48 protein-coding genes, 1 tRNA gene and 1 pseudogene (2 of these 50 only partly in view) are annotated in these 57,671 nt (G+C 64.0%); 32 read left to right on the top strand and 18 right to left on the bottom strand.

Translation table 11 applies throughout. The features are described 5' to 3' along the window. Both AWB70_RS02400 and AWB70_RS02395 read left to right on the top strand, forming a co-directional pair. A protein-coding gene (locus AWB70_RS02400) for a patatin-like phospholipase family protein (RefSeq protein ID WP_053567268.1) crosses the window boundary here: on the top strand, positions 1-466 show its 3' portion. The gene continues 404 nt to the left of window position 1, outside the view; 466 of the gene's 870 nt are visible here — the last part of the coding sequence; its start codon lies off the left edge, out of view; the stop codon is at positions 464-466. A 13-nt stretch (positions 467-479) separates the two neighbouring features. Beyond that, positions 480-956, top strand: coding sequence for an OsmC family protein (locus AWB70_RS02395; protein WP_053567269.1), 477 nt, complete (start codon positions 480-482; stop codon positions 954-956). Between the two features lie 13 nt (positions 957-969). Here AWB70_RS02395 and AWB70_RS02390 read toward each other — a convergent pair whose 3' ends face one another. Further along, the gene (locus AWB70_RS02390) at positions 970-1,986 is read right to left on the bottom strand and encodes a D-2-hydroxyacid dehydrogenase family protein (protein WP_014190094.1); all 1,017 of its coding nucleotides are present in this window, start codon (positions 1,984-1,986) and stop codon (positions 970-972) included. Positions 1,987-2,478: 492 nt separating this feature from the next. On the opposite strand from AWB70_RS02390, the gene AWB70_RS02385 reads away from it, so the two are divergent. Both AWB70_RS02385 and gvmR read left to right on the top strand, forming a co-directional pair. Continuing rightward, entirely contained in the window at positions 2,479-4,350 is a 1,872-nt protein-coding gene (locus AWB70_RS02385; protein ID WP_053567270.1) for a phosphoenolpyruvate carboxykinase (GTP), read from the top strand. A gap of 322 nt (positions 4,351-4,672) precedes the next feature. Then, positions 4,673-5,758: a transcriptional regulator GvmR gene (gvmR, locus tag AWB70_RS02380; protein WP_045450151.1), complete on the top strand. Its 1,086-nt coding sequence runs from the start codon at positions 4,673-4,675 to the stop codon at positions 5,756-5,758. An 84-nt stretch (positions 5,759-5,842) separates the two neighbouring features. On the opposite strand, the gene AWB70_RS02375 is transcribed toward gvmR, so the two are convergent. The 3 genes and pseudogenes from AWB70_RS02375 to dprA all read right to left on the bottom strand — a co-directional run bounded on the left by AWB70_RS02375 (position 5,843) and on the right by dprA (position 10,289). Further along, positions 5,843-8,491 (bottom strand): DNA topoisomerase III, encoded by a 2,649-nt coding sequence (locus AWB70_RS02375; protein ID WP_053567271.1) that lies wholly within the window; start codon positions 8,489-8,491, stop codon positions 5,843-5,845. A 148-nt stretch (positions 8,492-8,639) separates the two neighbouring features. Then, complete coding sequence (locus AWB70_RS02370) at positions 8,640-9,017, bottom strand: thioredoxin family protein (RefSeq protein ID WP_014190098.1); 378 nt, start codon at positions 9,015-9,017, stop codon at positions 8,640-8,642. A 75-nt stretch (positions 9,018-9,092) separates the two neighbouring features. Then, positions 9,093-10,289 (bottom strand): annotated as a pseudogene (gene dprA / locus AWB70_RS02365) (DNA-processing protein DprA). Between the two features lie 202 nt (positions 10,290-10,491). On the opposite strand from dprA, the gene def reads away from it, so the two are divergent. From def to AWB70_RS02320, 9 genes are all read left to right on the top strand, one after another. Beyond that, entirely contained in the window at positions 10,492-10,995 is a 504-nt protein-coding gene (def, locus tag AWB70_RS02360; RefSeq protein WP_014190100.1) for a peptide deformylase, read from the top strand. A 3-nt stretch (positions 10,996-10,998) separates the two neighbouring features. Next, on the top strand, positions 10,999-12,000 hold the full coding sequence (fmt, locus tag AWB70_RS02355; RefSeq protein WP_053567272.1) for a methionyl-tRNA formyltransferase: 1,002 nt from the start codon (positions 10,999-11,001) through the stop codon (positions 11,998-12,000). A gap of 34 nt (positions 12,001-12,034) precedes the next feature. After that, the gene (locus tag AWB70_RS02350) at positions 12,035-12,679 is read left to right on the top strand and encodes a LysE family translocator (protein WP_053567273.1); all 645 of its coding nucleotides are present in this window, start codon (positions 12,035-12,037) and stop codon (positions 12,677-12,679) included. Between the two features lie 142 nt (positions 12,680-12,821). Continuing rightward, a complete protein-coding gene (htpX, locus tag AWB70_RS02345) occupies positions 12,822-13,676 on the top strand; it encodes a zinc metalloprotease HtpX (RefSeq protein WP_041730039.1) in 855 nt (284 codons plus the stop codon). 152 nt (positions 13,677-13,828) lie between these two features. Then, on the top strand, positions 13,829-15,247 hold the full coding sequence (rsmB, locus tag AWB70_RS02340; RefSeq protein WP_053567274.1) for a 16S rRNA (cytosine(967)-C(5))-methyltransferase RsmB: 1,419 nt from the start codon (positions 13,829-13,831) through the stop codon (positions 15,245-15,247). Next, a complete protein-coding gene (locus AWB70_RS02335) occupies positions 15,244-15,840 on the top strand; it encodes a DUF4390 domain-containing protein (protein WP_014190105.1) in 597 nt (198 codons plus the stop codon). Before rsmB ends, AWB70_RS02335 begins: the two co-directional genes overlap by 4 nt. Before the next feature lie 22 nt (positions 15,841-15,862). Next, positions 15,863-18,292 (top strand): sensor histidine kinase, encoded by a 2,430-nt coding sequence (locus tag AWB70_RS02330; RefSeq protein WP_053567275.1) that lies wholly within the window; start codon positions 15,863-15,865, stop codon positions 18,290-18,292. Beyond that, on the top strand, positions 18,293-19,006 hold the full coding sequence (gene esaR / locus AWB70_RS02325) for a response regulator transcription factor EsaR (RefSeq protein WP_041730041.1): 714 nt from the start codon (positions 18,293-18,295) through the stop codon (positions 19,004-19,006). It begins immediately after the preceding gene. 84 nt (positions 19,007-19,090) lie between these two features. Next, positions 19,091-19,166: transfer RNA gene (locus AWB70_RS02320), tRNA-Phe, on the top strand. 62 nt (positions 19,167-19,228) lie between these two features. Here the strand turns inward: AWB70_RS02320 and AWB70_RS02315 are convergent. After that, positions 19,229-20,416 (bottom strand): glycosyl hydrolase, encoded by a 1,188-nt coding sequence (locus tag AWB70_RS02315; protein ID WP_053567276.1) that lies wholly within the window; start codon positions 20,414-20,416, stop codon positions 19,229-19,231. A gap of 523 nt (positions 20,417-20,939) precedes the next feature. Between AWB70_RS02315 and queC the strand changes: the two genes are divergently transcribed. From queC to AWB70_RS02290, 5 genes are all read left to right on the top strand, one after another. Further along, a complete protein-coding gene (queC, locus tag AWB70_RS02310) occupies positions 20,940-21,674 on the top strand; it encodes a 7-cyano-7-deazaguanine synthase QueC (RefSeq protein WP_053567277.1) in 735 nt (244 codons plus the stop codon). Between the two features lie 28 nt (positions 21,675-21,702). Next, a complete protein-coding gene (gene queE, locus AWB70_RS02305; protein WP_053567278.1) occupies positions 21,703-22,335 on the top strand; it encodes a 7-carboxy-7-deazaguanine synthase in 633 nt (210 codons plus the stop codon). A gap of 6 nt (positions 22,336-22,341) precedes the next feature. Beyond that, the gene (gene queD, locus AWB70_RS02300; RefSeq protein WP_014190111.1) at positions 22,342-22,788 is read left to right on the top strand and encodes a 6-carboxytetrahydropterin synthase QueD; all 447 of its coding nucleotides are present in this window, start codon (positions 22,342-22,344) and stop codon (positions 22,786-22,788) included. Positions 22,789-22,972: 184 nt separating this feature from the next. Next, positions 22,973-23,755: an HpcH/HpaI aldolase family protein gene (locus tag AWB70_RS02295; RefSeq protein WP_045450165.1), complete on the top strand. Its 783-nt coding sequence runs from the start codon at positions 22,973-22,975 to the stop codon at positions 23,753-23,755. After that, positions 23,752-24,432 (top strand): tetratricopeptide repeat protein, encoded by a 681-nt coding sequence (locus AWB70_RS02290; RefSeq protein WP_045450166.1) that lies wholly within the window; start codon positions 23,752-23,754, stop codon positions 24,430-24,432. The genes AWB70_RS02295 and AWB70_RS02290 overlap by 4 nt, the downstream gene beginning before the upstream one ends. A gap of 15 nt (positions 24,433-24,447) precedes the next feature. Here the strand turns inward: AWB70_RS02290 and rodA are convergent, their stop codons facing one another. From rodA to AWB70_RS02265, 5 genes are all read right to left on the bottom strand, one after another. Next, on the bottom strand, positions 24,448-25,596 hold the full coding sequence (gene rodA / locus AWB70_RS02285; protein ID WP_045451760.1) for a rod shape-determining protein RodA: 1,149 nt from the start codon (positions 25,594-25,596) through the stop codon (positions 24,448-24,450). A 23-nt stretch (positions 25,597-25,619) separates the two neighbouring features. After that, positions 25,620-27,893: a penicillin-binding protein 2 gene (gene mrdA / locus AWB70_RS02280; protein ID WP_053567279.1), complete on the bottom strand. Its 2,274-nt coding sequence runs from the start codon at positions 27,891-27,893 to the stop codon at positions 25,620-25,622. A 90-nt stretch (positions 27,894-27,983) separates the two neighbouring features. After that, the gene (gene mreD, locus AWB70_RS02275) at positions 27,984-28,496 is read right to left on the bottom strand and encodes a rod shape-determining protein MreD (RefSeq protein WP_014190116.1); all 513 of its coding nucleotides are present in this window, start codon (positions 28,494-28,496) and stop codon (positions 27,984-27,986) included. Then, positions 28,493-29,632: a rod shape-determining protein MreC gene (mreC, locus tag AWB70_RS02270; RefSeq protein WP_053567280.1), complete on the bottom strand. Its 1,140-nt coding sequence runs from the start codon at positions 29,630-29,632 to the stop codon at positions 28,493-28,495. The genes mreD and mreC overlap by 4 nt, the downstream gene beginning before the upstream one ends. A gap of 195 nt (positions 29,633-29,827) precedes the next feature. Continuing rightward, positions 29,828-30,871: a rod shape-determining protein gene (locus tag AWB70_RS02265; RefSeq protein WP_004189550.1), complete on the bottom strand. Its 1,044-nt coding sequence runs from the start codon at positions 30,869-30,871 to the stop codon at positions 29,828-29,830. 376 nt (positions 30,872-31,247) lie between these two features. On the opposite strand from AWB70_RS02265, the gene gatC reads away from it, so the two are divergent. From gatC to AWB70_RS02240, 5 genes are all read left to right on the top strand, one after another. Beyond that, on the top strand, positions 31,248-31,547 hold the full coding sequence (gene gatC / locus AWB70_RS02260; protein WP_014190118.1) for an Asp-tRNA(Asn)/Glu-tRNA(Gln) amidotransferase subunit GatC: 300 nt from the start codon (positions 31,248-31,250) through the stop codon (positions 31,545-31,547). A 59-nt stretch (positions 31,548-31,606) separates the two neighbouring features. Next, a complete protein-coding gene (gene gatA / locus AWB70_RS02255; RefSeq protein ID WP_053567281.1) occupies positions 31,607-33,106 on the top strand; it encodes an Asp-tRNA(Asn)/Glu-tRNA(Gln) amidotransferase subunit GatA in 1,500 nt (499 codons plus the stop codon). Continuing rightward, complete coding sequence (gene gatB, locus AWB70_RS02250; protein WP_053567282.1) at positions 33,103-34,578, top strand: Asp-tRNA(Asn)/Glu-tRNA(Gln) amidotransferase subunit GatB; 1,476 nt, start codon at positions 33,103-33,105, stop codon at positions 34,576-34,578. The genes gatA and gatB overlap by 4 nt, the downstream gene beginning before the upstream one ends. A gap of 85 nt (positions 34,579-34,663) precedes the next feature. Then, on the top strand, positions 34,664-35,503 hold the full coding sequence (locus AWB70_RS02245) for a PPK2 family polyphosphate kinase (RefSeq protein WP_053567283.1): 840 nt from the start codon (positions 34,664-34,666) through the stop codon (positions 35,501-35,503). 24 nt (positions 35,504-35,527) lie between these two features. Further along, entirely contained in the window at positions 35,528-36,313 is a 786-nt protein-coding gene (locus tag AWB70_RS02240; protein WP_053567284.1) for an exodeoxyribonuclease III, read from the top strand. Between the two features lies 1 nt (position 36,314). Here AWB70_RS02240 and AWB70_RS02235 read toward each other — a convergent pair whose 3' ends face one another. From AWB70_RS02235 to metX, 4 genes are read right to left on the bottom strand one after another with little or no spacing between them, the layout of a single operon-like run. Continuing rightward, a complete protein-coding gene (locus AWB70_RS02235; protein ID WP_053567285.1) occupies positions 36,315-37,229 on the bottom strand; it encodes a M48 family metallopeptidase in 915 nt (304 codons plus the stop codon). After that, the gene (locus AWB70_RS02230) at positions 37,226-38,512 is read right to left on the bottom strand and encodes an AmpG family muropeptide MFS transporter (RefSeq protein ID WP_014190124.1); all 1,287 of its coding nucleotides are present in this window, start codon (positions 38,510-38,512) and stop codon (positions 37,226-37,228) included. Before AWB70_RS02230 ends, AWB70_RS02235 begins: the two co-directional genes overlap by 4 nt. Positions 38,513-38,560: 48 nt before the next feature. Further along, the gene (gene metW, locus AWB70_RS02225) at positions 38,561-39,169 is read right to left on the bottom strand and encodes a methionine biosynthesis protein MetW (RefSeq protein ID WP_014190125.1); all 609 of its coding nucleotides are present in this window, start codon (positions 39,167-39,169) and stop codon (positions 38,561-38,563) included. Beyond that, positions 39,166-40,311 carry a homoserine O-succinyltransferase MetX gene (metX, locus tag AWB70_RS02220; protein ID WP_014190126.1) on the bottom strand — a complete coding sequence of 382 codons (1,146 nt, stop codon included), beginning with the start codon at positions 40,309-40,311 and terminating at the stop codon, positions 39,166-39,168. Before metX ends, metW begins: the two co-directional genes overlap by 4 nt. A gap of 308 nt (positions 40,312-40,619) precedes the next feature. On the opposite strand from metX, the gene AWB70_RS02215 reads away from it, so the two are divergent. Then, complete coding sequence (locus AWB70_RS02215) at positions 40,620-40,901, top strand: type II toxin-antitoxin system Phd/YefM family antitoxin (RefSeq protein ID WP_045450173.1); 282 nt, start codon at positions 40,620-40,622, stop codon at positions 40,899-40,901. After that, positions 40,898-41,218, top strand: a complete 321-nt coding sequence (locus tag AWB70_RS02210) for a type II toxin-antitoxin system RelE/ParE family toxin (protein WP_014190128.1) — start codon at positions 40,898-40,900, stop codon at positions 41,216-41,218. The genes AWB70_RS02215 and AWB70_RS02210 overlap by 4 nt, the downstream gene beginning before the upstream one ends. A gap of 21 nt (positions 41,219-41,239) precedes the next feature. On the opposite strand, the gene AWB70_RS02205 is transcribed toward AWB70_RS02210, so the two are convergent. Together AWB70_RS02205 and argB are read right to left on the bottom strand one after the other, a co-directional pair. Continuing rightward, a complete protein-coding gene (locus tag AWB70_RS02205) occupies positions 41,240-41,986 on the bottom strand; it encodes a pyrimidine 5'-nucleotidase (RefSeq protein ID WP_053567286.1) in 747 nt (248 codons plus the stop codon). A gap of 49 nt (positions 41,987-42,035) precedes the next feature. Beyond that, positions 42,036-42,935: an acetylglutamate kinase gene (gene argB, locus AWB70_RS02200; RefSeq protein ID WP_014190130.1), complete on the bottom strand. Its 900-nt coding sequence runs from the start codon at positions 42,933-42,935 to the stop codon at positions 42,036-42,038. A gap of 131 nt (positions 42,936-43,066) precedes the next feature. Here argB and AWB70_RS02195 point away from each other — a divergent pair, with 131 nt between their 5' ends. The 6 genes from AWB70_RS02195 (at position 43,067) to AWB70_RS02170 (ending at position 51,245) form a co-directional block, all read left to right on the top strand. Then, positions 43,067-43,288 carry a cysteine-rich CWC family protein gene (locus AWB70_RS02195; protein ID WP_053567580.1) on the top strand — a complete coding sequence of 74 codons (222 nt, stop codon included), beginning with the start codon at positions 43,067-43,069 and terminating at the stop codon, positions 43,286-43,288. A 113-nt stretch (positions 43,289-43,401) separates the two neighbouring features. Further along, the gene (locus tag AWB70_RS02190) at positions 43,402-44,697 is read left to right on the top strand and encodes an ATP-binding protein (RefSeq protein ID WP_053567287.1); all 1,296 of its coding nucleotides are present in this window, start codon (positions 43,402-43,404) and stop codon (positions 44,695-44,697) included. Positions 44,698-44,739: 42 nt separating this feature from the next. Further along, positions 44,740-45,282 carry a response regulator transcription factor gene (locus AWB70_RS02185; protein WP_014190132.1) on the top strand — a complete coding sequence of 181 codons (543 nt, stop codon included), beginning with the start codon at positions 44,740-44,742 and terminating at the stop codon, positions 45,280-45,282. A gap of 508 nt (positions 45,283-45,790) precedes the next feature. Next, positions 45,791-47,350, top strand: a complete 1,560-nt coding sequence (locus AWB70_RS02180; protein ID WP_053567288.1) for a methyl-accepting chemotaxis protein — start codon at positions 45,791-45,793, stop codon at positions 47,348-47,350. Positions 47,351-47,512: 162 nt separating this feature from the next. Beyond that, positions 47,513-48,814 carry a solute carrier family 23 protein gene (locus AWB70_RS02175; RefSeq protein ID WP_045450178.1) on the top strand — a complete coding sequence of 434 codons (1,302 nt, stop codon included), beginning with the start codon at positions 47,513-47,515 and terminating at the stop codon, positions 48,812-48,814. 415 nt (positions 48,815-49,229) lie between these two features. Further along, the gene (locus AWB70_RS02170) at positions 49,230-51,245 is read left to right on the top strand and encodes a YadA family autotransporter adhesin (protein WP_159680147.1); all 2,016 of its coding nucleotides are present in this window, start codon (positions 49,230-49,232) and stop codon (positions 51,243-51,245) included. A gap of 130 nt (positions 51,246-51,375) precedes the next feature. Here AWB70_RS02170 and AWB70_RS02165 read toward each other — a convergent pair whose 3' ends face one another. After that, positions 51,376-53,043, bottom strand: a complete 1,668-nt coding sequence (locus tag AWB70_RS02165; protein WP_053567290.1) for a Na+/H+ antiporter — start codon at positions 53,041-53,043, stop codon at positions 51,376-51,378. A 316-nt stretch (positions 53,044-53,359) separates the two neighbouring features. Here AWB70_RS02165 and AWB70_RS02160 point away from each other — a divergent pair, with 316 nt between their 5' ends. After that, a complete protein-coding gene (locus AWB70_RS02160) occupies positions 53,360-54,676 on the top strand; it encodes an EAL domain-containing protein (RefSeq protein ID WP_053567581.1) in 1,317 nt (438 codons plus the stop codon). On the opposite strand, the gene AWB70_RS02155 is transcribed toward AWB70_RS02160, so the two are convergent. Continuing rightward, positions 54,677-57,671, bottom strand: partial view of an indolepyruvate ferredoxin oxidoreductase family protein gene (locus tag AWB70_RS02155; protein WP_053567291.1) — the 3' portion only. It continues 575 nt past the right edge of the window; only the last 2,995 of its 3,570 coding nucleotides appear in the window; the start codon falls outside the window, past its right edge; the stop codon is at positions 54,677-54,679.

Here is a 57,671-nt window from a genome sequence, read left to right as displayed (position 1 = left end):
CATCGAGAAGTACGTGCGCAAGACGCTGCATCCGACACTCGGACAGGCGCTCGGTTTTCATCCGGAATTCGTGAAAGCGCAGGAATGCGCGACCATCGACGATCTCGCCGATCTGATCCTGCAATCGTCGAGCACACCGCCGTTCACGCCGATCCTGCGACGCAACGGCCGTCCCGTCCTCGATGGCGGCATGGTCGATAACGTGCCGGTCTCCGCGCTCGATGCATCGCCGGGTCTCGTGCTCGTCATGGTCACGCGGCTCTATCCGCGCGAGCGCATGTTCGTCGTGCCGCACGGCGAGCAACAGCGCATCTACATTCAGCCGTCGCGCAAGGTGCCGATTTCGAGCTGGGACTATACGACCCCGTCGCAAATGCAACATGCTTACGACCTGGGCCGTGCGGATGGCGAGGATTTTCTCGAGCGTCTGCCGCGTCTTGCTGAAATGGCAGAACATCTCTCCTGACGAGGAGCACGCCGTGTCGAAGAAGCACACGTACCAACTGACCATCGACTGGACAGGCAATCTCGGTTCCGGCACCTCCGCCTACGACGCCTACTCGCGCGATCATCTGGTGCGCGTCGGCGCGAAGACGGCGATCGAAGCATCGAGCGACCCGGCGTTTCGCGGCGATCCCGCGCGCCATAATCCGGAAGAACTGTTCGTGGCGTCGCTCTCGTCGTGCCACATGCTCTGGTATCTCCACCTGTGCGCGACGAGCAAGATCGTCGTGACGGCTTATGTCGATGAAGCCATCGGCACGATGCAGGAGGAAAAGAACGGCAGCGGACGCTTCGTCGATGTGACGCTCCGCCCGCGCGTGACGATCGGCGCAGGAGGAGACGCCGGTCTCGCGGCGCGCCTTCACGAAGAGGCGCACCGCTTCTGTTTCATCGCGAACTCGGTGAATTTTCCGGTGCGCTGCGAGCCGTCGATCGAGATCTCGACGCTCTAGCCGCAGGCGTCGCCTAGCGGCGGCGCACGTGCTGAAGCGCTTCCTTGTTGAAGACGCTCGACGTATCGCCGGCATCGAACGCGAGAATATTGCGGAACGCCGCGCCGAAGTACAGTTCGTAGCTCTCGCGTTCCACGTAGCCGATGTGCGGCGTGCAGATCACGTTCTCCAGCCGCAGCAGGCCGTAGCCCTGCAGAATCGGCTCGCTCTCGAAAACATCGACCGCCACCATGCCCGGCCGGTTGTGATGCAGCGAATTGAGCAGCGCGTTCTCTTCGAGCAGCTCGGCGCGGCTCGTGTTGACGAAGAGCGCGGTCGGCTTCATGCGCATCAGATCGTCCTGCTTGACGATGCCCGTCGTGTCATCGGTCAGGCGCAGGTGCAGCGTCAGCACATCGCTCTGTTCGAAAAGCGCCTCGCGGCTCTCAGCGACGTCGAAGCCGTCTTCACGCGCCGCGCCCTGCGAATGCTCGCGTCCGTAGACGAGCACGTTCATGCCGAACGCCTTGCCGTAGCCCGCGACCAGCTTGCCGATTTTCCCGTATCCCCAGATGCCGAGCGTCTGCCCGCGCAGCACTTGCCCGAGCCCGAAATTCGGCGGCAGCGCCGATGTCTTCAGCCCCGATTGCTGCCACGCGCCCTGCTTGAGGTTCGCCACGTACTGCGGAATGCGCCGCTGCGCTGCCATGATGAGCGCCCAGGTCAGTTCGGCCGGGGCGACCGGCGAGCCCGTGCCTTCCAGCACCGCGATGCCGCGCTCCGTGCAGGCATCGACATCGATATGGCCGCCGCCCGCGCGCCCGGTCTGGCTGATCATGCGCAGTTTCGGACATTTATCGAGCAGTTGAGAGCTGATGCGCGTGCGTTCGCGAATCAGCACGAGCGCGTCCACTTCCGAAAGTCTGCTGGCCAACTGTCCGAGACCGCGCACCGTGTTATTGAAGACCTTCACCTCATGGTCATCGAGCAAATGGAAGCAATCGAGCTTCCGGACGGCGTCCTGGTAGTCGTCGAGAATGGCGATTTTCATGGGCATGGGTTGGCTTTTGTTAGGCATCAAACGTGCTGCTTTTTGATCGGAGGCGAAAATGGAGCGTCGCTTAAATTCGGGTAAATACCGATAAATTGCGCTTAATTGTGTCTTATTGCGCTGCATCACAAGATTCGCGCGATGCGGTGTTATGCTTGACTCCCCATTTTTCAGGAGCGTCGTGCGTCCCCGCCAAAATAGAGAATTTCCGCGCATCTAGCGGAAAACACGTAATTCAGCGAGGAGGCAGGCCACTTAGTATCTCTTTTTAACAGTTTGTTCCTTTGCGACGCAAGCCGCGAGCAGGTACGGTTTGCTGTCGAAAGAATTCACGCCCGTGACGCCGCATTGGCTTGCGAACCGCATTTCGTGCGATGAAACCCTCTGTCAGAAGTGCACGAAAACGCCCGGCGGTTCGAATCGCAAACGCCTCTCGCATGCAGCGTCGAATGGGCAACTCGGTTTTCATTGCAGAAGAACGGAGACAACTCGATGAACCAGCCCGCAGTAGTCGAAGACCACAATAAAAACGCCGTCGAGATCGAGGCGCCGGCATATGTCCGTCACCGACGACTCATCGAATGGGTACAGCAAATCGCGGCCCTGACCAAGCCGGACCGCATCGAATGGTGCGACGGCTCGCAGGAAGAATACGACCGGCTTTGCCAGCAGATGGTCGATGCCGGCACCATGAAGAAGCTCAATCCCGAGAAGCGCCCGAATTCCTTTCTCGCGTGCTCGGACCCGTCGGACGTGGCGCGCGTCGAAGACCGCACGTTCATCTGCTCGCAGCGCCGCGAAGACGCCGGCCCGACGAACAACTGGATCGATCCGCAGGAAATGCGCGTGACGCTCGACGGCCTGTTCGAGGGCGCGATGCGCGGCCGCACGATGTACGTCGTGCCGTTCTCGATGGGCCCGCTCGGCTCGCCGATCGCGCATATCGGCGTGGAGTTGTCGGATAGCCCGTATGTCGTGACGAACATGCGCATCATGACGCGCATGGGCCGCGCCGTGTACGACGTGCTCGGCGAAAACGGCGAGTTCGTGCCGTGCGTGCATTCGGTCGGCGCGCCGCTCGCAGACGGTCGCAAGGACGTTCCGTGGCCGTGCAACGACACGAAATACATCGTCCATTTTCCGGAGAAGCGCGAAATCTGGAGCTTCGGCTCGGGCTACGGCGGCAACGCGCTGCTCGGCAAGAAGTGCTTCGCGCTGCGCATCGCCTCGACGATGGGCCGCGACGAAGGCTGGCTCGCGGAACACATGCTGATCCTCGGCGTGACGTCGCCGCAAGGACGCAAGTATCACGTCGCGGCGGCGTTTCCGTCGGCGTGCGGCAAGACCAACTTCGCCATGCTGATTCCGCCCTCCGATCTGAACGGCTGGAAGGTGACGACGATCGGCGACGACATCGCGTGGATCAAGCCGGGCCGCGACGGACGCCTGTACGCGATCAACCCGGAAGCGGGCTATTTCGGCGTAGCGCCGGGCACGAGTGAAAAGACCAACTTCAACGCGATGGCCACGTTGAAGGAGAACGTGATCTTCACGAACGTCGCGCTGACCGACGACGGCGACGTCTGGTGGGAAGGCATGACCGACACGCCGCCCGCGCATCTCATCGACTGGCAGGGCCGCGACTGGACGCCGGACATCGCGAAGGAAACCGGCGCGAAGGCCGCGCATCCGAACGCGCGCTTCACGGCGCCGGCGTCGCAATGTCCGTCGATCGACGCGGACTGGGAAAATCCGGCCGGCGTGCCGATCGACGCGTTCATCTTCGGCGGCCGCCGCTCGAACACGGTGCCGCTCGTGACCGAGGCGCGCGACTGGAAGGAAGGCGTCTACATGGCCGCGACGATGGGCTCCGAAACCACCGCCGCCGCCGCCGGCCAGCAGGGCGTCGTGCGCCGCGATCCGTTCGCGATGCTGCCGTTCTGCGGCTACAACATGGCCGACTACTTCGGCCACTGGCTGAAAGTGGGCGAGCGACTCGAATCGATGAACGCGAAGTCGCCCAAGTTCTTCTGCGTCAACTGGTTCCGCAAGGGCGACGACGGCAAGTTCGTGTGGCCGGGCTTCGGCGAAAACATGCGCGTGCTGAACTGGATGATCGGCCGCATCGAAGGATCGGCGAAAGGCGAGGAGCACGCGTTCGGTATTTCGCCGCGCTACGAGGACATCGACTGGGGCGCGCTCGGCTTTACGCGCGAGCAGTTCGAGCAGGTCATTTCGGTCAACGACACCGCCTGGCGCGACGAACTCGCGCTCCACGACGAGCTGTTCGCGAAGCTGAAACACGGTCTGCCGGAAGCCTTGCCGCAAGCCAAGGCGGGCATGGAGAAACGTCTCGCGGCGTGATGCCGCACCGGATTGGCGTCAAAAACCGAATCAATCCCCAAAACAGCGGGCCGGTGAAAACCGGCCCGTTTTTTCTTGCCTACACCGTCAAAATTGACGCGGCCAGTACTTTTCAGCATTGCGCCTGCCGGTGTGCCGCCAGCCTTGTGTTGTGTGAACAGCAACAATCGGTGATCTTTCATCGATGTAACAAGCCTAACTAGCCGATTTTTTTCGACTTTTTAGTGCTTCCCGGCAACTTCTGCACGATTGCCTCAGTCCTAGGATAATCCTGAATTGCTTTGCAGCAGAATTCAAGCCGTGTAGCGGCAGGAGTTGTCTTATGGATCATTTGCAGTCGATGAGAGTGTTTGTGCGGGTCGCCGATCTCGGGAGTTTCGCCCGGGCCGCGAACGCGATGGACATCTCCAATGCGGTGGCGACGCGCCACGTCGCGGACCTCGAAGGCCGCCTCGGCACGCGCCTGCTCAACCGCACGACGCGCAGCCTCTCGCTCACCGAGTCCGGTCAGGTTTATCTGGAGCGGGCGCGGCAAATTCTCGACGAGCTGGAAGACGTCGAACAAATGGTGGTGGCGCGCAATCACGAACCGCTCGGGTCGCTCAGGATCGTCGCGCCCGTCGTGTTCGGTCTTCATAATCTCGCGCCCGTACTGCAGACGTACGCGCAGCGCTACCCGAAGGTCGTGCCCGATGTGACCCTCGTGGATCGCCAAGTCGATCTGGTCGAGGAAGGTTTCGACGTGGGCATCGTCATCGCGCGGCAGGTGAAGAGCGCGAGCGTCGTCACGCGGCGGCTGACCACGGGTTGCATGACCGTCTGCGCAACGCCGGCGTATCTTGAAAAGCACGGCACGCCGACGCGGCCCGAGCATCTGCTCGAACATCCGTGTTTGAGTTTGCCGTCCGAGTACTGGGGCGACGAGCGCGTGTTCACCGGCCCGGAAGGCGAAGTGCGCGTGCGTCCGCAAAACGTGATCATCGCGAACAATACGGAAATGCTGCGGCAGTTCGCGCTGCTGGGCATGGGCATCGCGATTCTGCCGAGCTATCTGATCGGCACCGACACGACGCGCGGACAGCTCGTGCGCCTGCTCGGGGACTATCAGTTGCCGCAGGTCGAGATCAACGTCGCGTATCCGAGCCGGCGGCACTTGCCCGCGAAGGTGCGCACCTTCATCGATCACCTCGTCGAGCATTTCAGCCAGACGCCGAATCATCAACTTGGCGAGCAGTGGATTCGCGATGTCCGCGGCAGGCCGGCGCCGGCTGCGCACGCCCACTACGACCATGCCGACGAAACCGCGACGCCCGCGCCACGCTCGCGCCCGATCGACGGCGAACTCGCGCCGAAGCTGGCCAAACCTTCGCGAACGCGCGGACGCCTGCCTGCCGCTTCGCCGTTCTGAAAGCATCGCGCGAAGCCGCGCAAATGAAAAACCCCCGCGAAGCGATTCGCGGGGGTTTTTCTTTGGCTCGGGGAAAAACGGCGATCAGCCCGTCTTGCGCGCCGCCGTCTTCTTCACGGCGGCCTTTTTCGCCGGCGCTTTCTTCGCGGCGGGCTTCGCGCGCGTCGTCTTCGCGGCTACGGCGACATCGCTGTCGCCGCTTTCATCGCCGCTATCGGACTGCGCTTCCGCCGCAGCGCCGCGTTTGGCCGCAGCCGTCTTCGCGCCCGGCTTGGCTTCCTTCTTTTCGAATTCGAAGCCGATCTTGCCGTCCGGCTGCTTGACGAGAAACGCCTTGAAATTGCGTCCCGTGCGCGACGACTTGAAGTTCGTCAGCAAATCCGTGCGGCCGTCGCCCAGCAGCTTTTGCATCTGCTCGCGTGCGATTTCCTGTTGCAAGATCACCTTGCCCGAGCGGAAGTCGCACGTCTTCGGATTCGATACCGAGTTCTCGCAGACGTAGCTCATGCCGTGCTCGAATACGCGCGACTGGCACTTCGGACACGCGCCGACCGGCGTCTGCTCGGAGAAATCGGGCGGTTCGCCGTCTTCGCCGCCGCTGTCCTGGCCGAAGTCGAATTCGAGCTTGTAGTTCTTGATTTCGTCATCGAGCGCGAGCTTGAGAATCGCCGAGAACGGACGGCCCATCTTGCTGCGGAATCCCGACAGCGGTCCGATGGTTTTCTCGCGCAGCAACTCCTCGACTTCCGCGATCTCGAACTGCCGGCCGCCCGGAATCTTCGAAATGGAGAATTCGCACTTCGTGCACGCGAAGCGGCGATAGTTTTCCTTCACCTGCGAGCCGCAATTCGGACACGGCGTTTCGAGCGTCGCGTAATCGCCGGGAATCGTGTCGGAGTCGTATTCCTTCGCGCGCTTGACGATGGTCTGCGTCATCCGCGCGATTTCCTGCATGAACTGATCGCGATGCAGGCTGCCGCGCTCCATCTGCGACAGCTTGTGCTCCCATTGGCCGGTGAGTTCGGGTGCGGTGAGTTCTTCGACGCCAAGCCCGCGCAGAAGCGTCATCAACTGGAACGCCTTGGCGGTCGGAATCAGCTCGCGGCCTTCGCGCACCATGTACTTCTCGCCGAGCAGCCCTTCGATGATGGCCGCGCGCGTGGCCGGTGTGCCGAGGCCCTTTGCGGCCATGGCGTCGCGCAATTCTTCGTCTTCGACGAGCTTGCCCGCGCCTTCCATCGCCGAGAGCAGCGACGCTTCGTTGTAGCGCGCGGGCGGCTTGGTCACGAGACCGTGCGCTGCGACCTTCTCGACATCGACGTTTTCGTTCTTCTGCACCGGCACGAGGTTGCCGTCCTCGCCCGCGGCTTCGCGGCCATAGACCTGCAGCCAGCCCGGCTCGACGAGCACCTTGCCTTCCGTCTTGAAGTGATGCCCCGAGACTTCGGTGATGCGCGTCGTCACGAGATATTCGGCCGCCGGGAAGAACACCGACAGGAATCGCTTCACGACGAGGTCATACAGCTTCTGTTCGGGCTCGGACAGCGATTTCGGCGCCTGCAGCGTCGGAATGATGGCGAAGTGATCGCTGATCTTCGAATTGTCGAAGATGCGCTTGTTCGGCTTCACCCAGCCCTTGTCGAGCACCTGCTTCGCGAACGGGAGATAGTTGTTGCTCTCCTTGAGCATGGTCATCGTGTCCTTGACCGTGCTCAAGTAGTCCTCGGGCAGCGCGCGCGAATCGGTACGCGGATAGGTCAGGACCTTGTGCTTTTCATACAGCGCCTGCGCGAGTCCGAGCGTGTTCTTCGCCGAGAAGCCGAAGCGGCCGTTGGCTTCGCGCTGCAAACTCGTCAGATCGAACAGCAGCGGCGACATTTGCGTCGACGGCTTCGATTCTTCCGTCACCGTGCCGGTCTTACCGCGGCACGCCGCGACGACCGTTTCCGCCGCCGCGAGGCTCCACAGGCGCGAATCGCGCTGCTCGGGATCGTTTTCGACGCGCTTGAACTTCGGATCGAACCAGCGGCCTTCGTAGATGCCCTTCGCGGCGATGAACTCGGCGCGCACTTCCCAATAGTCGCGCGGCACGAAACGACGGATTTTCTCCTCACGTTCGACGACGATAGACAACGTTGGCGTCTGAACGCGGCCAACGGTCGTCAGGAAGAAGCCGCCGCCCTTGCTGTTGAACGCCGTCATCGCGCGCGTGCCGTTGATGCCGACGAGCCAGTCGGCTTCGGAGCGGCAGCGGGCGGCGTCGGCGAGCGGCTGCATGTCGGCGTCGCTGCGCAGGTTCGCGAAGCCTTCGCGGATCGCGGCGGGCGTCATCGATTGCAGCCAGAGGCGCTGGACCGGCTGCTTCGCTTTCGCGTGCTGCGCGATCAGCCGGAAGATCAGCTCGCCCTCACGCCCCGCGTCGCATGCGTTGATGAGGCGGTCGATGTCCTTACGCTTCATCAGCCTCGTCAGCACCTTCAGGCGCGACTCGCTTTTCGCGATCGGATTCAGGTCGAAATGCGGCGGAATGACCGGCAGATTCGTGAAGCTCCATTTGCCGCGCTTGACGTCGTATTCCTCGGGCGCCGCGATCTCGAGCAAATGGCCGACCGCGGACGAGATGACGTAATCGTCGCTCTCGAAATACTCGTCATGCTTGGTGAAGCCGCCCAGCGCACGCGCGATGTCGTTCGCGACGGAAGGCTTCTCAGCGATGATCAGGGCTTTGGACATGACTCTATAAGTGGGTAACTGGCAGCGACCCGGTTTGGGCTGCTTTAACGACCGCTTTATAGCACACGGTTTGTGCGGTGGTAGTCGAAGCGCGTATTCGGACGCTTCGATATGTGGCTTGCGAAGCGCATTTCGCGCGCAAAAACGATCAGGCCGTAACGAGCGCCGGACGCAGTTTCGGCGCACCGACCATGCCCGGCAGCGCGGTCAGATCGGTCAGCATACGATCGACGATGGACGCCTGAGGGAGCACCGTGCCGAAAAACCGCGTAGTGACCGAATCTTCGATGAGAATTGTCGGAAAATTTTCCACGTCGAGGTCGTCGAAGCGGTCGGCGTGATTCTCGATATCGATCCACGCGAAGCAGATATCCGGATGCGCATCCGCCAGCCTGTCGAATCCTTCGCGATATTCGCGGCAGGTGCCGCACCATTCGGCGCACAGACAGGCGACGAACAGCGTGCCGGGCACGGCGATGCGCTCCGCGATGAGATCGGCATCGGTATCGAGATTCAGCGCGGACATGGCGGGTGCGAAATCCTTTATTCGTGTGGACTGCGGGGACGGCTCATTTTTCCGCGAATGTAGCACGACGCGGCTTTACGAGCGCTCCACCGCCGTGTAGCGGCCGCCCGCGAGCGCCGCGATCTGGCCCGCCAGTTCCAGCGGCAGCAAGGCGGCCTGAAGCGCGGCGCCGTCGAGCCCGGTGCGCGCGGCGAGAATTTCCAGCGTCGCGGGCGCGTGGCCAAGCGCGTCGAGAACGCGGGCGGCGTCGTCGCTCATGGAGCAATCCGCAATTCGCGCCGATGCCCACGATGCGCTCACCGGTCGCGGCTTCGGCCGTGCCGCCGCCGGAGGAACAGACGGCAAACCGAACTCTTCGAGCACGTCCTCCGGCGTTTCGACCAGCTTCGCGCCCTGCTTGATCAGCCGATGGCAACCTTGCGAAAGCGGCGCGTGGATCGATCCGGGAAGCGCGAAGACATCACGCCCCATTTCGTTCGCAAGCCGCGCGGTGATGAGCGATCCGGAGCGCATCGCCGCTTCCACGATCAGCACGCCGCTCGACAGACCCGCGATCAGCCGGTTTCGCTGCGGAAAATTCGCCGACCGGGCGGGCGTGCCGAGCGGCCATTCCGACAGCATCGCGCCATCGCGAGCGATTTCGTGCGCGAGCGTGTGATGCGCCGCCGGGTACACGAGATCGATGCCCGTGCCGATCACCGCGACCGTGCCGGTGGCGCCTTCCAGCGCGCCACGATGCGCGGACGCATCGATGCCGAGCGCAAGCCCCGATGTCACCGCCAGTCCCGCATCCGACATCGCGCGGGCAAAGCGCCGCGCATCTTCCAGGCCTTGCGGCGTGGCGTGCCGGCTGCCGACGATCGCGATCGCGCGCGTCTGGAGCAGATCGAGCCGGCCTTTCGCGTAGAGCAGCGGCGGCGGGTCGGGCATGGTGAGCAGCGCTTATGGATAAGCCGCATCGGCGAACGTCAGAACGTGGTTGCCCGGCTCCGACGCCCATGCCAGCACCGCTTCAATATAGTGGTCGAACGGGACACCTTCGATGCCGGACGGCGGCGCGAGCACGGCTTCGGCGGCGCGGGCATCGGCGGCTTCGGTGAGCGATGCGAAGCTTTCCGAAAGCACTTCGAGCGGCCCGCCGAACGCGCCGAGCAGCGCGCGCAGCGCGAGCGGCTTCAGGCCCTTCGTGTGCGCGAGCCGCAGCCAGGCGCGCAGTTCGTGGGCATCGGGTGTCGAGGCGGTTTTCCCGGTCGGCATGTCAGCGGTCGTCATGTTAAGATTTTTGATCCGGAAACAGATAAAGAAAGGTCGCTCAGGCCGGTCCAGAGCCCGAAGCGACACCGATTGGCCGCTTGCCGGCGGCGTTTGAATCCACGCGATTCACCCGCATATCTTCGGCATGCCGCCCCATTACCCGCAACCTGGCCGAATGGCCGATTTACACGCGTCGCGGCGCGCGTAGACAATCCGAATCATGGCTCTGCTCAAGATACTGAACTACCCGGACAAGCGGCTGAACAAGGTGGCGAAGCCCGTCGCCGTCGTCGATGACCGCATCCGCAAACTCGTCGCCGACATGGCCGAGACGATGTACGCCGCGCCCGGCGTCGGCCTCGCAGCGACGCAGGTGGACGTGCACGAGCGCGTGATCGTGATCGACGTCTCGGACGCGCACGATCAGTTGATGGTCTTCATCAACCCGGAAATCGTCTGGTCGAGCGATCAGAAGAAGGAATGGGAAGAAGGCTGCCTGTCGGTGCCGGGCATTTACGATTTCGTCGAGCGGCCCGACAAAGTGCGCGTGAAGGCGCTGAACCAGAAGGGTGAGACCTTCGAGCTGGATTGCGAGGGCCTGCTCGCGGTCTGCATCCAGCACGAGATGGATCATCTGGCGGGACATGTGTTCGTCGAATACCTGTCGCAACTCAAGCAAACCCGCATTCGCGGCAAGATGAAGAAGCTGGAAAAGGCGCTGTAACCGATGACTCAATCGCTGCGCGTGGTTTTCGCCGGTACGCCGGAATTCGCTGCCGCCGCGCTCGCGGCCATTCACGCGGCGGGATTTTCCGTGCCGCTCGTCCTGACGCAGCCGGACCGCCCCGCCGGACGCGGCATGAAACTCACCGCGAGCCCGGTCAAGCGTTTTGCCGTGGAGCACGGCCTGAAGGTCGCGCAGCCCACGTCGCTGCGCCGCGCGGGCAAGTATCCGCAGGAAGCGGCCGAGGCCATAGATTTATTGCGCGACACGCCGCACGACGTCATGGTGGTCGCGGCTTACGGGCTGATCCTGCCGCAGGAAGTGCTCGACATCCCGCCGCGCGGCGCGATCAACATTCACGCGTCGCTGTTGCCGCGCTGGCGCGGCGCGGCCCCGATTCATCGTGCGATCGAAGCGGGCGACGCCGAGACCGGCATCACGCTCATGCAGATGGACGCCGGCCTCGACACCGGCGCGATGATCCGCGAGGCGCGCACGCCGATCCTCGCCGGCGACACCACAGCCACGCTGCACGACCGGCTCGCGCAGATGGGCGCGGAACTGATCGTCGCGGCGCTGCGCGATCTCGAACGCGACGGCGCGTTGCCGTCCACGCCGCAGCCCGAAGAAGGCACGACCTACGCCGAAAAGATCGCGAAGCACGAGGCCGCGCTCGACTGGCGCCGCCCGGCGCAAGAACTCGCGCGCCAGGTTCGCGCATTCGACCCGTTTCCCGGCGCATTCGGCACGCTCGACAACACCGCGATCAAAATCTGGTCCGCGCAGCCGGTCGACGGTTCCGGCACACCCGGAACGATCGCGGAGGTTTCGCCGGACGGCATCGTCGTGATGTGCGGCGAGGGCGCGCTGAAACTCACGCATTTGCAGAAACCCGGCGGCAAGCGCCTGCCCGCGCGCGAATTTCTCGCGGGCGCGGCGATTGAAAAAGGGCAGCGTTTCGCGCTCGGCGAGTCAGTCCGCGACGAGGACGCGGCGCTAAAATGAGGCGTCTCGACATAGCGATCGCCTGGAGTTTCCGATGCTCGGCATTACCGGTTTCACCTTCTTTCTCATCGCCGTTTTTCTGCTGAATGTCACGCCCGGCCCCGACACCGCGTATATCGTCGGGCGCAGCGTCGCTCAGGGGCGCGGCGCGGGCATCGTGTCGTCGCTCGGCATTTCGGCGGGCTGCATCGTTCATACGCTCGCGTGCGCGTTCGGGCTGACGGCGATTCTCGCCGCATCGGCGACGGCGTTCACGGTCATCAAGATCGCGGGCGCGATCTATCTGATTTATCTCGGCGTGCGGCTGATTTTCGCGAAACACGACGACACCGGAGCCGCACGTGAGCAAGCAAGCGAAAAAGCCGCGCCCAAATCGCTTAGCCAGCTTTTCGCGCAAGGCTTCGTCACGAACGTGCTGAACCCGAAGGTCGTGCTGTTCTTCGTGTCGTTTTTCCCTCAATTCGTCGCCGCCGACAGCGAGCACAAAACCCTCGCGTTCCTCGCGCTCGGCGTCGTGTTCATCGCCATGAGCACGGTCTGGAACAGCTTCGTCGCGTGGATCGCGGGCAGCGTCACCGAGCGCTTCGCGGGCAAATCGGGCGTCAAGAAGTGGCTGGATCGCGGCGTCGGCACGGCGTTCGTCGGGCTCGGCATCAAGCTCGCGACGACGCATCGATAAATCGCTTCAAATTGCGTCGGCGCGGATTGAATTATTGACGGACGCCCCTATCTAACATTTTGCTTACAATCGTGGTCCCGGTCATGTCGGCCGGGGCAACCGCGCACTTCGCGCACTGCATTTGAGGAGAGGAGCTCCGGACATGTTCAACTGGGTCAAAACCGCGATGCTGATGGCTGCGATCACGGCCCTCTTTGTCGTGATCGGCGGCATGATCGGCGGATCGAAGGGCATGATGCTCGCGCTGATCATCGCGCTCGGCATGAATTTCTTTTCGTACTGGTTCTCGGACAAGATGGTTCTGCGCATGTACAACGCGCAGGAAGTCGACGAAACCACCGCGCCGCAGTTTTATCGCATGGTGCGCGAGCTCGCCACGCGCGCTCAGTTGCCGATGCCGCGCGTCTATCTGATCAACGAAGACGCGCCGAACGCGTTCGCGACGGGCCGCAATCCGGAGCACGCGGCGGTCGCGGCGACCACGGGCATTCTGCGCGTGCTGTCCGAGCGCGAAATGCGCGGCGTGATGGCGCACGAACTGGCGCACGTGAAGCACCGCGACATCCTGATCTCGACCGTCTCGGCGACGATGGCCGGCGCGATCTCCGCGCTCGCGAACTTCGCGATGTTCTTCGGCGGGCGCGACGACGAAGGCCGTCCGGTCAATCCGATCGCGGGCATTTTGCTGGCGATTCTCGCGCCGATCGCGGGCGCGCTGATCCAGATGGCGATTTCCCGCGCGCGCGAATTCGAAGCCGATCGCGGCGGCGCGGAGATTTCAGGCGATCCGCAGGCGCTCGCAAGCGCGCTGGAAAAGATTCACGCTTACGCGAGCGGGGTGCCGTTCCCGACCGCCGAGCAGCACCCGGCGACCGCGCAGATGATGATCATGAATCCGCTGTCGGGCGGCGGCATCGCGAATCTGTTCTCGACGCACCCCGCGACGGAAGAGCGCGTCGCCCGTCTGATGGAGATGGCGCGCACGGGCCGTTTCTAAAGCGCGTAACGTTGTCATGAAGGCCGTTCCGGTTGCGCCGGAACGGCCTTTTTCTTGTCCGGCCGCCGCCCGCCGGGGCGCGCAATCCCCGCACGTTACAATTCCCCGTTCGCGCGACTCCGCGCACAGCCGTTGACCGTTTCCGTTTCGCCATGACCGACAAGCCTTCCCGGCGGCCCGCCGCCGCGCATTCCCGCCTGAGCGCGCTGCATCTCGCGCCCGATTCGCTCGCGTTCGCGCTCGACAGCGCGGCGCAAGCCGTGGGCGCGGTGCGTGCGGGCTCGGCGCTGCCGGCGGCGTTGCAGACGGTCGTCGGCACCGGCAAATCCGCGGCGGCGCGCGGCGCGGTTCAGGACATCGCGTATCGCACGATGCGCCGTCTCGCGCTCGCCGATGCGCTCCTCCACAAGCTGGTGAAGAAAGCACCGCCGCCGCATGTGGCCAACGTGCTCGTCTGCGCGTTCACACTGCTCGCCGACGACGAAGCGCGCGCGGCCTACACGCCCTTCACCGTCGTCGATCAGGCTGTGACCGCGATTGCCGCGCGCCGCGAGTTTGCCTTCGCGAAGGGGCTGGTCAACGCGGTGCTGCGCAATTTCCTGCGCGAGCGCGATAGCTCGATCGACGAAGTGCGCAAGAACGAAGTCGCGCGCTGGAACTATCCACAATGGTGGATCGACGCAGTCAGACGCGGCCAGCCGAACGCCTGGGAGCGCATCCTCGAAGCGGGCAATGCGCAAGGGCCGCTCACGCTGCGCGTGAACGCGCGGCATGCCAGCGTCGATGACTATCTGTCGCGTCTGCGCGAGGCGCATATCGAAGCGGACGCGGCGGGTCTGCACGCGGTGCGCCTGAAAACGCCGATGCCCGTCGATCGCATTCCCGGCTTCGACGAGGGCGTCGTGTCGGTGCAGGATGCGGGCGCGCAACTCGCCGCGCAACTGCTCGCCGCGAAGGACGGCATGCGCGTGCTCGACGCGTGCGCCGCGCCCGGCGGAAAGACGGGCCATATTCTCGAACTCGCGGATGTCGATCTGATCGCGCTCGAAAGCGATGCCGAGCGCTCGGGCCGCATCGGACAGAATCTGACGCGCCTCAAGCTCGATGCGCGAATCGAAGTCGGCGACGCCGGCGATCCCGCGCAATGGTTCGACGGCACGCCGTTCGATCGCATTCTCGCGGACGTGCCGTGCTCGGCGTCGGGCATCGTGCGGCGTCATCCGGACATTCGCTGGCTGCGGCGCGCGTCGGACATCGATGCGCTCGTCGCCGAGCAGCGGCGCATTCTGAACGCGTTGTGGCCGCTCGTCGCGAAGGGCGGCGAGCTGCTTTACGTGACATGTTCGATCTTTCCCGAGGAGGGCGAAGAGCAGGCACGCTGGTTTGGAACCGCGCATGAAGATGCGGTACGATTGGACGCGCCGGGCCAATTGTTGCCGACAGCGGCGCGCGCGAGCGCGGACGCGGTGCAAGGTTCACCGGACAGTACAAATCTCGCGAGTCCGGACCGGGACGCGGAAATCATCGCGGACCACGACGGATTCTTCTACGCGCGCTTTCAGAAACGGTGACGATCAAACGCTTTTTTCCGCTTCGGCTCGCGGCCGTCATCTGGACTGCGCTGACGCTCTGGCTGACCTTCGCCACAGCCGAACCGGCGTTTGCCGAGACGATCGCCGTGCAGCGCGCGTCTTTGCAGGCCGACAATGCGGGCTGGAGTCTCGACGCGCATTTCGACTTCGATCTCAACAGCAGTCTCGAAGAAGCCGTGAACCGCAGCGTGCCGCTCTATTTCACCATCGACTTTGCGCTGTCGCGGCCGCGCTGGTATTGGTTCGACGAAGAACCGGTCAACGTGTCGCAGAGCATCCGGCTTTCCTATCAGCCGCTGACGAACGAATATCGCGTGTCCACGGGCGGCCTTCAGTTGCGTTTCGCCTCGCTCAACGAGGCGCTCGCGGTCATCCGGCACGTGACTTCGTGGCACGTCATCGACCGCAATCAGGTACATGGCGGAGAAACCTATACCGCATCGGTGCGCATGCAGCTCGACATCGCATTGATGCCCAAGCCGTTCCAGATCGATGCGGTGAATAACCGCGACTGGAACCTTTCCTCGGACTGGAAGCGTTTTACATTTACGGCGGCGGAACGTGCGAAATAGATTTCGACGCGGCCGCACGGACATGAAAAGTTTCGTCGTCCGGCTGCTCGTCTCCACGGTTGCGCTCACGGCGGTTCTGCTGCTCGTGATGCTCGCGCTCGCGAGCGCGAACACCGAGTTCTTCGACCGCTATTACGGCTGGCTCTACGCGGCGAACGTGGCGGTGGCGATCGTCTTCATGCTCATCGTCATCAGCCTAATCGTGATCATCGTGACACGGGTGAGGCAAGGGCGCTTCGGCACGCGATTGCTGGCGAAGCTCGCGCTCATCTTCGCGCTCGTCGGCGTGGTGCCGGGCGCGATCATCTATGTGGTTTCGTATCAGTTCGTGTCGCGCAGCATCGAATCGTGGTTCGACGTGAACGTGGAAACCGCGCTTACGTCAGGCCTCACGCTCGGCCGCGGCATGCTCGAAACCTCGCTCGCCGACTTCAAGAACCGCGGCCGGCAGATGAGCGATCAGCTCGCGAGCGCCGATCCGTCGAGCCTCACGCTTTCGCTGTTGCGCTTGCGCGATCAGTACGGCGTGCAGGATGCCGTCGTGTTCGAGCGTCCGCGCGATCAGTACAACCGCGAGGATCTGTCGTCGAACAACGGCTTGCAGCGCGGTACGGGCTTGCGCACGGTGGCGCAGGCATCGGGCAATTACTACGCGCTCCTGCCGACCAACGAGCCGACGAGCACGATGCTCAAGGAGGCGCAGGATCATCCGTATGGCGCGATCGAAGGCGAGATAGACGGCGATCCGAAATCGAACGGGCCGAAGGGCGCGCTGCGATTACGCGTGGTCACGAAGATTCCCGATCCGACGACAACGACCGAGTTTCAGCACGTCGACCGCTTCCTGCAGATCGAGCAGCCGGTGAGCCAGGAGCTCGCGCGCAACGCCGATGCCGTGCAGCGCGCGTATCGCGAGTATCAGGAAAAGCGGCTCGGGCGCACGGGCTTGCGCAAGATGTATATCGGCACGCTGACGCTCGCGCTCTTTCTCGCGACCTTCATCGCCATGATGCTTGCGCTCGCGCTTGGCAATCAGCTCGCGCGCCCGCTGTTCCTGCTCGCGCAGGGCACGAAGGAAGTGGCCGAAGGCGACTACACGCCCAAACGGGAAATCAATTCGCGCGACGAACTCGGCTTTCTCACGCAGTCGTTCAACGCGATGACGCGCCAGCTATCCGAGGCGCGCGCGGCGGTCGAGAACAATCGCATCGCGCTCGAGCATTCGAAGGCGTATCTGGAAAGCATTCTCGCGAACCTCACCGCGGGCGTGTTCGTGTTCGACCGGCAGTTCCGCCTCGCCACGGCGAATCGCGGGGCGGAGCGCATCTTCCGCCAGCCGTTCGGCGCGCTGGTCAATCAGCCGCTCGATCATATCGATGTCCTCGCGGAATTCGGCGCGATGGTGAAAAAGGCGTTCGCCGAACGCGATGCGGCATCGAGCGGCTCGGATCATCCGGTCGGCGATCGCGGTCACTGGCAGCAGCAGGTCGCGGTGACGGTGCCGGGCGAGAACGATCCGCTCACGCTGCTCGTGCGAGGCACGCAATTGCTGAGCGTGACCGAGAGCGACTCCGAAGATGCGGAGACGACCGGCTACGTCGTCGTGTTCGATGACATTTCCGACGTCATCTCCGCACAGCGCTCGGTCGCGTGGGGCGAAGTCGCGCGGCGTCTCGCGCACGAGATCAAGAATCCGCTCACGCCCATTCAGCTTTCGGCGGAGCGCCTGCAAATGAAGCTCGCCGACAAACTCGCGCCGACGGACGCCGAGGTGCTCAAGCGCGCGTCGACGACCATCGTCAATCAGGTGCAGGCGATGAAGCAGATGGTCGACGATTTCCGCGAATACGCGCGCACGCCGCCCGCCGTGCTCGGCAATCTGCAACTGAACGAGCTCGTGGGCGAAGTGCTGACGCTTTACGGCATCGAAGACGGCAAGACGCCGATCAAGGTCGATCTCGCGAAGCTGCCGGTGATTCGCGGCGACGCGACGCAGATTCGCCAGGTCATCCACAACCTGCTTCAGAACGCGCAGGACGCGGTGGCGGATGTCGCGGAGCCGCGCGTGCTCCTCGAAACGAGGACAGTAGAATATGGCGAGCCCGATGCTTCGGGTCATGCGCGCGTCGCGGTTCGCCTGACGGTCTCGGACAACGGCACGGGCTTTCCGGCGCGTATCCTTTCGCGGGCTTTCGAGCCTTACGTGACGACGAAAGCGAAGGGCACGGGTCTGGGACTTGCAACCGTGAAGAAGATCGTCGACGAGCATGGCGCGCGCATCGACATACGCAACCGCTCGAAGACAGCGGATGTGATCGAAGGGGCGCAGATATCGATTCTGTTTCTACAACTCGCGGACGATACCGCAGCGCCCGGCGCGACGCCGCCGGGGGCCGGTGCCGCGGGGAATCACGGAACGACAAAAGCAACAGTGCAGACAAGGGCAGCTTAAATGGCAACCATCCTGGTGGTAGACGATGAAATGGGGATCCGGGAACTGCTCTCCGAGATCCTGAGCGATGAAGGTCACGTTGTGGAAGTGGCGGAGAACGCGCAGCATGCGCGCGACTACCGTCTGCAGCAGACGCCCGATCTCGTATTGCTCGACATCTGGATGCCCGACACCGATGGCGTGACCCTGCTCAAAGAGTGGGCCGCGCAGGGCAAGCTGACGATGCCGGTGATCATGATGTCGGGCCACGCGACCATCGACACGGCGGTCGAAGCGACCAAGATCGGCGCGCTCAACTTTCTCGAGAAGCCCATCGCGCTGCAAAAGCTGCTGAAGGCGGTCGAGCAGGGGCTTGCGCACGGCACCGCGCCGGCGCCCGTGGCCGCGGCCGCGAAGCCGCCGGCGAGCGCGAGCGCATCGGGCGTGCCCGTGGCGGCTGCATTGCCGATGGCGTCGTCGCTGAACGCATCCGGCGATGCGGCTGCGAGCGGCGCGGCGCAGAATCAGGCGGGACAGACGGCGTCCATCTCGTTCGATATCCCGTTGCGCGATGCGCGCGACGCGTTCGAGCGCGCGTACTTCGAGTATCACCTCGCGCGCGAGAACGGCAGCATGACGCGCGTCGCGGAAAAGACGGGACTGGAGCGCACGCACTTGTATCGCAAGCTCAAGCAACTGGGCGTCGATCTCGGCAAGAACAAGAGCGAGGTCTGACGGCGTCTTCGACTATTCTGCAGAAAAATGCGCAGAGGGGCTTGAGGGGCACGATAGTCTCTGCTATAGTTTCACCTCTTCGTTGGCCCGGTAGCTCAGTTGGTAGAGCAGCGGATTGAAAATCCGCGTGTCGGTGGTTCGATTCCGCCCCAGGCCACCAGAATGCAAGAAGCCCGAGAGTGTTTATCGCTCTCGGGCTTTTTCTTTTTCCACGATCCAATCTCACTTCGGATTCGCCGCGACAAAGTTCTTGAACGCCGTGTACGCAGCCTTTTCCGTCTTGCCGTCGTTCTTCACGAGGCCGTAGTTACCTTCGCCGTCCGACGGATCATCGTAAAGCTGATACACCTGAATGGCCTGCACGTCGTACTGCGAAGCCAACGATACGAACTGCGCCATCATCCGGTTGCCGACCGTGTACGACGCGATCTGCTGATCGCTGCCGTGCCAGGGACGCACGCCGAACTCCGTCAGCCAGATCGGCTTGCCGAAGCGCTGCAGGACGCGAAGCACGTTGTGGCAACCGGTGCCGCCACAAGCGTTGGTGATGTCGCCTTGTTCCGAATACCAGTGCCATGCCGTGATGTCCCACGTCACCACCGGATGACCGCCTGATCCGTCGGGCTGCGTGCCTGCCGCGAGCATCTGATCGAAGCCATAATGCAGCCAGGTCTCGCCGCCCAGGATGATCTTGCCCGACGTGTCCACCGACTTGATGCCCGCGATCAACCCGCGGATCGCGCCGCGCGCCTTCTGAAAGATGGCGTTGTCGTACTGTTCCGGATAGACGCCGTCCACGTTGCCGAGCAGCGCGCCGTTGCTGGAGCCGAGTTCGTTCGCGACCTCGTAGTAGGGATAGCGGTAAGACTGCGCCGTTTGACGGCCGAGCGTGTAGCCCGCGTCATGAGCGTCGGACTCGCTGTCGAAGTCCGTGCCGACCAGCAGGACAGGGAAGACGGTCACGCCGCCCGCGGCCATCATCTTCGCGATGCCGGCGAGCTTGTTCACCGATGCCCGGTTGTACACCTCGTTCCGATAGAGCTTCACGCCCAGATTCTGCAATTGGGCAAGCTGTAGCGCCGGGCTCGAGATGTCGTATGCGCCGCCGCCGTTGTTGTGGCCGTTCGCACCGTAGAAGATGCCACGCGACGTCGACGCCGTGTCACTCGAAGCAGGGGCGCCGCTGGCCGCGACGGGGCTGCTTGCGGCGGTGGCGTCGTTCGTGGGCGTTTCGGTCGTTTTCGTGCTGCTGGCGGCGGTCGCCTCGCTGGCCGCGACGGCGTTGCCCGGTGCGCTAGCTTCCACGCTCGTGGTGGCGTTCGGGGCATCCTTGCCGCCGCCGCAGGCGGCGAGAAAAATGAGTGCAGCGAACACGCCGCCCATCAGCGCGACTTTCGGTGCTGAATTCATTCGGATGCCGAAGAATGATGTTTCCGACCGCAGGAGGCGTAGCGCGACGGCAGGGCCGCTGAGCGCGCATGCCGCCGAAACAAATTACCGATTTATTTCGCCAAAACGAGCAATATTTTCTGAAATTGGCGTCAACGCGCATAGGCTACTATCGTTCCGACGAAAACCCGGAATTGCTTCGTGAAATTCGCCGGCATCGCGGATGAAATGATCGACTCCCGCCAGTCGCGCAGCGCTCAGCGAACAACCGTGCCCCGTGATAAAATTCGCGCCGAATTAAGGACTTGCCTCGTCCTCGGACCCGCAAGTCCTTTTCTTTTCGACGCTCCGAAACGCGTGCGCGACGCGCCGCTGTCCCGCTATCGGCGGCATAAGAGGTGTGCGCGTCCGGGCGAAGGCCGCCGGCCTATACTGGACTCGCGGGCATTGCCGCCCGCGTCGCCGCTCATTGCGAAGTCCGGTCGCTCCGACTGCCTGTGCGGCGCGCGACGCCATCTCATTCACGGAGTACGGAGTTTTCACGGTGACTCGTATAGACGCTAAAGACAGCGCGCTCGTGCTGTTCTCCGGCGGCCAGGACTCGGCCACGTGCCTCGCCTGGGCGCTAGAACGCTACAGGACGGTCGAGACGCTCGGCTTCGATTACGGACAGCGGCATCGCGTGGAACTGGAATGCCGCGACGGCTTTCGTGCCGCGATCGCGCGCGAATTTCCGCGGTGGGCCGAGCGTCTGGGCGAAGATCACATGATCGATCTCTCCGTGCTCGGCGCGATCAGCGATACCGCGATGACACGCGAGATCGAAATCCAGGCGACGGCGAGCGGCCTGCCCAACACCTTCGTGCCGGGCCGCAACCTGCTGTTCATGACGATCGCCGCCGCATTGGCGTATCGGCGTGGTTTGAAGGTGCTGGTCGGTGGCATGTGCGAGACGGATTTTTCCGGCTACCCCGATTGCCGCGACGACACCATGAAAGCGCTGCAAGTCGCGCTCAATCTCGGCATGGAAACGCGCTACGCGCTGGAAACGCCGCTCATGTGGCTCGACAAGGCCGATACGTGGCGCCTTGCCGAAACGCTCGGCGGCGAAGCGCTCGTCGAGTTGGTCCGCGTCGAAACGCATACGTGTTATGTCGGCGAGCGCGCGGAGTTGCATGACTGGGGCTTCGGCTGCGGCCAGTGCCCGGCATGCAAACTGCGCAAGCGAGGTTTCGAGGCGTATCGCGCGGGCGAGCAGGTCGACGTCGCGCCGGTTTGATTTTTTATTCGAGGTTCACAGAGCAGTCATGACGTACGCGGTAAAGGAAATCTTCTATACGCTGCAGGGCGAAGGCGCCAATGCCGGTCGTCCGGCCGTGTTCTGCCGTTTCGCGGGCTGCAATCTGTGGTCGGGGCGCGAGGAAGATCGCGCGGACGCCGTCTGCCAGTTCTGCGATACCGATTTCGTCGGCACCGATGGCGAGAACGGTGGCAAGTACAAGACGCCGGCGGAGCTCGTCGCGAAAATCGCGTCGTTGTGGCCGGAAGGCGCGGCCCACAAATTCGTCGTGTGTACGGGCGGCGAGCCGATGCTGCAGATCGATCAACCCTTCGTCGACGCGCTGCACGAAGCCGGCTTCGAAATGGCGATCGAAACGAACGGCTCGCTGCCGGTTCTCGAAAGCATCGACTGGATTTGCGTGAGCCCGAAGGCCGACGCGCCGCTCGTCGTGACGAAAGGCAACGAACTGAAGGTCGTGGTGCCGCAAGACAACCAGCGCCTCGCGGAGTACGAAAAGCTCGACTTCGAATACTTCCTCGTCCAGCCGATGGACGGCCCCTCGCGCGACATCAACACGAAGCTCGCGATCGACTGGTGCAAGCGGCATCCCAAGTGGCGCCTGTCGATGCAGACGCACAAATATCTGAACATCCCCTGAACAGCCGTGCAGACGATTACCCGAAAACTCGAATTCGACGCGGGCCACCGCATCCCCGATCACCGCAGCCAGTGCCGCAATCTGCACGGGCATCGCTACGTGCTCGAGATCACGTTGCAAGGCGATCTCGTCGATGTGGAAGGCGCGCCCGACCGCGGCATGGTGATGGACTTCGCCGACGTGAAAGCGCTCGCCATGGAGCATCTCGTCAACAAGTGGGATCATGCGTTCATCGTCTATGAAGGCGATGTCAAAGTGCGCGAATTCCTCCAAACGCTCTCGGACCACAAAACCGTCGTGCTGGACCGGATTCCGACCGTCGAGAATCTGGCTGCGGTCGCGTTCGACATTCTGGCCGACGTCTACGACGCCCACTACGGCGTCAATCTCAAGCTGAAGCGCCTGCGTCTGTACGAGACGCCGAACTGCTGGGCCGACGTCGAGCGCGGCTGATTGTTTCGACGCGCGCGGCCCGGTCACGTCCGGCGCGCGCGCTTTTGTCACGGTATGATCGTCCGATGAGTCGCCCGTCATTCGCGGCGACGAGCCACGGAGCGCGCATGCCGTCATCTCTTCAGTCGTTCCCCTTGCCGCGGCTGCGCGCGGTCATCCTTCAACCCGCCGAAGGAGCCGCGCGATGAGCACATTCACCAATCCCCTCAAGCAGCGTTTTTCCGAGTCCGGCACGCTATTCGGCCTGTGGCTGTCGCTCGGCAGCGCCGACGCCGCCGAAGCGCTCGCGCATGCGGGCTTCGACTGGCTGTGCATCGACATGGAGCACTCGCCGAACGATAGCGCCGACGTCGTCGCGCAGTTGCGCGCGATCGCCGCCGCGCATCTGCCGAGCGAGCCGATCGTGCGCGTGCCGGCCAACGAAGGCTGGCTCGTGAAGCGCGCGCTCGACGCAGGCGCGCGCACGTTGATGTTCCCCAACGTGCAGTCGGCGCAAGAGGCGGCGCGTATCGTCCGGCTCACGCAATATCCGACCGAGGCTGCGCTGCATGGCTTGCGCGGCGTCGCGGGCGCGGTGCGCGCCGCGGCATACGGAATGCGCCGCGACTACATGGCGAGCGCGAACGCGCAAATCGCGACCATCGTGCAGATCGAGTCGGTGGCGGCGCTCGAAGCCGTCGATGAAATCGCCGCGACGCCGGGCGTCGATTGCCTGTTCATCGGGCCGGCGGATCTCGCGGCGAGCCTCGGCCATCTCGGCGACGCGAAGCATCCGGACGTGCAGGCGGCGATCGACAAGATCGTCGATGCGGCGAATCGCGCGGGCATCGCGAGCGGCATTTTCGCGCTCGATGCGGCGAGCGCGAAGCAATATGCGCAGGCGGGCATCAAGCTCGTCGCGATCGCTGCGGATGTGATGTGGCTTTTAAAGGCGACGCGTCAGGCGTTGCAGGAGGCGAGATCATGAAAACCGCCATTGCGTCGGCGATCGCGGCGGCGAGCCTGTCGATATCGATCGGCGCGGCTCACGCCGACAACGCGCCGAAGCCGACGGACATTGCAACGCAGAACGCCGTCGCCGACTACAACGCGGGCAATCTCGTCGCGGCGCGCTCGGAGTTTCGCCGCGCGGCGCAACGGGGCAGCCGGCTCGCGGAATTCAATTACGCGATGATGCTCCTGAACGGCGAAGGCGGCCCCACGGATATCGACGAAGGCAAGAAGTGGCTGCGCCGCGCCGCCGACGCCAACATGACGCACGCGCAATACGTGTACGGCAAGATGTACGACGACGGCCAGTTCGTCGAGAAAGACCCGGCGGAGGCGCATCGCTGGTTCCTGCGTGCGGCGAATCAGGGACACGTGCAGGCCGAACTCGCGCTCGCGAATCAGTTTCTCGACGGACGCGGCACGGCGCGCGACAACACGCAGGCGTTCGCCTGGTACAAGAAGGCGGCGGAAGGCGGCGACATGACGGCGCAATACGTCGCCGGTTCGTTCTACGAGCGCGGCGGCGACGGCGTCGAGCGTAATTTGAATGTTGCGCGCGCGTATTACGCCGCGGCGGCCGCGCAGGGCGATCCGGCAGCGAAGCTCAAATACCTGCAACTGAGCGCGGAACTGGAAAACAAGAAGCCGCAGTAACGGTGCGAAGACGCGCTAACTCTGCATAAGCCGTTTCTGACGCGCCACGCTCATGATGAGCCCGACCGCGATGCCGAGCGTCGTCAACGCCGTGCCGCCGTAGCTCATGAACGGCAGCGGCACGCCGACCACGGGCAGAATCCCGCTCACCATGCCGATGTTCACGAACGCGTAAGTGAAGAACGCGAGCGTGAGCGATCCGGCCAGTAATCGCCCGAAGAGGCTCGCGCCGTTTGCCGCGATATAAAGTCCGCGCGCAATCAGGGCCATATAGAGGAACAGCAGCACGAGTCCGCCCGTCAGCCCGAACTCCTCGGAAAAGACGGCGAAGATAAAGTCCGTGTGCTTCTCGGGGATGAATTCGAGGTGCGCCTGCGTGCCTTGCAGCCAGCCTTTGCCGAACGTGCCGCCGGAGCCGATCGCGATCACCGCCTGAATCGTGTGGAAGCCCTTGCCGAGCGGGTCGGAAGTCGGATCGAGCAGCGTGCAGATGCGATGCTTCTGATAGTCATGCATCATCGGCCAGACGACATCCGGCTGGCAGATCTTGTCCTGGAAGATCGCGATACCGGCCACCGCGACGACCGCGACCATGAGCACCGGCAGAATCAGCTTGAAACTGAGTCCCGCGAAGTAGATGACGAACATGCCCGCGGCGAACACCAGCACTGCGGTGCCCAGATCCGGTTGTTTCGCGATCAGGCCGACGGGCAGCATCAGAATCAGGAAGCCGACAACGTAATCCCACCAGCGAATGTTGCTTTCGCGCTTCTGGTAGTACCACGCGAGCATCAGCGGCATCGCGATCTTCATCAGCTCGGACGGCTGAATCACCACGCCGACGTTGAGCCAGCGTTTCGCGCCCTTGCGCGTCAGCCCGAACGCGGCGACCGCGATCAGCAGCGCCACGCCGACCGTATAGAGCGGCACCGCGAAGCGCATCAGCATTTGCGGCGGAATATTGGCGAGCACCCACATCAGCCCGAAGGTCAGCATGATGTTGCGCAGTTGATCTTCGACGCGCCCCGGCATGTCGAGACTCGCGCTGTACAGCGTCACGATGCCGACGCCGAGCAGCAGAAAGACGATGAGCGCAAGCGGTTTGTCGAAGCCCGCGAACATGCGCTTGGCGCGGTCGATGAGCTCGCGCTTGTCGAGTTGCATGTGCAATTGCATGGCGGTTTCCTTTACTCGTCGATGCCGCCGGACGGCGCGAGAACGCGCACGCCGTCGCTTTCGTTGCCGCGGACCATCGTGGGCGTCGGCTCGGCCGGGCGCTTTTTCGGCGCGGGCGCGCGGCCGGGCGTGGAGGCGGGCAGCGCCGCCGATGGCGTCGACGCGGCGCGAGGCTTCGCAGCCTTCGATGCGGACGCGGGCAGCGTCGGCGCCGACGCCGCTTTCGCGACCGCCGGGTTAGACGCGGCCTGAGGCGAAAATGCCGGCGATGAATTCGCGACCGACGCGGGCAGCGCGACCGCTGCGGGCGGTTGCGCGCCGCCGATCATCGGCAGGCCGGAATCCTCCGTCGCCGACGCAGCCGCGGCCACCGCCGCAGCCTGCGCGCCCGGTTTCAGGCGATCGATCAGATAGTAGTCCAGCACTTTGCGCGCGACCGGACCTGCGGATTCCGCGCCCCAGCCGCCGTTTTCGACGATCAGCGCGATCGCGATCTTCGGCTGCTCGGCCGGCGCGAACGCGATGAAGAGCGCGTGGTCGCGCAGATGCTCAGCCGTGCCGCCGTGGCCGCGATAGTTCGAGCCCTGCAGCGAATAGACCTGCGCCGTGCCCGTCTTGCCCGCCGCGGCATACGGCGCGCCCGCAAAAACCTTGGCCGCCGTGCCGTTCGTCACGACGCCTTCCATCGCGCGCTTGATGAAGTCGATGTCCTTCTGCGCCACCGGGATCTTGTTGCTCGGATCGCGCACGGTCACGCGGATATCTTTCGTGATCGGATTCTCGATGTCGCGCACGAGGTGCGGCTTCATCACGACGCCGTTGTTCGCGAGCGTCGCGGTGGCGTGCGCGAGCTGCAGGATCGTGAACGAGTTGTAGCCCTGGCCGATGCCAAGGCTGATCGTCTCGCCTTCGTACCAGCGCTGCTGCTCGGGCTTTCGGTACGCCTTCTTCTTCCATTCCGTCGACGGAAGAATGCCGCGCGCCTCGCCCGCGATATCGATGCCCGTGATCTGGCCGAAACCCCACGGCTTCATGAAACCGGCCATCGCGTTCACGCCGAGATCGCGCGCGAGCATATAGAAGTAGGTGTCGTTCGACACCACGATCGCGCGGTTCATATCGACCCAGCCCTGACCCGAGCGCACGTCATTGCGGAACGTGTGACCGCCGAACGTGAAGAAACCCGGATCCTGAAAGCCCCAGCCCGGCGTGCGCTTGTGCAGCGCCAGCGCGGCGAGCGCCATGAACGGCTTGTACGTGGAGCCGGGCGGATACGTGCCGTGCAGCGGCCGGTTCAGAAGCGGGTGATCCGGCGAGTTGTTGAGCGCGTCCCAGGTCGGCTGATCGATGCCGTCGACGAAGGAATTCGGATCGAAGCTCGGCGCCGACACGAACGCGAGCACGTCGCCGGTGGAAGGCTCGATCGCGACGAGCGCCCCGCGTTTGCCCGCGAACGCCTGCTCCGCGACCTGCTGCAAGCCGATATCGAGCGACAGCACGAGATTGTTGCCGGGCGTCGCCTGCGTGCGCGACATCGTGCGCACCGGCCGCCCGCCCGCCGTCACTTCCACTTCCTCGAAACCGGTCAGCCCGTGCAGTTCCGTTTCATAGCTCTGCTCGACGCCGATCTTGCCGACGTAATCCGTGCCCTTGTAGTTGTTGGCGTCCAGACGCGGATCGTAGTGATCGGAGCTTTCGTCGTTGGCGTCGCTCGCATCGTCGATGCGTTCCTGATCGCGCTGCGAAATGCGCCCGATGTAGCCGATCACGTGCGCGGCGGTCGTGCCGAGCGGATACTGCCGGAACAGGCGCGCGCGCACTTCGACGCCGGGAAAGCGGTAGCGCTGCGCGGTGAATTTCGCGACTTCCTCGTCGGTGAGGCGCGTGCGGATCGGCAGGCTTTCGAAATTCTTGGAGTCTTCGAGCAGCTTCTTGAAACGGCGGCGGTCGCGCGCATCGACCGGAATGACTTGCGAAAGCTCGTCGATGGTTTCGTCCAGCGTGCCGTTGATCTTGGAGCGCGTGATTTCGAGCGTGTACGCCGAGTAATTCTTTGCCAGCACGACGCCGTTGCGGTCGGTGATGATGCCTCGGTTCGGCACGATCGGCGCAACGGAAATGCGGTTCTCGTTCGCCTGCAACGAGTATTTGCTGAAATGCCAGACCTGCAGATAGAGGAACCGCAGCCCGATCAGCCCGAAGCAGACGAACACGAACAGTCCCGCCGCCGCGACGCGCAGGCGGAACTTCGACAACTGTTGCTCGGTGTTCTTGATTTCGGTCATGCAGCTTTCGCGGTTTTTCGCGATGTATCGCGATTCAAGTGTAGTTCGCGCGCGTGCGTTTATCCGGCGATGGATCGCGCCCTGTCATGCTCAGATCGGGCGCGTGTCGTCCGGGTCGGCGGCGCGCCGCTGCGGCATGAGCAAGAGGAAGCTCGCGATCGGCCAGAGCAGCGCTTCCACGAATCCGTTGATCAGATAGCTCCAGCCAGGGAATGCGGCGCCCGTCATCAGGCGAATGATGAACGGCACGAGATGCGCGCCCACGAGCAGCGGCGCGACGACAAACATCTGCACGGGCAACGAAATCCACAGCACGCGGCGGTGGATCGTGATCGCGCCGTACGAAAGAAGCGTGTAAGCCAGCGCATGCTCGCCGAGCAGATTCGCGTTATGCACGTCCATCAGGATGCCGAGCATGAACGCGATGCCCATGCCGACCTTGCGCGGCTGGTGCACGTTCCAGAACAGCAGCACGAGCGCGACGAAATCCGGCACGCCGATGAGCCGTCCCCAGGGCATCAGATTCAGCAGGAACGCGGCCGCGAGACTGAACGTGATGAAGTACGGATTGACCGGCTGAAGAATGTATTGCGGACGATTCATCGCGCGGCTCCCGAGGATGCGGGTTTCGGCGCTTGCGCCTTCTTCGACGGTTTCGCCGCCGCGTTCGATGCCGCTTTGGCCGCGGCCGCCTTGGGCGCGGATGCCGGCGCGGGTTTCGCGGCAGGCGCCGCCGCCGCTGCGGGCGCGGACCCGGCCGCCGGAGCCGAGGCTCCCGCCACCGCGGATGCGCCGCTCGCACCCGCCGCGGCCGCCGCCTTCGGCGCGGCCTTCTTCTTGCCCTTGTTTTCCTTCGCTTCCTTGGCGGCCGCGGCCGCTTCGACTTCGATCGGATTCGGCGGGACGTTCAGGTTGTAATGCAGCACGAGCAACTGACGCGTGCCGCGCACGGCGGCGATCGGCACGCAGACGACGCGCGCGAACGCCGTGTCCGCCTGCTTGTCGACGCGCAGCACCTTCGCGACCGGCAGGCCCGGCGGATAGATCCCGTCGAGGCCGCTCGTCACGAGTTCGTCGCCGGCTTGCACGTCGGCGCTGATCGGCACGAAGCGCAAATCGAGCGTGTCGCCCTTCGGCGTGCCGTAGATCACGCTGCGCAAGCCGGTGCGCGCGATCTGCACGGGCACGGCCTGATCCTTGTCGGTGAGCAGCGTGACTTCCGATTGCAACGGAAACACGCGCGTGACCTGGCCGATGACGCCGTCTTCGGTGACGACCGGCGCGCCATCCTGGATGTTCTGCTGCGAACCCTTGCCGATGACGACCTTCTGCGTGAACGGATCGCGCGTGTCGTACTGGATTTCGGCGGGTGTCTCGTCGGTGGTCGCGCGCGATTGCAGGTTCAGGAGCGCGCGCAGGTGCGCGTTCTCGATGGCGAGTTGCGCCGCATCGCCGGCCTTCACGGAGAGTTGGAGGTTCTTGTCGGCGAGCTTCGCGTTTTCGCTGCGCAAGGTTGCGCTCGTCACGGCGAGGTCCGCCGCGCCCATGAAGATGTCCCGCGGCACGAGCGCCGCGCGCTGCAGCGGATAAAGTCCCGCGCCGAGCATGCCGCGAACGATTTCGAGCGTGCTGAAGCGGGCATCCGAGATGAGCAGCGCGATGGCGAGCACCACGAAGAAAATCAGGCGCGCGAGCGCGGAGGGGCCTTGCTTGAAAAGTGGCGGCGGACTGTATTCCATGGTCGGCGCCGAGGGCGTGAACGGATGGACAATGCTGCAGGTTATTTCGCCGGCGGCGAAACCTGCCCTACGCTGTTCCGACAACGACCCGGACACATGCCGGGTCGTGCGCGCGTCGCGTTACGCGGATGCTCGTGCGGGTCGCGTCGAAGCACATTGCGCCCGATGAAGGAGCGAAAGTCTTCAACCGGAGGATCACTCGTACGAGAAGATGCTGCCGAGCTTGTCCATGCGTTCGAGCGCCATGCCCGAGCCACGCACCACGCAGGTCAGCGGATCTTCGGCGACGAGCACCGGCAGACCGGTTTCTTCCGCGAGCAGGCGGTCGAGGTCGCGCAGAAGCGCGCCGCCGCCCGTCAGCATCATGCCGCGCTCGGCGATGTCCGCGCCGAGTTCCGGCGGCGTCTGTTCCAGCGCGATCTTCACCGACGACACGATCTGGTTCAGCGGATCCGTCAGCGCTTCGAGGATTTCGTTGCTCGAAATGGTGAAGCTGCGCGGAATGCCTTCGGACAGGTTACGGCCCTTGACTTCCATTTCCTTGACTTCCGAGCCAGGGAACGCGGAACCGATTTCCTTCTTGATGGCTTCGGCGGTCTGCTCGCCGATCAGCATGCCGTAGTTGCGGCGGATGTAGTTGACGATGGCCTCGTCGAACTTGTCGCCGCCGACGCGCACGGAACCCTTGTACACGATGCCGCCGAGCGAGATGACGCCGACTTCCGTGGTGCCGCCGCCGATGTCGACGACCATCGAGCCGGTTGCTTCCGACACCGGCAGGCCCGCGCCGATCGCGGCAGCCATCGGCTCTTCGATCAGATAGACCTGCGATGCGCCCGCACCGTGCGCCGCTTCCTTGATCGCGCGGCGCTCGACCTGCGTGGACCCGCACGGCACGCAGATGATGATGCGCGGCGACGGCGAGAACATGCGGGATTCGTGAGCGGTCTTGATGAACTGCTTGATCATCTGCTCGGTGACGGTGAAGTCGGCGATCACGCCGTCCTTCATCGGGCGGATGGCCTCGATGTTGCCCGGCACCTTGCCGAGCATTTGCTTGGCTTCCTTGCCGACCGCCTGAATGGTCTTCTTGCCGTTGGGGCCGCCTTCCTGGCGAATCGAAACGACCGAGGGTTCATCCAGAACGATGCCCTTGCCGCGCATGTAGATCAGCGTGTTGGCGGTGCCGAGGTCAATCGCCAGGTCGTTGGAGAAATAGCTGCGCAAAAAACCGAACATTCAAAAATCCTGTCTCGCTGGGTGGCCGTTCGTCGCGAGAAGCGCCGGGGACGGCAGCGGAAAAAATAACGGTTTGCCGCAGCGGCGAACACTCGCCGTGAAGGGCAAATCCGGGATGAAATCTACCGCAGAATGGAACGCTGTACGCAAACGTTTCTCGCAATTGACTGATTCAGGGAGAAAGCCGCTGGCAGAGCGATCCGGAGGTGAGTCGAACGTGTAATGATACCTTATAATTTGTGGGCATCTATAGGAAAAGGATGGCAGTTTTTGCCATCGCCGAACCTGTTTTCGAGGGCTCCTTTCAAGATCGTAACTTGCTGTTGCAGCGAATGTTTTCGAATCTGGGGCCGTCCACGCTTTCTCCGGTGATTCCATGTCTTTGACCCTGACCGACGTAAAACGCATCGCGCACCTCGCGCGGCTCGAATTGCCCGAGCACGAAGCCGAACCCACGCTCGCGCGGCTCAACGAATTCTTCGGTCTCGTCGAGCAGATGCAGGCCGTCGATACGACCGGCATCGAACCGCTCGCGCATCCGATCGACGCGATCGAGGAAGTCGCGCTGCGCCTGCGTGACGACGCTGTCTCAGAGCGTGTCGAGCGCGAAGAGTTCCAACGCTCGGCGCCCGCCGTGCAGGACGGGCTGTATCTCGTGCCGAAAGTCATCGAGTAACCGTCGAATATTCAGCAGAAGCGCGCGGCACGGGGTGCCGCGCTCATCAGGGAACTGCAATGCATCAAAAAAGCTTGACCGAACTGCGCGCCGCGCTCGACTCGAAGGACATCTCCGCCGTCGAGCTGGCGCAGTCGTATCTGCAACGCATCGAGGCCGCGAAGGCGCTGAACGCGTTCATCAGCGTCGATCGCGACATCACGCTCGAACAGGCGAAGGCCGCCGACGCGCTCATCGCGCAAGGTCGCGCGGGCGCGCTGACCGGCCTGCCGATCGCGCACAAGGACGTGTTCGTGACGCGCGGCTTTGCGTCGACGGCCGGCTCGCACATGCTCGAAAACTACACGAGCCCGTTCGATGCGACCGTCGTCGATCGTCTGAAGGCGGCCGGCATGGTCACGCTCGGCAAGACCAATATGGACGAGTTCGCGATGGGCTCGTCGAACGAGAATTCGTACTTCGGCGCGGTGAAGAATCCGTGGGACCTGAAGGCCGTTCCGGGCGGCTCGTCGGGCGGCTCGGCGGCGGCGGTGGCCGCGCGTCTCGCGCCCGCCGCGACCGGCACCGACACCGGCGGCTCGATTCGCCAGCCCGCGTCGTTCACGGGCATCACCGGGATCAAGCCCACGTACGGCCGCGTTTCGCGTTACGGCATGATCGCGTTTGCATCGTCGCTGGATCAGGCGGGGCCGATGGCGCAAACCGCCGCGGATTGCGCGCTCCTGCTCAACGCGATGGGCGGCTTCGACGAGCGCGACTCGACGAGCCTGCAACGCGACAACGAAGACTACACGCGCTACCTCGGCAAGAACTGGAGCGATGACGACGCTTCGAAGCCGCTGAAGGGCTTGCGCATCGGCATGCCGAAGGAATACTTCGGCGCCGGTCTCGCGGACGACGTGCGCGCCGCCATCGACGCAGCACTGAAGCAGTATGAAGCGCTCGGCGCCACGCTCGTCGAAGTGACGCTGCCGAAGACCGAACTTTCGATTCCCGTGTACTACATCATCGCGCCGGCGGAGGCATCGTCGAATCTGTCGCGCTTCGACGGCGTGCGCTACGGGCATCGCGCCGCGCAGTACAAAGACCTGCTCGACATGTACAAGAAGTCGCGTGCGGAAGGCTTCGGCCCGGAAGTGAAGCGGCGCATTCTCGTCGGCACCTACGTGCTGTCGCACGGCTACTACGACGCGTACTACCTGCAGGCGCAGAAGATTCGCCGCATCATCGCGCGCGACTTCCAGGAAGCGTTCAAGCAGTGCGACGTGATCATGGGGCCGGTCGCGCCGTCGGTGGCGTGGAATCTCGGCGAAAAGACCGACGATCCCGTGCAGATGTATCTCGCCGATATCTACACGCTCTCCGTGAGCCTCGCGGGCCTGCCGGGCATGAGCGTGCCGTGCGGCTTCGGCGCGGGCGCGCATGCGAATCGGCCGGTCGGCTTGCAGATCGTCGGCAATTATTTCAACGAAGCCCGGATGCTTCAGGTCGCCGACGCGTTCCAGCGCGCGACCGACTGGCACCGCAAGGCGCCTTCAGCCTCGATGTCGGGAGAATGAACATGCAGTGGGAAGTCGTCATCGGTCTGGAAACGCACGCGCAGCTTTCGACCGTCTCCAAGATTTTTTCGGGCGCGCCCACGCAGTTCGGCGCGAGCCCGAACTCGCAGGCGAGCCCCGTCGATCTGGCGCTGCCCGGCGTGCTGCCCGTGATGAACCGCGGCGCCGTCGAGCGCGCGATTCGCTTCGGTCTCGCGATCGGCTCGCACATCGCGCCGCGCAGCATCTTCGCGCGCAAGAACTACTTCTATCCGGATCTGCCGAAGGGCTATCAGATCAGCCAGTACGAGATTCCGGTCGTGCAGGGCGGCACGATCACGATCCAGGTTCCGGCCAACGAAAAAGCGGGCAAGGAAGCGTATTCGAAGACCATCAACCTGACGCGCGCGCATCTGGAAGAAGACGCCGGCAAGTCGCTGCATGAAGACTTCGCAGGCATGACGGGCATCGACCTGAACCGCGCGGGCACGCCGCTGCTCGAGATCGTTACCGAGCCGGAAATGCGCAGCGCCGCGGAAGCGGTCGCGTATGCGAAGGCGCTGCACGGTCTCGTCGTGTGGCTCGGCATCTGCGACGGCAACATGCAGGAAGGCTCGTTCCGCTGCGATGCAAACGTGTCGGTGCGTCCGGTCGGCCAGCAGGAATTCGGCACGCGCGCCGAGATCAAGAACCTCAACTCGTTCCGCTTCCTCGAAGAGGCGATCCAGTATGAAGTGCGCCGTCAGATCGAGCTGATCGAAGATGGCGGCACGGTGGTTCAGGAAACGCGCCTTTACGATCCGGACAAGCGCGAAACGCGCTCGATGCGCAGCAAGGAAGACGCGCACGATTACCGCTATTTCCCGGACCCGGACCTGATGCCGCTCGTGATCGATGCGTCGTGGATCGAGCGCGTGAAGGGCGAGATGCCCGAACTGCCGGCGGACATGCAGAAGCGTTTCGTCGATACCTACGGCCTGACGCCGTACGACGCGGGCGTGCTGACTTCGTCGAAGGCGATGGCGTCGTATTTCGAGGCGCTCGTGCAGAAAGCGGGCGAAAGCCAGGCCAAGATCGCCGCGAACTGGATGATGGGCGACGTCTCCGCGCAACTGAACCGCGAATCGCTCGATATCGGCGAATCGCCGGTGTCGGCTGCGCAACTCGCGCTGATTCTGCAGCGCATCGCCGACGGCACCATCTCGAACAAGATCGCGAAGGACATCTTCCAGACGATCTGGGAAGAGAAGGCAACGGACGACGCGGCGGCGGATCGCATCATCGAGTCGAAGGGCCTGAAGCAGATTTCGGACACCGGCGCGCTCGAAGCGATCATCGACGAGGTGCTCGCGGCCAACCAGAAATCGGTCGATGAATTCCGCGCGGGCAAGGAGAAGGCGTTCAACGCGCTGATCGGGCAGGCGATGAAGGCGACCAAAGGCAAGGCGAATCCGCAGCAGGTCAACGAGCTGCTGAAGAAAAAGCTATCCTGATCGCTCGATGTCTTCCAGAACGGGCTGCTGCCGGTTGAGCCTGGCAGCAGCCCGTTTTTTATTGGCGAACGCAAGAACAAGAAACATGGCAAAGAAATCCGAACTCGACGACTTCCGCGTGCCTTTCTTCGAAAGCGGCAAGAAGCTCAAGCCGTTCGATCTGACTTCCATCGATCCCGCCGCGAAGCCGTTTTCCACGGGCTCGAAAGACGCCGACCGCGCGCGGCTCGACGCCATCGGCGTACAACTCGACGAGCTGCAGGAAAAGCTGCACGCGCAGCGCCGTCAGCGCGTGTTGCTCGTGCTGCAGGGCATGGACACGAGCGGCAAGGACGGCACCGTGCGCGCGGTGTTCCAGAACGTCGATCCGCTCGGCTTGCGCATCGTGCCGTTCCGCGCGCCGTCCGAGCGCGAGGCCGCGCACGACTTTCTCTGGCGCGTCCACGCGCAGGCGCCGATGGCCGGCGAGTTCGCGATCTTCAATCGCAGCCATTACGAAGACGTGCTCGTGCCGCGCGTGCTCAAGGCGATCGACGACGACGAATGCGAGCGCCGTTACCGGCACATTCGCGAGTTCGAATCGCTGCTCGCGGATACCGGCACGACCATCGTCAAATGCATGCTGCATATTTCGAAGGACACGCAGCGCGAACGCCTGCAGGCGCGCATCGACGATCCGACCAAGCACTGGAAGTTCGATGTCTCCGACCTCGACGCGCGCAAGCAGTGGGACGCCTATCAGTCGGCCTATGCCGACGCGCTCGCCGCGACCTCGACCGAATACGCGCCGTGGCACATCATTCCGGCCGATTCGAAGACGCATCGCAACGTGATGGTCGCCGAACTGCTGTTGCGCACCTTGCAGGGCATGAAGCTCGAATATCCGCCGGCCAAGGAATCGCTGAAAGGCGTGAAGGTCGAGTAAATCAATCAAAACAAAGGGAAGCGTATGTTTCGCGTGATTACCGCCAATCTGAACGGCATTCGATCGGCCGCCAAGAAGGGCTTTTTCGACTGGTTCGGCGAGCAGAAATCCGATGTGGTGTGCGTGCAGGAAATCAAATGCTCGCAGGACGACCTGACGCCCGAGTTTCTCGCGCCGCACGGTTTTCAAGGCTATTTCCAGCACGCGGTGAAGAAGGGGTACAGCGGCGCGGGCCTCTATACGCGGCATGAGCCGGACGATGTGATCATCGGCTTCGGTTCGGAAGAGTTCGATCCGGAAGGGCGCTACGTGGAAGCGCGCTTCGGCAAACTCTCCGTGGTGTCGGTGTACGTGCCGTCGGGGTCCAGCGGCGACGAGCGGCAGCAGGCGAAGTATCGCTTCATGGACGAGTTCATGCCGCATCTCGCCGAGTTGTCGAAGGAGCGCGAAGTCATTCTGTGCGGCGATGTGAACATCGTGCACAAGGAAATCGACATCAAGAACTGGAAGAGCAACCAGAAGAATTCAGGCTGTCTGCCGGAAGAGCGCGAGTGGCTCACGAAGCTGTTCGAGGATGTCGGTTATGTCGATGTGTTCCGCACGCTCGATCAGCGTCCCGAGCAGTACACGTGGTGGAGCAATCGCGGCCAGGCGTATGCGAAGAACGTCGGGTGGCGTATCGACTATCAGATCGCGACGAAGGAAATCGCCGCGACCGCGAAGACGACGTCGATTTTCCGCGACATCAAGTTCAGCGACCATGCGCCGCTGACGATCGATTACGACTGGAAGCCAGGCAAGAAGAAGTGAATCACCGCCCCGGTTTCTTGAACCGGCCCATGCCCGCATAGTTCGGCAAGGCATCGATGCTCTTGCCGAGCGCCTTCGCGTAGAGCGGCATCATGTCCGACATGCGTTTGAGCAGGTCCTGCCTGCGATCCGGCCCGTACGGATGCAGCCAGACGAAACCGTCGTCGTCGCGGCGCGTGGCCGAATCAATCTTGTTCCACAACGTGACGGCCGCGCGCGGATCGTAGCCCGCGCGCGACGCGATCTCGCTGCCGATGACATCGGCTTCGGTTTCGTCGGCGGGGGAATAGCGCATCGAAAGCAGCTCGTCGCCGATGTCCGGCTGTTGCGACGCGTAGTTCGAAAACCCGAAAAGCTGCGGCATGCCGCCCGACGAAAGCTGCGCCGCCTGTTGCCGCCCGAGCCGCTCGCGCGCGTGTTCGCGCAACGCATGCGCGATCTCGTGGCCGATCATCATGCCGACCTCGTTGTCGTTCAGCCGCAGCTTGTCGATAAGCCCGCTATACACGACGATCTTCCCGCCCGGCAGACACACCATACGCTCTTCGGGCGACTTGATGACGTTGATCTCCCACTTCCAGTTCTTCGCGCGATCGTTCCACTTGAGCGCGAACGGAATCTCGTGATTCGCGATATCGCGCACGCGCTTCACGAGCGGGTTGCTGTCGGGAAGCAATGTCTTGTTGCGCTCCGCATCGTGGATGACCTGCGCGTATTCCTCGGCGGACTGTGCTTCGAGCGTCGCGGGCGGAATCAGGTTGCGAAACAGCGCCGTATTGCCGAAACGGATCTGGTTGTTCGGCGCGGAGTAGGGCGGCGGCGTCTTCGGTTCGTCCTGGGCCTGTGCGGACAAAGGCGCGAGCGACGCCCATGTCACGGCGCAAACCAAGGCGCGAAGCGTGAAGGAAACCGTCATCGTTGAGTTCTCCAGGGCGCGATTTTCGGCAACAGTAACATGCCCGGAATGGACAGCGCGACGCAGATCAGGAAGTACGGAAACCATCCCGTCTCAGCGACGATATAGCCGCTGCCCGCCGCCGCGAACGTGCGCGGCACGGCGGCGAGGCTCGTGAACAGCGCGAATTGCGTCGCGGTGTAACGCGGGTCCGTCGTGCTGGCGATATACGCGGTGAACGTGGCGAGCGTGAGACCCGTCGCGAAGGTTTCGAAGCCGTACAGCACCCCGAGCGCGACTGGCGACGGCCCGATCTTCGCGAGCCACGCGAAGCCCAGCGTCGCGATGATCTGCAGCACGCCGAAGATCCACAGCCCGCGCGCGATGCCGATCTTCACCAGCGCGATGCCGCCGAGCAAGCCGCCCGCGATGCTCGCCCAGAACGCGACCGCCTTCGCGATCACGCCGATCTGCGCGAGCGAAAAACCGACGTCGATGAAGAACTTGGTGGCGAGCGCGGTCGCCATCGTATCGCCGAGCTTATAGAGAAAGATGAAGCCGAGCACGACGAGCGCCGAGCGCCAGCCGTCGCGCGTGACGAACTCGTGAAACGGCTCGACGATCGCCTCGCGCAGATTCTTCGGCGGCGCGCCGTGAATCTGCGGCTCCTTCACGACGAGCGTCATGATGATGCCCGGAATCATGAACGCGGCGGTAATCAGAAACACCGTCTTCCACGGCAGAAAGCCCGCGAGAATCAGCGACAGCGAACCGGGCACGAGACCCGCGACCTTGTATGCATTGACGTGCACCGCGTTGCCGAGCCCTTGTTCGGTATCGGCGAGGAGTTCACGGCGGTAGGCATCGATGACGATGTCCTGGCTCGCGCCGAAGAACGCGACGAGCGCGGCGATGGCGGCGACCGTCCACAGGTTCTCCGCGGGCGAGAAGAACCCGAACGAGCCGATGGCGATCATCACGAGGATTTGTGTCGCGAACATCCAGCCGCGCCGCCTGCCCGGACGCCAGCCCGGATAGCGCGGAATATAGCGGTCCATGAGCGGCGACCAGACGAACTTCCACGTATATGGCAGGCCGATCAGCGCGAACAGGCCGATTTCCTTGACGTTGATGTGCGCGGTCGTAAGCCACGCCTGCAGCAGGCTGTAGAGCGTGAAGAGCGGCAATCCGGACGTGAAGCCGAGAAAGACGCAAATAAGGATGCGCGTGTTGAGAAACGCGCGCCAGCCAGGATGATCTTCGTGAGCAGTTAGAGCGGGCGCCTCGTGTGGCGTATCGGGCATATCGTGTGTAAACCGGCGGTTATCGATGCGTGACATCGCCGGTCAACGTTACCGGCGCTTCACGCGATAGACCGCAAGACTACCACGCCAGTTCGCGCCCCAACGGACCGGTTGCCCGTCGTGCAGCACCACGCGATCCAGAATTTCGATGCCGACTTCCGGCGCGAGCGCCTCGAAGTCCTTGATCGTCAGCACGCGCACGTTCGGCGTGTTATGCCATTGATACGGCAGCGATTTCGACACCGGCATGCGACCCTGAATCACCGAAAGCCGATGCTGCCAGTAACCGAAGTTCGGAAACGACACGATGCACTGGCGTCCGACGCGCACTGTCTCGCGCAGGATCGCGGCGGTCTGGTGAATCGTCTGCAGCGTTTGCGAGAGGATCGCGAAGTCGAAGCTGTCGTCTTCGAAAAGCCGCAGGCCGTCTTCGAGATTCTGCTGGATCACGTTGACGCCCTTTTGCGCGCACGCGAGCACGCCGGCGTCGTTGATCTCGATGCCGTAACCCTTCACTTCGAGTTCCTCGCCGAGCAGCGAGAGCAGCGAGCCGTCGGCGCAACCGAGATCGAGCACGGTCGAGCGCGGTTCGACCCAGCGGGCGATCGCGCGAAAGTCCGAGCGCAGCGCGAGCGAATCAAGCGTGTTCTGGTTCATGCGCCGATCTCCGTGGCGATGCGTTCGTAGTAGGCGCGCATCAGGTTGTGATAGCGCGCGTCGTCGAGCAGAAAGGCGTCGTGGCCGTGCGGCGCGTCGATTTCCGCGTAGCTCACGGTGCGCTTGTTGTCGAGCAGCGCCTTGACGATTTCGCGCGAGCGCGCCGGCGCGAAACGCCAGTCGGTCGTGAAACTCGTGACGAGGTATTTCGCCTGCGTGCTGGCGAGCGCTCTCGTGAGATCGCCGTCGAAGGCTTTGGCGGGATCGAAATAATCGAGCGCGCGCGTGATCAGCAGATAGGTATTGGCGTCGAAGTATTCGGCGAACTTGTCGGCCTGATAGCGCAGATACGATTCCACTTCGAATTCGACATCGAAATTGAAGTTGTACGCGTCGAGCGCGCCTTCGGCACGGCGCAGCGCGCGGCCGAATTTCGCGGCCATGTCGTCGTCGGACAGATACGTGATGTGGCCGATCATGCGCGCCACGCGCAAACCGCGGCGCGGCTTCACGCCGTGCGCGTAGTAATCGCCGCCGTGGAAATCGGGATCGGAGAGAATCGCCGAGCGCGCCGTTTCGTTGAACGCGATGTTCTGCGCGGAGAGCTTGGGCGTCGAGGCCACGACGATGCAATGCGCGAGCCGCTCCGGATACATCATGCTCCACGCGAGCGCCTGCATGCCGCCGAGGCTGCCGCCCATCACCGCGGCGAAACGCTCGATGCCGAAGCGGTCGGCAAGACGCGCCTGCGCGTTCACCCAGTCCTCGACCGTGACGACGGGAAAGCTCGCGCCATACGGCTTGCCGGTCGATGCGTCGATGCTCATCGGCCCCGTCGAACCGAAACACGAGCCGAGATTGTTGACTCCGATGACAAAGAAGCGGTTCGTGTCGAGCGGCTTGCCCGGACCGACCATGTTGTCCCACCAGCCGACGTTCTTCGGGTTATCGGCATGAATGCCCGCGACGTGATGCGAAGCATTGAGCGCGTGACAGACGAGCACCGCGTTCGAGCGCGCGGCATTGAGCTCGCCATAGGTTTCGACGACGAGCTCGTAGTCGCCGAGCGACGAGCCGTTCTGCATGGCGAGCGGCTCGGTGAAGCGCAGTGTTTGGGGCGTGACGATGCCGATCGATTCCATTCATTCCGCCTTTGACCAAGCGGCTAAACGGGTGTCGGCGAAGCGCGGGAGAACAGCGGGGCGGCGCGGCTGACGACCTCTTTAGCCGCATTTATAGTGACCCTCGCGCCATGAGCAGTGAGGCTCGCGCGCCCGCAATCGAGTCAGCAAATCGGCGCGTACTTAAAGGATCGAGAAATTCCCGTTCGCGGTGGAGTATAGCGGAAAACGTAATAACGTCGCCAATTGCGGCGCCTTGCGCCCCGGCTTGGGTGAGGTGCGTTCCAGCGTCTATATTGACTAATCGTTTCCAGTGTCGGTGAACGGAGATGAAACCGAGCCGCGTCAGACCGCTGAGTCACCTGAAGAGCCGTGCGGCCGAGATGATCCGCAATATCGTCGAGAGCCGCGAGCCGATGCTCATCACGCAGAACGGCGAAGGCCGGGTCGTCGTGCAGGACGTGCAGTCATACGAGGACGTGCATCAGACGCTCGCTCTGCTGAAGATTCTGGCGATGGGGCAGAGGAGCATTGAAGCCGGCCAGTGCGCGAGCGCGAGCGACGTTTTCGCCGAAATCGAACGCATGGACCGCGAAGAAGGCATCAAGTGAAAACCGTCTTCCTCGACCCCGTCAGGCAGGACTTGCGGGACTTCCGGCGCTACGTCATCAACAAGTTCGGCGGCACGGCCTGGGCCGCCACGCGCAACAAGATCGCGGACAGCATCGCGCAGATCGAAGCCGCGCCGCGCGACGGCACGACGCCGCCCGAACTCGTCGACTTTCGCATGTCGGGCTATTACGAAGTCGCGAGCGGCACGAATCGCATCGTCTATAAGGTCGAGGACGACATCATCTACGTGCATCTCGTCGTCGACGCGCGCTCGGACCTCGAAGACATCCTCGCGCGACGTTTGTTTCGCATGTAGAAGCAATCGGCGCGATAAGCGTCAGAGCGCGTGGCCGCGCATGCCGAGCGTGAGCGCGCGCAGGGACCGCACGGTGCGATCCACGTAATGCGGCCGTCCCGCGCCCGGTTTGCGCGCGGAGAGCCCGCCGCTCGACGTGCGCCCGACCGGCAGGTGACCGACGATCCACACCGTGCGAATGCCGAGCCGCCGATAGCTTTTCAGGTGCCCGTGCGTATCCTCGACGAGAATCGCGTCGTCGAGACGCACGTGCGCGCGGCGCATGGCGTGGCGCAGCATGGGCGCGTCGGGCTTGGCGCGCCATCGGTCGCCGTGGCGCATGTCCTCGATCGCGATCACGCGCTCGAACAGCTTCGCGATGCCCAGTTCCGCGAGCACGGAGCGCGCGTAGAGCGTCGGGCCGTTGGTCAGCACGATCTTGCGGCCCGGCAGCGCGCGCAGCATGCGCCCGAGACCGCGTTCGGCGCGCACCATCGAGGGAAGATCGGCAAAGGTGTGGACTTCGCGCAGGAAATCGGCGGCATCGATGCCGTGATGCTTTACGAGCCCGAGCAGTGCCGCGCCGTAGCGCAGCGTGTAGCCGACGCGCAGCCGGTTCGCCTCGTCGAGACCGACGTTCAGCCGGTCCATGATGTACTGCGTCATCCCGCGATTGATCGCCGGGAAAATCGCGTGCGACGCGTGATGCAGCGTGTTGTCGAGATCGAAGAGCCAGACGGGGCCGTGGGTCTTGACGCGGCGCTGGCGGGACTTGCGATGCGCGGTCATGGATGAAAACGCCCGCGCGTGGGCGGGCGTTCGAGGAGCGGGAACGAGCTCAATGCGAGCGGATCATCGTGCCGAACGGCTGCTCGGTCAGAATTTCGAGCAGCACCGAATGCTCGATACGCCCGTCGATGATGTGCACCGAGCGCACGCCGCTCTTCGCGGCATCCAGCGCCGAGGAAATCTTCGGCAGCATGCCGCCGGAGATGGTGCCGTCGGCGAAGAGAGCGTCGATCTCGCGCGCGGAAAGGTCGGTAAGCAGATTGCCTTCCTTGTCCATCACGCCGGGGATGTTCGTCATCATGACGAGCTTTTCGGCGTTCAGCACGACGGCGAGCTTGCCCGCGACCAGATCAGCGTTGATGTTGTACGAAAGACCGTCCTCGCCGAAGCCGATGGGCGAGATGACCGGAATGAACGCGTCGTCCTGCAGCGCCTTCACCACCGCCGGGTTGATCGCCTCGACTTCCCCGACCTGCCCGATGTCGATGAACTGGCCCGGATTATCGCGATCCGGCATGAGCAGCTTGCGCGCGTGGATCAGCCCGCCGTCCTTGCCCGTGAGGCCGACCGCGTGACCGCCGAAATGATTGATGAGCGTGACGATGTCCTGCTGCACTTCGCCGCCGAGCACCCACTCGACGACTTCCATGGTTTCTTCGTCGGTGACGCGCATGCCCTGGATGAAGGTGCCCTGCTTGCCGATTTTTTTCAGCGCCTGGTCGATCTGCGGGCCGCCGCCGTGCACGATCACCGGGTTGATGCCGACGAGCTTGAGCAGGATGACATCGCGCGCGAAGCCCTGCTTCAGCCGCTCTTCGGTCATGGCATTGCCGCCGTATTTGATCACGACCGTCTTGCCGTGATACTGACGGATGTAGGGCAGCGCCTCGGCCAGAATTTCAGCCTTCAGGGTAGGCGCGATTTGCGTGAGGTCAGGGAGCTCGGACATGGCGGCAAATAAGGCGAGGGCGTTTAAACACGCCGAATTGTACAGGACTGACGCAGCGCAGCAGCTTGGAAATGCGCGGTGCCGGCGCCGCGCCCGGCATGCGATCATGGTTCGATCGGACCGGTGACAAAATGATGAAGGCACTCCGCGAAAACATCGATCGCGACGCGCCCGGCGCTCAGGTCTGCGAGCGTTGCGGCGCGGTGTTCCGCTGCGGCACGCTCGCGGGCGACGAGACATGCTGGTGCGCGACGCTGCACCCGCTTTCCGCCGATGCGCTGCGTCCCGGCGCGGGCTGCCTGTGTCCCGCGTGTCTCGCGGCCCAACTCGGGCGTGCGGCACGCGCGGACTAGCGGGCCGCGCGCCGAGGTGCGACAAATCGCGCCAGATGCCGCAGCTAGCCCGATGCAAGCGGGATAATGTCGCATAAGCACGAACGCGGCGGCATCATCGGACACTCGACTCAATGCATCGCATAACCAATACCGGACGGGTCAATCTCGGTCATCTCTTCTGGCTTCGCTCGCTCGCGATCATCGGCCAGTTGACGACCATCGCCGTCGTGCAGATCTTTTTCGGCGCGAAGCTTCCGCTGCCCGCGATGCTGCTCGTGATCGCGCTCGAGATGATCTTCAACGGACTGACGTGGCTGCGCGTCGCACGGGCGCGGCCGGAGACCAATTCGGAGCTGTTCGGCCAGATGCTGGTCGATCTCGGCGCGCTCTCGGCGCTGCTGTTTTTGTCGGGCGGCGCGACCAATCCGTTCGTCACGCTGTATTTGCCGTCGCTCGCGATTGCCGCCGCGGTGCTGCCCTGGACGATGATGGCCTGCCTCGCGCTCTTCGCCGTCGCCTGTTACGCGGTGCTGTCCTATAACTACGTGCCGCTCAACATCGAGAATCCCGCGAATCTCTTCGATTATTTCCGCACCGGCCTGTGGGTGAACTTCATGGTGAGCGTCGGGCTGATCGGCTGGTTCGTCGCGCGCATGTCGCGGGCGCTGCGGGTGCGCGATGCCGCGCTCGCCGAAGCCCAGCAGCGGCATCTGCGCGATGAGCGGGCGGTCGCGCTCGGCGTGCAGGCGGCAACCGTCGCGCATGAAATGGGCACGCCGCTTTCGACCATCGCGATGCTGTCCGAAGAATTGCGCGACTCCGCCGCGCACGACCGCAATCTCGCGCCCTACGCGGCCGATTTCGAACTGCTCGAACAGCAAATGGCGCTTTGCACGTCGGCGCTTGCGCGTCTGCGCAGCCGCGCGACGGGGCCGTCGAGCCGGCAGGCGCTCGACGAATGGCTGTCGAGCTTCATCGAGCAATGGCGCTTGCGGCATCCGCAGGTCAAGTTCGCGAAGATCGTCGAGACCCCGGCGGATGCATCCATCGACGACGCAGTGGCCGCCGGCCAAATTTTGACGATTCTGCTCGACAACGCCGCGCGCGCGAGCAGCGAATCGGTGACGTTGCAGGCGTCGCTGGAGCACATCGACGCAACGGATTACGTGCGCTTCGACGTGTGCGATCGCGGTCCGGGCATTCCGCCGGCGCTGCGCGCCTCGCTCGGCGCGGGACCGGTGGACAGCACGCAGGGCGGCCACGGCGTCGGGCTTTATCTGGCGTTCGCGGCGGCGGCGCGGCTCGCCGGATCGGTCGAACTGATCGACGGCAAGCCGCGGGGCACATGCGCGGTGTTGCGGCTGCCGAATCGCGGCGCGGTCGCGGCGGCGCACGCGGCAGGAACTGAACGAAGCAGCGCGGCCTGAACTCGAAGCAAGGCGCGCCACATCGGCACTACGGAGAAAAAAATGAGCGATACCAACTTTCTGATCATCGACGACGACGAAGTCTTCGCCGGCATTCTCGCGCGCGGCCTCACACGGCGCGGCTACACCACGCACCAGGCGCACGACGGCGACGAAGCGCTGAAGCTCGCCAACCAGCACAAGTTTGGCCAGATCACGGTCGATCTTCACCTCGGCAACGATTCCGGTCTGCGGCTCGTCGCGCCGCTGCGCGACCTTCAGCCCGACGCGCGCATTCTCGTGCTCACAGGCTACGCGAGCATCGCGACGGCCGTGCAGGCGGTGAAGGACGGCGCGGACAACTATCTCGCCAAGCCGGCGAACGTCGAAACGATTCTCGCGGCGCTGCACGAACAGGCGAGCGAGCAGACGGCCGAAGAAGCGATCGAAAATCCGACGCTGCTCTCGGTGGCTCGGCTCGAATGGGAACATATCCAGCGCGCGCTCGCGGAGAACAACGGCAATATTTCGGCGACGGCGCGTGCGCTCAACATGCATCGGCGCACGCTGCAGCGCAAGCTGGCGAAGAAGCCGGTGCGGCAGTAACGCGTTTATCGCGCGGGCGTACAGGCGCTCGCGCATGCTTTTATTCGAAGACCGGCGAAAGGGCGACGGCTGCTGCTGCGCTGAAAAGCGAGCGCCCAAAAAAGAACCGCCCAAGCCGGGTGCCAAGGGCGGAAATCGGAGAGTTGCAACGACTACATGCGTCACATGGATCACGCACGTAGACAGCATACGTCGCAGCGTCAGACGTCCATATAAGAAAACTCCCAATTAAGAATCCACTTACTTTGTCTGCCATTCGGCAGTTATTAGTGGATTTCTTTCGTTCCGCCTTCCGTGGTTCTTTCGCCGATATTTCATCCTCATTCTCGCGGCGATATCCCCGTCATCCGCGCTCAAGATAGTCGAGACGAGCGCCGTAAAGTCCCTTTGAGCGCGAACCGGAGTTTGCGCCGCGCCGTCCGCGGGCGTCGTCTGCGGGGCGCTGGCTTTTGCTTGGAACCGGAACGAGGCGATTCAGCGCCGTCCGGCCCGACGAGAGGAGAAATCGATGAAATGGTTTGACCGGCTGTCCGTGCGCAGCAAACTGTTGCTGTCTTTCGCGGTGGTGATTCTGTTTACCGCGTGCGTGGGCGCCACCGGCGTGGTTTCGCTCGCGAAGATGAACGGCCTGATCGAGGAAATCGGCGAGCGCCACATGGACGGCCTCTATTGGGTCGAGGAAATCAACAAGCACAAGCTCAATACGGATCTCGCCGCCGCGAACCTGACGTTCGCCGACGACGCCGGCAAGGAAAAGCTGAAGGCAGGCATGGGTGCCTCGCTCGACAGCATGCACAGCGCGTTCGAGCGTGTGCGGCCGACCTTGCGCTCCGCCGAGGGCATCGCGCGCTACGACGCGGCGAGCAAGTCCGTCGCGGCGTGGGAAGACATCGTGCTGATGCAGATGGGCAAGAAGCCGATGCCGATCGACGTCGATCAGATGGGCCTCGTCGCGCGCGCGATCGCCGCGAGCGAGACGGCGCGCGACTCGCTCGAACGCCTCGCCGAATTCAAGCGCACGCGGGCGACCGAGGCGCGCAATCACGCGGCATCGGAATACGAAACGATGCGCGTCGTCATGCTGGCGTTCGTCTTCGCCGCGATGGTGGCGGGCGCGCTGCTCGCGGTGCTGATCGGCCGGCGTTTGTCCGCGCAGCTCGGCGGCGAGCCGGCCTACGCGGCCGATATCGCGGACCGCATCGCGCGCGGCGATCTGGCGACGCGCGTCGCCACGCGTCCCGGCGACGACAGCAGCATGCTCGCGAGCCTCGGCAACATGAGCGTGAAGCTCGCGGATATCGTCGGCGGGATTCGTCATTCGAGCGATTCGATCCTGCACGCGTCGAGGGAAATCGCGCAGGGCAACACCGATCTTTCGCAGCGCACGGAAGAGCAGGCGGCCTCGCTGGAGGAAACCGCGTCGAGCATGGAGCAGCTCACGCAGACCGTGCGCCAGAACGCGAGCCATGCCGACGAAGCGAGCGGCCTCGCGCGCGGTGCGTCGGATGTGTCGGCGCGCGGCAGCGAGCTCGTTGGCGAAGTGGTGGAGAACATGCGCGAACTGGCGTCGGGCAGCAAGCGCATGACGGACATCATCGCGGTGATCGAGGGCATCGCGTTCCAGACCAATATTCTCGCGCTGAACGCCGCCGTGGAAGCGGCGCGCGCCGGCGAGGAAGGCCGCGGCTTCGCGGTGGTCGCGGGCGAAGTGCGCTCGCTCGCGCAGCGCAGCGCAACCTCGGCCAAGGAGATCAAGGAACTGATCGAAGCGTCGACGGCGCGCGTGGACAGCGGCGCGGCGCTCGCCGAGCGCGCGGGCTCGACGATGGCCGACGTCACGCAGGCCGTGCAGCGCGTGACGGACATCATGACGCAGATTTCATCGGCGTCGCACGAACAGAGCGCGGGCATCGAGCAGGTGAACCGCGCCGTCGCGCAGATGGATCAGGTGACGCAGCAGAACGCGGCGCTCGTCGAAGAAGCCGCCGCCGCAGCGGGCGCGATGGCCGATCAGGCCGAGCAACTGAAGCGCGCCGTCGCGGTCTTCGAACTGGAGCGCGGCGCCTGAGGCGCTGATCCGGACATGACACGTGGCGGGCGAACGACGGCCGAATGGTCGTAATATCGGCTCGCTTGCCACCCGGCAGCACGCTCCGTACACTCGCGCCTGATTTTTCATCACGCGCGCCGCATCGACGGCGCTTCACCGCCCGAGAAGGAGGCCCGCCCCATGTCCGATTCCTATTTCCCGCGCTGGCCGGTCCGGCCGGATGCCGGCGAAGGGCGCGTCGTCGCGCCCGACGAGCGCCTCGCCTGGCCGCAGATGATCGCGATGGGCATTCAGCACGTCGTCGCGATGTTCGGCTCGACCGTGCTCGCGCCGCTCCTGATGGGCTTCGATCCCAATCTGTGCATTTTCATGTCGGGCATCGGCACGTTGCTGTTTTTCGTGCTGGTCGGCGGGCGCGTGCCGAGCTATCTCGGATCGAGCTTCGCGTTCATCGGCCTCGTGATCGCCGTGACGGGCTACGGCGGGCATGGGCCGAACATGAACATCGGGGTGGCGCTCGGCGGGATCATCGCGTGCGGCGTGGCTTACGCGATCATCGGCGCGATCGTCGCGGCGGTCGGCACGAAGTGGATCGAAGCGCTGATGCCGCCGGTGGTCACAGGCGCGATCGTCTGCGTGATCGGGCTGAATCTCGCGCCGATCGCCGTGAAGGGCGTGATGGGCAGCAGCTTCGAATCGTGGATGGCGCTCGTCACGGTGCTGTGCGTGGGCGGCGTCGCGGTGTTCGCGCGCGGCATGGCGCAGCGTCTTCTGATTCTGATCGGCCTCGCGATTGCGTACATCATTTACGCGGTGCTGACCAACGGCATGGGCATGGGCAAGCCGATCGATTTCACAATCGTCGCGAACGCCGCGTGGTTCGGCATGCCGCATTTCACCGCGCCGGTGTTCGAAGCCTCGGCGATGACGCTGATCGCGCCGGTCGCGATCATTCTCGTCGCGGAGAATCTCGGGCACATCAAGGCGGTCGGCGCGATGACGGGCAAGAGTCTCGATCAATACATCGGACGCGCGTTCATCGGCGACGGGCTCGCGACGATCGTTTCCGGTTTCGCGGGCGGCACGGGCGTGACGACGTACGCGGAGAATATCGGCGTGATGGCTGTCACGAAGATTTATTCGACGCTCGTGTTCGTGATTGCGGCGTTGTTCGCGATCGTGCTCGGATTTTCGCCGAAGTTCGGCGCGGTGATTCAGACGATTCCCGGGCCGGTGCTGGGCGGTGTGTCGATTGTGGTGTTCGGGCTGATCGCCGTTACCGGGGCGCGGATTTGGGTCGTCAATAAGGTCGATTTTTCGGATAACCGGAATCTTATTGTCGCGGCGGTGACGCTCGTGCTCGGGACCGGGGATTTCACGTTGAAGCTTGGTGGATTTGCTTTGGGTGGCATCGGGACTGCCACGTTTGGGGCGATTATTCTTTATGCCGCTCTACGCAGACGCGAATCGGGCGTGATCTGACGCGCCTCGGTCACGCGTGCCTTCGCGCGCGTGACCGCTTGAAGTTGTGCCTTCCTCCGCGAGTTCTTCGCAGCGCAAATGCCTATCCGCCGGCGAGTGCGTTCATCGTTTCCCTATCGTTTCATTCGGAATATTCAGGTTAGACACTTTCGAGTCCAGGGCTTAAAGTGCTTCCGGGCGAATTCCTGCCTCATTGCAGTCGTTTCGTAAGATTGATTAGGTTTCCATATCAAATCGAACCAGGCGACACGAAGACATGCAGCGGGCCATTCGTTCATTTATAAGATAAAAAACCGATAGACGATTAATAATTATTATGTACTACAGATCAAAATATGAGACCTATCAAGATGCGCTGCGAGATGCGGCCTGGCGCCGTGTGACGGCCGCGCTGTGCTCGTCCGCGGCTTTGCTGTTGGCAACCGAAAGCCAAGCTCAGACGGCGATTGCGGGCGGCACGGCATCACAATTTCCGGATATCGCGGTCGGCCCCGGCGCGCATGCATCGAGCAATGCGTCGGGCACGCCCGGTTCCATCGCGATCGGGTCCAACGCCCAGGCAGGCGACTTGCCGGGCGCGGTTGCGGGGTCGAGCGTGGCAATCGGTAACAGGGCGAAGGCGATCATCGACAGTGCGACGGGCGGCTCAGCGGTCGCACTCGGATTCGGCGCCGATGCATCCGGCGCGGCGTCTCAGGTCGCGATCGGCGACATGGCCCTGGCGTCGGGCAAGAATTCCGTGGCGATCGGCGGCCATCCCTACTCCACCGGTACGTGGGCCACGGGAGATTTCGCGGTGTCGATCGGCGCATCGTCGAAAGCGACGGGATACGGCGCACTTGCCTTCGGCGGCGACGAAACGTCGGGCGCCATCGCCTCCGGAAAATACGCGCTGGCCTTTGGCGCGCAGGCCGTGGCGGCTCAGGACAACAGCGTATCGATTGGCGTTGGCGCACGCGCGCTCAATACCAACGACATCGCGCTGGGCACGGGAAGCGTGACCGACACCGCAGTGGGGACGTCATCGGCGGCCATCAACGGACACACGTATGCCTTTGCTGGAACCGCTCCCACAAGCGTGGTCAGTATCGGCTCGGCCGGTTCGGAGCGCACCATGACCAATGTCGCGGCGGGGAGAATCAGCGCGACGAGCACGGACGCCGTGAACGGTTCTCAACTGAACGCGACCAATCTGGCGCTTGAAGCAGAGGACCTCAAGGTCAACAACTTCGGCGCGGGCGCTGCGGCGGCGCTGGGCGGCGGCGCAGCGTTCGATCCGTCGACGGGTGCATTCAGCGCGCCGATCTACAGCGTGTACGGGCAGACGCAGAACAACGCGGGCGCGGCCTTCGCGGCTTTGCAGGACAATGCGCCGCTGCAATATTCGACGGCTGCTGCGCCGACAGTCGGGCTGGGCGCATCCGGCGCGCCGGTATCGAACGATGTCACGCTCGTCGGCCCCAACAGCAGCGCGCCGGTCACGCTGCACAACGTGGCGGCAGGCGTCGCCGCGACCGACGCGGTGAACGTCGGGCAACTCGGCACACTGGCTGTCAGCACGGCTGACGCTCTTGGCGGCGGCGCTGTTTATGACCCGTCCACCGGCAAGGTCAGCGCGCCAAACTACAGCGTGTACGGCCAGACGCAGAACAACGCGGGCGCGGCCCTCGCGGCTTTGCAGAACAATGCGCCGCTGCAATATTCGATGGCGGTTTCGCCAACCGTCGGGCTGGGCGCATTCGGCGCGCCGGTATCGAACGATGTCACGCTCGTCGGCCCCGACAGCAGTGCGCCGGTGAGTCTGCACAACGTGGCGGCGGGCGTGGCCGCTACTGACGCCGTGAACGTGACGCAACTCCAGCAGGCGGAGAACAGGGCAGCGAACTGGTGGATCACCAGCAATCCGGACACACGCACCGCGCCCGTTGCAAGCGGCGCGAATGCGTTGAGCGCGGGCAGCGGCAGCACGGCGTCGGGCGCGGACAGCGCGGCGTTCGGCACGGGTGCCGATGCACGCGCGGACAACTCCATCGCGCTCGGTGCGAATTCGGTGGCTACGGAGCCGAACACAGTTTCGGTGGGATCGGCGGGGAGCGAGCGGCGCATCGCCAACGTCGCGCCGGGCATCAACGGGACCGACGCCGTCAACGTCAACCAGTTGAGATCCGGCCTGGACGACAACCTGAAGAAGTCGTATGGCGCAACCGCGGCGGCCATCGCCATTGCGGGGCTGCGTTACGACGATCGTCCCGGCAAGGTGTCGGCGGCAGCCGCCGCAGGCTACTACCATAACCAGATGGGTCTTGCGCTTGGTGTCGGCAGCACGTCGGATAACGGCCGTTGGCGCTTCAACGGCGGTCTCACGATGACGCCGACGCTGTCCTCGCCGGATATCGGCGTGGTGGTCGGCATGACGCACACCTTCGAGTAACGCGGCATGAATGCGGCATCGGCGCGCGAAGCGTCGCCGATGCCGCGCCGTTAGCGAGCGCGGAGGAAGCACGCAACGCACCAAGGCATGACAGCCCTCTCGGAAGGCAACGCGGCCATCCCACACAACCCTACCCCCCCGTCCCCCGCTTCCGATTCACAATCGCCGTCTCCGAAAGATCGATCTCCCGCATCAACTTATTGAGCGTCTCATCATTGATCGCCTGCGAGTACCGCAAATTCAACAGTTCAGCCCGCTCGGCCCGTAACGCAGCCATCTTCAACCGCGTCTCCATCATTTCGCTCTTCTTGGCCGCGGCCCGCGGTGCTTCGTCATCGCCCAACTGTTCCAGCCGGCGCCGATACAAACTCATCACCCGCGCCGTCGAATCGGCGCACCGGGCGGACGCGGCTTCATCCATCTGCTCGATCAGCTCCTCGTGCGTATCGTCGATCGCGCGAATCGCCGCTTGCGCCGCGCGCCGCCGCGCCATGCGCTCTTCCGCCGCATGCGGATTCTTCTCGCGCTCGATGCCGCGCAGCATCAGCGGCAAACCGATCACCGCGACCAGAAGCGACACGAGAATCACCGCCGACGCGATGAATATCGCCAGATCGCGCCCGGCAAGCGGCGCGCCGTTTTCCAGCGTCACCGGCAGCGACAGCACGCCCGCCAGCGTCACCGCGCCGCGCACGCCGCCGATCGTCGTCAGCGCGAGCGTGCGAACACCCGGCGCGGCACTTTCGAGACCCTGCTTCACCGTCCGGCGCGCCGCGACCCAGCGCAGCGAATACACCCAGACGAAACGCAGCGCGTACAGCGCGATCACCGTCGCGAACACATAGCCGAGCAGAACGCCGACTTGCGCGTCGCTGTCGTGATGCGCCTCGATCACCGCCTGCCCGAGAATGTGCGGAAACTGCAGTCCGAGCAGGATGAACACCATGCCGTTGAAGACGAATTCGATCATCGTCCAGGTGCTCGTCATGCGCACGCGCACCGCGCTCGGAATGCTGTCGCGCAGGCTCTGGATGTTCATCATCATGCCCGCCGAGACGGCCGCCAGAATGCCCGAGCAGCCGAGATGCTCGGCCATCACATACGACGCGAACGGAATCAGGATCGTCAGGATCACGCCGGCGGCGGGATCGTCGTCCTCGGAAAATTTCAGGAGACGCGCCGGAATCTCCGTGACCGCCCAGCTAATCGCCGCGCCGATCGCAAGCCCGCCCGCCGCGATGATGAAAAAGCTGATGGTCGCATCTCGCAGCGAGAACACGCCCGTCAACGCGGCCGCGATCGCGAACTTCAGCGCGACGAGGCCCGACGCGTCGTTCATCAGCGCTTCGCCTTCCAGGATATGCATGAGGCCGGCCGGAATGCGCTTGCGTCCCGCGATGCCCGTCAGCGCGACGGCGTCGGTCGGCGAGAGCACGGCGGCGAGCGCGAACGCGACGGGCAGAGGCATCGACGGAATCATCGCGTGGAGGAAATAGCCGAGCACGACGACGGTGATGAACACGAGCCCGAGCGCGAGCATCAGGATCGCGCGGCGCTGCATGTAAAGCTCGCGCTTCGGAATGCGCCAGCCATCCGCGAACAGCAGCGGCGGAATGAACAGCAGCATGAAGAGCTCCGGATCGAACGTGACGTGCAGGGCGAAGCCCGGCCACGCGAGACACGCGCCGATTGCGATCTGAATCAGCGGCAGCGGCAATTTCACGGGAAGCAGCGAGAGGCCGAATCCCGAGAGCGCCACCGCGAGCAGAAGAATGAGGACGGTAAAAACGATTTCCATGTGTGCGATACAGCCGATACCCGTTACGTGCGGCGTCTTACATTGTTTCGATGAGCCGAAAGTTTAGCCCGTGCTCGCCGCGCAGGCAGCGATGCGGGCCGCCGACGACGCACCGCGACGGTGCATGTGCACGCGAAATCGCCTGTCGGCGGTGCATCGGACGGGTCGAATCACGGCGATGCGCGGCACGCAGTGCGCATGGAGCTTGCTTTACCGCAAGCCACGGGACATCGAGACTCCCGACGAGATCACCGAGGGCGGCACTTATGACGAAGGCATGCAGGACGTGGGCGACCGATCAGGCGAGGGCATCGGCATGACGATCGCAAACCCCGAAAAGACGACCGTTTGCGCGCGCAGCTTCGAGTTGGGCGTGACATCGGGATACGACCGCTATTCGGTCGAGCATGGAGACTGGACGCTCTCGAGCGTCTTTCAGCCGGTGTTCAGCCTGTCGCACATGCGCGCGGTCGGCTACGAAGGACTGCTGCGCGCGCACGATTCGCTCGATCGGCCGGTGTCGCCGCTCGACGTGTTCGGGCAGGCGTCGCGCGTCGGCGAAGCGCTGCAGATCGACCGGCTCGCGCAGGCGCTGCATCTCGAAAACTTCAAGATGCTCGGCGCGAAAGACGAATGGCTCTTTCTGAACGTGCATCCGGGCGCGCTGACGGAGCCGTATCACGCGGCGGCGCTGCTCGCGAATCTCCGGCGGCTCGGCATCGAACCGCGCCGCGTCGTGCTCGAAGTGCTGGAGCACAGCGCCGAGGATATCGAGCGGCTCGCCCTCGCGGTGCAGCAATTCCGCGATCACGGCTTTCTCATCGCGCTCGACGACTTCGGCGCGGGGCATACCAACATCGAGCGCATCTGGCAGCTCGATCCGGATATCGTCAAGCTCGACCGCGTGATGCTTTCGCACGCCGGCCACAACGTGCACGCGCCGCTGTCGGCGCGCACGCTCAAGCAGCGGCGCAACATGGAGGCGGTGCTTTCGGGCATCGTGTCGTTGCTGCACGAAGCGGGCAAGCTCGTGCTGATGGAAGGCGTCGAGACGGAGCACGAAGCGCAACTCGCGCTCGCGAGCGGCGCGGATTTCGTGCAGGGGTTCTTCTTCGCGCGGCCGCATCCCGGCCTGGCGGACGGCATTCACGCGCGCGATGTCATCGGCGAACTGACCGACCGGTATCGCATGCAGACCGAAGCCCGCGAACGGCGCGAAGCGACGCGCCTTCAGCCGTACATCCGCGCGTTCGAGCGCGCGGCGGAACGGCTCGCGGCGGGCGAGCCGCTCGACGAAGTGTGCTGGAATTTCCTCGCGCTCGACCACGCCGCGCGCTGCTTCCTGCTCGATCAGAACGGCAGGCAGGCGGGCCGCAACGTCGTGCTGCGCGCCGACCGCGCCGCGCACGAGGCGCGCTTTCTGCCGCTCATCGACGCGCAGGGCGCCAACTGGCTGCGGCGCCCGTACTTTCGCGCGGCGCTCGGCGATCCCGAGCGCGTGCACGTGACCCGGCCGTATCTGTCGATCAACGAGGCGATGCCGTGCGTCACGCTGTCCGTGGAGACGCGCTCGCAAGGCAAGCGCTGCGTGCTGTGCGGCGACATCGACTGGCTTCCCGAAGACGGCGACTGATTACTTCGCCACGACGACCGGGATGCCCTTGAGCGACGACGCGCCCTTCATCGTGGCGATGGCGGCGCGCACCGCATCGCCCGTCGCCGCTTCGATGCCGAGGCGCGCGGCGATTTCGCGTTCGCTGCGCTTGACCATCGCGACGTTCGCGAGCTTCACGTGGCCGTAGCCGCGCACTTTCTCGAACAGCGCGGCGAGCGCTTTCGTCTCGTTCGCGTTGCCGGCATCGAGACCCGCTAGCGCGCGCGTCATCGTGACCTCGAAGTCATCCGCGAGCTGGCGCTCCATGCGGCGTTCGAGCGTCTTGCCGAACGGATCGAGCGCGGTGCCGCGCAGCGCGCGGAACTTCGCGAGTCCGCCGAACACGGGCCACATCCACTGGCCGAAAGTCTTCTTCTTCGGCACGCCGCCGTGCGACAGAACCGGCGGCGCGAGATTGAACTTCACCGCGTAATCCGAGCCGGCCGTGCCCTCGAACTGCGCCGCGAGCGACGCGCGAAACGCCGGGTCCGCATGCAGGCGCGCCACTTCGTATTCGTCCTTCACGGCGAGCAGCTTGTAGAACGAGATCGCGATGGCGCGCTTCACGTCCTCGTTCGCCGATGCCTTCCCGACCAGCGCGCGATAGCGCCCGACGACCTTTGCGCCGCCATACGCGAGCAAACGCTCTTCGCGATCGCTGATGAGTTCGGGCAGCGTCATCTCGCTCATCGCGATATGTTGCGCCTGCACGCGCGCCGTCAGCGATTCGAGCGCTTTCATGTCGTGCGCCGCGAGACGGCCGATGGAAAACGCCAGCTTGTTCGCCGCGACCGCGACATTGTTCAGTTCGATCGCGCGCATCAGCGCCGCCAGCGACAGCGGCACGAGACCGAGCTGCCACGCGAAACCCAGCATCAGAATGTTCGCGCCGATCGTGTCGCCGAGAAAACGCTGCGCGAGCGCCTGCGCGTCGCAACTGCGCATCGCGTCGCGCGCATTGGGGCCGGCGGCGTGACGCATCTTGTCGAGCAGCGCATCGGCGTGAAGATTCGCCTCGGGGTTCTGCACGAAGCTCGCGTTCGGAATCGCGTGCGTGTTCACGACGATCTTCGTGCGGTCGTGCCGCACCGTCTGCAACGCTTCCGGGCTCGCGCCGACGACCATGTCGCAGGCGAGCAGCAAGTCGGCCTGCTGCGTGTCGATGCGCACCTGGTTCAGCAGCGCGTCCGTCGCGGCGAAGCGCACGAACGACAGCACCGAGCCGCCCTTTTGCGCGAAGCCCATGAAATCGAGCACCGACGCGCTTTTGCCTTCCAGATGCGCCGCCATGCTGATGAGCGCGCCGACCGTCACGACGCCCGTGCCGCCGACGCCCGTCACGAGAATGTCGTAGGGCGCGTTATCGAGCGCGCCTTGCGGCAGCGGCATCGCATCGACGCGGCGCGCGAGCTCGGCGGGATCGAACGCGTGGCCTTCGGCCTTCTTGAGCTTTGCGCCTTCGAGCGTGACGAAGCTCGGGCAGAAACCGTTCACGCACGAATAATCCTTGTTGCACGACGACTGATCGATGCGGCGCTTGCGTCCCAGTTCCGTTTCGACCGGCTCGACCGACAGGCAATTCGACTGCACGCCGCAATCGCCGCAGCCTTCGCAGACGGCCTCGTTGATGAAGAGGCGCTTGTCCGGATCCGGAAACTCCTTCTTTTTCCGGCGGCGGCGCTTTTCCGCGGCGCACGTCTGGTCGTAGATCAGGACGGTGACGCCCGGCGTGTCACGCAGGCGGCGCTGCACGGCATCGAGTTCGCCTCGATGATGAAACGTCGTGCCGCGCGGAAACTGATCTTCGTGGCCGATGTACTTTTCAGGCTCGTCGCTGACCACGACGAGCAGAGCGATGCCTTCCGCTTCCACCTGCCGCGCGATCTGCGGCACGGAAATGCTGCCGTCGACCGGCTGGCCGCCCGTCATCGCGACGGCGTCGTTGTAGAGAATCTTGTACGTGATGTTCGCCTTCGCGGCCACGGCCTGACGAATCGCGAGAATGCCCGAATGGAAATACGTGCCGTCGCCGAGATTCTGGAAGACGTGCGGCGTTTTCGTGAACATGGAATGCGACGCCCAGTCGACGCCTTCGCCGCCCATCTGAATGAGACCGGTCGTGTCGCGTTCCATCCACGACGCCATGAAGTGACAGCCGATGCCGGCCTGCGCGACCGAACCTTCCGGCACTTTCGTCGAGGTGTTGTGCGGGCAGCCCGAGCAGAAGTAGGGCGTGCGCTTCACGGCATCGGCGATGTTCGAGAGGATTTGCGGCGCGACGAGATCGACCACCTTGTCGCGGCGATCGAGCGCCGGCTTGTGACGCGCAAGCCACTGCGCGAACACCGGCAGCACGCGCGACGGACGCAGTTCGCCGAGTGCGGAAAGCAGCGCGGAGCCGTCCTGCGCATTCTTGCCGACGACCACCGGCCGCGCGCCATCGACGCGGTTGTACAGATGATCCTTGATCTGCTGCTCGATGACCGGCCCTTTCTCCTCGATCACGAGCACTTCGCTCAAACCCTCGACGAAAGTTTCGAGCCGCGTCGTTTCCAGCGGATACGACAGCCCGACCTTATAGATGCGCACGCCGGCCGCATCGAGATCCGCGACGGTCAGATCGAGGCGGCGCAGCGCTTCCATCAGGTCCAGATGCGCCTTGCCGCACGTCACGATGCCCACGTTCGCGCGCGGGCTCGGCGCGATCCATTTGTCGATGCTGTTCGTGCGCGCGAAATGGCGCACCGCGTCGATCTTGGCGGCGAGCCGCGCTTCGATCGTCAGGCTCGGCAGATCGGGCCAGCGGTTGTGCAGGCCGCCTTGCGGCGGCGTGAAATCCTGGGGCGCGGTCCAGTCGGTGCGGATCGCGTCGAGATCGACGGTCGAGCCGGACTCGACCGTCTCCGAAATCGCCTTGAAGCCGATCCACGCGCCCGAAAAGCGCGACAGCGCCCAGCCGTAAAGCCCGAATTCC

It is taken from the genome of Caballeronia cordobensis (assembly GCF_001544575.2).
Taxonomy (GTDB): domain Bacteria; phylum Pseudomonadota; class Gammaproteobacteria; order Burkholderiales; family Burkholderiaceae; genus Caballeronia; species Caballeronia cordobensis.
The sequence above is the reverse complement of the archived record's forward strand: the minus strand, read 5'-3'. Positions and strand labels throughout refer to the sequence as shown.

Bases quoted from the DNA above. Each gene is read 5' to 3' on its own strand.
- def (WP_014190100.1), top strand. From the start codon at position 10,492: ATGGCTCTGCTCAAGATACTGAACTACCCGGACAAGCGGCTGAACAAG.
- rsmB (WP_053567274.1), top strand. From the start codon at position 13,829: ATGACCGACAAGCCTTCCCGGCGGCCCGCCGCCGCGCATTCCCGCCTG.
- AWB70_RS02265 (WP_004189550.1), bottom strand. From the start codon at position 30,871: ATGTTCGGTTTTTTGCGCAGCTATTTCTCCAACGACCTGGCGATTGAC.
- AWB70_RS02230 (WP_014190124.1), bottom strand. From the start codon at position 38,512: ATGCCCGATACGCCACACGAGGCGCCCGCTCTAACTGCTCACGAAGAT.
- AWB70_RS02240 (WP_053567284.1), top strand. From the start codon at position 35,528: ATGTTTCGCGTGATTACCGCCAATCTGAACGGCATTCGATCGGCCGCC.
- AWB70_RS02190 (WP_053567287.1), top strand. From the start codon at position 43,402: ATGCATCGCATAACCAATACCGGACGGGTCAATCTCGGTCATCTCTTC.
- AWB70_RS02180 (WP_053567288.1), top strand. From the start codon at position 45,791: ATGAAATGGTTTGACCGGCTGTCCGTGCGCAGCAAACTGTTGCTGTCT.
- gatC (WP_014190118.1), top strand. From the start codon at position 31,248: ATGTCTTTGACCCTGACCGACGTAAAACGCATCGCGCACCTCGCGCGG.
- AWB70_RS02215 (WP_045450173.1), top strand. From the start codon at position 40,620: ATGAAACCGAGCCGCGTCAGACCGCTGAGTCACCTGAAGAGCCGTGCG.
- esaR (WP_041730041.1), top strand. From the start codon at position 18,293: ATGGCAACCATCCTGGTGGTAGACGATGAAATGGGGATCCGGGAACTG.
- AWB70_RS02290 (WP_045450166.1), top strand. From the start codon at position 23,752: ATGAAAACCGCCATTGCGTCGGCGATCGCGGCGGCGAGCCTGTCGATA.
- mreC (WP_053567280.1), bottom strand. From the start codon at position 29,632: ATGGAATACAGTCCGCCGCCACTTTTCAAGCAAGGCCCCTCCGCGCTC.
- rodA (WP_045451760.1), bottom strand. From the start codon at position 25,596: ATGCAACTCGACAAGCGCGAGCTCATCGACCGCGCCAAGCGCATGTTC.
- AWB70_RS02245 (WP_053567283.1), top strand. From the start codon at position 34,664: ATGGCAAAGAAATCCGAACTCGACGACTTCCGCGTGCCTTTCTTCGAA.
- AWB70_RS02165 (WP_053567290.1), bottom strand. From the start codon at position 53,043: ATGGAAATCGTTTTTACCGTCCTCATTCTTCTGCTCGCGGTGGCGCTC.
- AWB70_RS02195 (WP_053567580.1), top strand. From the start codon at position 43,067: ATGATGAAGGCACTCCGCGAAAACATCGATCGCGACGCGCCCGGCGCT.
- AWB70_RS02235 (WP_053567285.1), bottom strand. From the start codon at position 37,229: ATGACGGTTTCCTTCACGCTTCGCGCCTTGGTTTGCGCCGTGACATGG.
- htpX (WP_041730039.1), top strand. From the start codon at position 12,822: ATGTTCAACTGGGTCAAAACCGCGATGCTGATGGCTGCGATCACGGCC.
- AWB70_RS02385 (WP_053567270.1), top strand. From the start codon at position 2,479: ATGAACCAGCCCGCAGTAGTCGAAGACCACAATAAAAACGCCGTCGAG.
- fmt (WP_053567272.1), top strand. From the start codon at position 10,999: ATGACTCAATCGCTGCGCGTGGTTTTCGCCGGTACGCCGGAATTCGCT.
- AWB70_RS02330 (WP_053567275.1), top strand. From the start codon at position 15,863: ATGAAAAGTTTCGTCGTCCGGCTGCTCGTCTCCACGGTTGCGCTCACG.
- mreD (WP_014190116.1), bottom strand. From the start codon at position 28,496: ATGAATCGTCCGCAATACATTCTTCAGCCGGTCAATCCGTACTTCATC.
- metW (WP_014190125.1), bottom strand. From the start codon at position 39,169: ATGAACCAGAACACGCTTGATTCGCTCGCGCTGCGCTCGGACTTTCGC.
- mrdA (WP_053567279.1), bottom strand. From the start codon at position 27,893: ATGACCGAAATCAAGAACACCGAGCAACAGTTGTCGAAGTTCCGCCTG.
- AWB70_RS02375 (WP_053567271.1), bottom strand. From the start codon at position 8,491: ATGTCCAAAGCCCTGATCATCGCTGAGAAGCCTTCCGTCGCGAACGAC.
- AWB70_RS02160 (WP_053567581.1), top strand. From the start codon at position 53,360: ATGACGATCGCAAACCCCGAAAAGACGACCGTTTGCGCGCGCAGCTTC.
- AWB70_RS02350 (WP_053567273.1), top strand. From the start codon at position 12,035: ATGCTCGGCATTACCGGTTTCACCTTCTTTCTCATCGCCGTTTTTCTG.
- gvmR (WP_045450151.1), top strand. From the start codon at position 4,673: ATGGATCATTTGCAGTCGATGAGAGTGTTTGTGCGGGTCGCCGATCTC.
- AWB70_RS02390 (WP_014190094.1), bottom strand. From the start codon at position 1,986: ATGAAAATCGCCATTCTCGACGACTACCAGGACGCCGTCCGGAAGCTC.
- queE (WP_053567278.1), top strand. From the start codon at position 21,703: ATGACGTACGCGGTAAAGGAAATCTTCTATACGCTGCAGGGCGAAGGC.
- argB (WP_014190130.1), bottom strand. From the start codon at position 42,935: ATGTCCGAGCTCCCTGACCTCACGCAAATCGCGCCTACCCTGAAGGCT.
- AWB70_RS02295 (WP_045450165.1), top strand. From the start codon at position 22,973: ATGAGCACATTCACCAATCCCCTCAAGCAGCGTTTTTCCGAGTCCGGC.
- AWB70_RS02185 (WP_014190132.1), top strand. From the start codon at position 44,740: ATGAGCGATACCAACTTTCTGATCATCGACGACGACGAAGTCTTCGCC.
- metX (WP_014190126.1), bottom strand. From the start codon at position 40,311: ATGGAATCGATCGGCATCGTCACGCCCCAAACACTGCGCTTCACCGAG.
- AWB70_RS02315 (WP_053567276.1), bottom strand. From the start codon at position 20,416: ATGAATTCAGCACCGAAAGTCGCGCTGATGGGCGGCGTGTTCGCTGCA.
- AWB70_RS02370 (WP_014190098.1), bottom strand. From the start codon at position 9,017: ATGTCCGCGCTGAATCTCGATACCGATGCCGATCTCATCGCGGAGCGC.
- AWB70_RS02175 (WP_045450178.1), top strand. From the start codon at position 47,513: ATGTCCGATTCCTATTTCCCGCGCTGGCCGGTCCGGCCGGATGCCGGC.
- gatA (WP_053567281.1), top strand. From the start codon at position 31,607: ATGCATCAAAAAAGCTTGACCGAACTGCGCGCCGCGCTCGACTCGAAG.
- gatB (WP_053567282.1), top strand. From the start codon at position 33,103: ATGAACATGCAGTGGGAAGTCGTCATCGGTCTGGAAACGCACGCGCAG.
- AWB70_RS02205 (WP_053567286.1), bottom strand. From the start codon at position 41,986: ATGACCGCGCATCGCAAGTCCCGCCAGCGCCGCGTCAAGACCCACGGC.